This is a genomic window from Helicobacter sp. WB40, from assembly GCF_027859275.1.
Taxonomy (GTDB): domain Bacteria; phylum Campylobacterota; class Campylobacteria; order Campylobacterales; family Helicobacteraceae; genus Helicobacter_D; species Helicobacter_D ibis.
Map to the genome: position 1 here is coordinate 57,672 of NZ_JAQHXS010000003.1, position 57,671 is coordinate 115,342.

Consider the following 57,671-nt stretch of genomic DNA (forward strand, 5'->3'; position numbering starts at 1 on the left):
CACCATAACCCTTTATTACCATTATTTTTCCGCTGTGCTCTTTGAAGTATCTGTTTATCTCTACATCAGCTCTCTCATACCATGTATCATAATCTTTTGGGTCATATACATTAAGGCTTCCTAGTAGTTTATAGCCAAAATAATCCTTTGGCAGAATCTTGTCATGGCTCAATGTATATGAGGTGGTAAATGGCGGTGTTGTGTAAGCTATATATTTTGCATTTGGTAGATTTTGGTATAGGAGAGAATGAATCTGTGCATCTATACTGGCTTCATTCCATCTATAATCCTTTTTGTGATATAGAGTTATAAAAGAATCATCTGTTAGATTGTCAAATATTGCTTCTTTTTTGTTTATTAGAAAATGACCTTCTTCTAACTTTGTGGATATTGAGCCATGAAAGATTCCTAAAAAGCCTTTTCTGAACATTGATAAAGATACAGTTTTTATTTTTTCTAAATTGTCTTTCGCCATTATTTGTCCATAAATAGTGTATTTATCTTTTGTATAAAATCTATTGGATCAACTTGTGCTCCTCTAGCTAGAATCCCAAAGTGCAAATGAGGTCCGCTGACTCTTCCACTGTTTCCACTAAGTGCTATTAAATCGCCTTTATTTACAATATCTCCTAGTTTTACTTTGATTTCACTGCAATGATAATACATGCTAAAAATTCCTTCTCCATGATCAATTACGACTGATTTTCCTGCCAAGAATCTGTCTTTTGCAATCACAACTTTGCCACTATTTGCTGCATATATTGGTGTGCCAATTTTTGCCCTAAAGTCAGTCCCACTATGATAGCTATTTACCTCACCATTAAAGATTCTAGCACTCCCATATGGACTTGTAATCACGCTCTCCATTGGGTTTATAAATGGTGAATCCCAAAATCTAGAATTAGTATAAGTTGCATAAATTTTATTTGCTTCATCTCTTTCTTTTTTTATTCTTTGTTGATTTTCCTTATTTGGTTTTGCTTTACTTTGTGCGACTACTATTTGTTCTTTTTTGTAATTTCCCTCTATTACCTTTATGCTTATATCTCCATTATTGGATATTTCTGGTTTTGTCCTATATGGTATTGTGATTATTAGAATCTTTTCATTGCTATTTTTTGGATGTTGTAGCCATTTGTATGTTCTATTGTTTATTTTTATGTTTTCTGCTTTTGTGTCTTTTGTAGTTAGGATTAGAGTTTTGCCATTTTCTACTTCGTATTCTTTTGAGATAACGAAGCTTACTAGCATTAGCATTAGTAATGTTTTTTTCATAAATTATTCCGAATCTTCATTTATTATTGCAAAGTTATCAGATTCTAGCTTAAAACTAATAGTTACACATCGATTGATTCATTAGTTGAATATTTATTTTTAGAAAAGTTTAGTTTATTTTATTAATTTAACTTGACAATAGTAGACTAAAGTTATATAATTTGCTTTGTAATTTAAGTTTCATACCAATATTAAGGAGTGGAATAGAATGCAAGAACTTAATGAAGAACATTCCGAAAACAAGGAAGTGCAAGAACTTAAAACTGATGAAGCAAATAATGAGACTTCTAGTGAAGAAACAGAAGAAACCATAGAATCTTTACAGGCTAAAGTTAAAGAATTGCAAGATCAGTATTTGCGCGTTTATGCTGATTTTGAAAATACCAAAAAAAGAATGCTAAGAGAAAAAGACCAAAGCTTAGAGTATGCTTATGAGAGATTTGCAAGAGATTTATTGCCCGTTATTGATACTTTGGAGAGTGCATTAAAGAGTGTAGAAGATTCAAATAATGATGATGAAGTGGTAAAAAAGATAGGAGAAGGCGTGTCTTTAACGCTTGATAACTTATTAAAGATTCTAGTAAAGCATGGTATTGAGCCTATTGATACTCAAGGTGAGTTTGATCCAAACTTTCATGATGCAATCATGCAAGTGCCAAGCGAAGCGCATGAAGATGGGCAAATTGTAGCAGAGTTGCAAAAGGGTTATAAATATAAAGAGAGAGTTTTGCGACCATCAATGGTTAGCATTGCAAAAAATTAAACTAAAAGAAAGGATAAATTATGGCAAAAGTATTAGGAATCGACTTAGGAACAACAAATTCAGCAATGGCTGTATTTGAAGGAAATGAAGGAAAAATTATTGCAAACAAAGAAGGTAAAAATACTACTCCATCAGTAGTTGCTTTTACAGATAAAGGTGAGATTTTAGTAGGTGATCCAGCTAAAAGACAGGCAATTACAAATCCAGAAAAGACAATTTATTCTATAAAGAGAATCATGGGTTTAATGAGTAATGAAGAAAAGGCAGAAGAAGCTAAAAAAAGACTTCCTTATAAGATTGTAGATAGAAATGGTGCTTGTGCGATTGAGATTGCAGGGAAGGTTTATACCCCACAAGAAATTTCAGCAAAGATTCTAATGAAACTAAAAGAAGATGCAGAAAGCTATCTTGGAGAAGAGGTAACAGAAGCAGTTATCACTGTTCCAGCGTATTTTAACGACGCACAAAGAAAGGCTACAAAAGAAGCAGGAACTATCGCCGGACTTAATGTATTAAGAATCATTAATGAGCCTACAAGTGCAGCTCTAGCTTATGGACTAGATAAAAAGCAAGCAGAAAAGATAGTTGTTTATGACCTTGGTGGTGGGACATTTGATGTTACTGTGCTAGAGACTGGTGATAATGTTGTAGAAGTTTTAGCCACTGGTGGAGATGCGTTCTTGGGTGGAGATGATTTTGATAATGCAATTATTGATTATCTTGCAAAATCTTTTGAGGATTCAAATGGTATCAATCTAAAAAATGATGTTATGGCACTTCAAAGACTAAAAGAAGCAGCAGAAAACGCTAAAAAAGAGTTAAGTAGTGCTGCAGAGACTGAAGTAAATCTACCATTTATCACAGCAGATGCAAGTGGCCCAAAACACTTAGTAGAGAAAATTAGCAGAGCAAAATTTGAAGGATTAATTGAAAAGTATATTGATCAAACCATTGACAAGATTGATAGTGTTATTAAAGATGCAGATTTAAGCAAGAGTGATATTGCAGAAGTTGTTATGGTGGGTGGTTCTACTAGAATTCCAAAAGTGCAAGATAGAGTAAAAGACTTTATTGGCAAAGAGCTTAACAAATCAGTTAATCCAGATGAAGTTGTAGCAATCGGTGCTGCTATACAAGGTGGTGTATTAAAAGGTGATGTAAAAGATGTACTTTTACTTGATGTTACTCCGTTATCTTTAGGAATTGAAACTTTAGGTGGTGTAATGACTAAGATTATTGAGAGGGGCACTACAATTCCAGTTAAGAAAAACCAAGTATTCTCAACTGCAGAAGATAATCAACCAGCAGTTACGATTCAAGTACTTCAAGGAGAAAGGGAACTTGCAAGAGATAATAAAGTGCTAGGTAATTTTGAGCTAAGTGGAATCCCAGCAGCTCCAAGAGGTGTGCCACAAATTGAAGTTACATTTGATATTGACGCTAATGGTATTTTAACCGTTAGTGCAAAAGATAAGGCAACAGGTAAAGCTCAAGAAATAAAAATTACAGGTTCAAGCGGACTATCAGATTCAGAGATTGAAAAAATGGTAAAAGACGCTGATTTGCACAAAGAAGAAGATAGAAAGAAGAAAGAAATAATAGAAATTAGAAATCAAGCAGATAGTCTAGTGTATCAAAGTCAAAAGAGCCTAGATGAGATGAAAGATAAGATTGATTCTGCTGAAGCAGAAAAGATTCAAAATGCAATTAACGCATTACAAGAAACTCTAAAAAATGAAAATGCTTCCAAAGAAGAAATTGAAGCAAAAGTAAAAGAGCTAACAGAAGCAAGTCATAAACTAGCAGAAGCAATGTATAAAAATAATGAGCAAGGAGCAGCAAATGGCGGTGCAAATGCTCAAAATAACAAAAAAGATGATGATATAATTGATGCAGAAGTGGAGTAATCCACCTGCATATATATTTTTACTTTTAACTTCTTAACCAAATTTATATATAATCATACCTCACATTTTACAACTAGGCACACAATGATCACAAAAGAGAATTTAAAAGAAGTTTTAGAATCTTTAGGGTTTGAAAATAAAGAAGAAATTTATAGTAAGACTATAAATGAATACACGCTAAAGATTAATTTTAAAGCCAAAACTCTTCACTATCCTAAATGGGTTACAATCCACGATACAACTACTTCTAACTTCTCTCACCCTGAAAATTTTGTTGTCTTTGAATGTGTGCATAGACTTTTGGAAAAAGGCTATAAGGCAGAGCATTTAGAGCTAGAGCCAAAATGGAATCTTGGCAGAGATAAAAAAGGTGGCAAGGCTGATATTTTGGTGCGAGATAATGAAAATAATCCTTACTTAATTATTGAGTGCAAAACTACAGATTCTAAAAATAGTGAATTTGTCAAAGAATGGACTAGAATGCAAGAAGATGGCGGACAACTTTTTTCTTATCTGCAACAAGAAAGAAGTGTAAAATATCTTTGTCTTTATACGAGTGATTTTAACTCACACCTTACATATACAAGCTATATCATACAAACTTTTGATAATGAAGAATATTTAAAAGAAAAAGATATAGAGAATAAGTCTTATACAAAGGCTACAAATAACATCGAGCTTTTTACAACTTGGAAAGAAAGTTATGACTTTTACCACGAAAAGCAAGGTATTTTTGAAAGCAATATCAATGCCTATAAAATCTTAGAAACAACGCCAACTTTTGAAAATCTCAAAGAGCTTAAAGAAGAGGGAAAATATCACGAATTTGCCAAGATTTTACGCAAGCACAATATTTCAGGTAAAGAAAATGCCTTTGATAAGCTTATAAATATCTTTCTTTGCAAAATTTATGATGAAACTTTTAATAAAGATAATCTAAAGTTTGGTTATCGTGGAGTTATGGCAGATACTTATGCAAGTATGCAAGATAGATTGATGTTACTTTATAAGGAGGCTATGAGTGAGTTTTTAGGCGAAAAAATTACTTTTGTTTCTAATGATGATATAGAAAAAGATTTTAAAAAGCTAAAAATAAAAGCCCTAAAAGAAGCAATGCAAAATTACATCAAAGAGCTAAAATTCTACTCAAATAACGATTTTGCTTTTTTAGAAGTGCATAATAAAGAATTGTTTTTAAAAAATGCACTTGTATTGGTAGAAATTATAGAGCTTTTTGCCCCTTATAAACTCACACAAAATTCTACTAACCAATTTTTAGGCAATCTTTTTGAATTGTTTTTACAAAAAGGTATGAAGCAAGATGAAGGGCAGTTTTTTACCCCGATACAAATTTGTGAATTTATTATGTATTCTTTGCCACTAGATTCTATGTTAAAAGAAAGCACTAAGCCTCTAAAAGTTATTGACTATGCGTGTGGTGCAGGACATTTTCTAAATACTTATGCAAATGAGCTTAAACGCTATGTGAAAGAAGAAAATTTAAAAGAATATTACAAGAATATTTATGGAATTGAAAAAGAATATCGACTTTCTAAAGTATCAAAAGTTTCAAGTGCTATGTATGGACAAAATGAAATTAATATTTTATATGCAGATGCACTCTCTTCCTTTGAGCTGGCAAATACCAAAAACTTTGAAGGAGAAAAGCCAAAGCCACAAGTTGAATCTCGCAGCTTTGATTTGCTGATTGCTAATCCACCTTATAGCGTCAAAGGTTTTTTAGAAACTCTAAGTGCTAAGTCTAAAAAGACTTATAGTCTTTTTAGTAATGATATAAATATAGAATCAAATAATGCTATTGAATGCTTTTTTGTGGAAAGAGCAAATCAAATTTTAAAGGATAACGCCAAAGCTGCGATTATTTTACCAAGCTCTATTTTAAATAAAGACTCTATTTACAAAGCCACGAGAGAGATTCTTTTTCAAAACTTTGATTTTATTTCTATTGTCGAGCTAGGAAGCCAAACATTTGGTGCGACAGGCACAAATACGATTATTTTATTTTTACGCAAAAAAGAGACTTTTAGACAAGAAAATAGTTTTATCTCGCAAGATTATAGCTTGATTAAAGAACGTATAGAGGGTGAAAATCTAAAAGACAATGAGCACTTTTATCAAAATTATTTAAGCGCATATTGTGATTTTAGAGGATTTGATAAAGAACTTTATGAGAGTTTTTTAAATGGTAATTTAGATTCTAATCTTTTCAATTTAGATATTTTTAAAGATTATTACAATGCTTTTAAACAAACAAGTGATTATAAAAAACTAAAAGAATCTAGAGCTTATAAGGATTCCAAGGATAAAGATTTGTTAGAAAATAAAGCATTTTTAGACTATGCTTTAAATATAGAAAAAGACAAATTGCTATATTTTTCCCTAAGTCTTAATCAAGAAGTGCTAATCATCAAAGCTCCAAGTGATATAAAAGAGCAAAAGAAATTTTTAGGATATGAATGGAGTAATCGCAAAGGCGATGAAGGACTAAAAGAGTTATATAGCCCCTACCTTAGCCCACTTTTTGAAAGGGATAATCCAAAAAATGAGACCAAACTTAATGCGTTAATCTACAAATCTTTTTTAAATACGCTTAATTTTATCCCAGAAGAGCTAAGAGCTTATGCCACAAAAGCAAAGCTTATTGATATGATAGACTTTGAAAAGGTGGAATTTAATAAGGCAATTAGTTTAAATCCAAAAACACAGCGACGAGAAATAAAATCTAAATATCCATTAGTTAAATTAGAGACTTGTGGGGATTTTTTTATGGGTGGAACTCCTTCAAGAAAAAATTCAAGTTATTGGAATGGGGAAATTAAGTGGCTAACAATTGGTGATTATTCTAATCATCAAGTTATTACAGATACTAAAGAAAAAATCACTCAGCAAGGCTTTAAAGATTCTAATGCAAAAATGATACAAAAAGGTGCTGTTGTTGTTTCAATCTATGCAACAATTGGAAGGGTTGGAATACTAGGTGAAAGCATGACTACCAATCAGGCGATAGTATCCATTGTTCCAAATGAGTGGTTTATTAATAAGTATCTTATGTATGCTATTGATTATTTTAAATTTCAATTATTTAACGAAACTATCACTACTTCACAAAAAAATATTAATCTAGGAATTTTACAAAATATGATTATTCCAAAACCACCGCTTGAAATTCAAAAGCAAATCGTGGCAGAGTGTGAAAAAATTGAAGAGCAGTATCATACAATCAAGACAAGTATAGAAGAGTATCAAAAATTAATTAAAGCGATTTTGTTTTATTGTGGAATTATAGATTCTATCAATCAATCACACGAAGTGCAAACCGCTAAAGGCGTCGTCGGAGTGGGGGGAGAGGTTGAGAGGGGGAAGGGAGCGACTTCGCAATTTAAGTCCCTCCATCCTCTCACAAAAGAAAGTGGCTTAGAATCTATTTTGCAAAATTTGCAAAAATTAGAATCTCAACTTGATTTTAATCTTTTGCTTGTGCTGATTGAAGAGCAAGTCAGTTATTCTAATATTTTCTTTTCTCGTCATTCTGAGGGAAGCGAAGCGACCGAAGAATCTCATAATAAAGAAAAGCAAGATTTTAACACCTTTAAAGATTTTTCTAAAACCATACAAGAGCTTTTGCAAACTCTCCCAACTCCGCCACAAAATGGCTGGGAGAGAATTTCTTTAAAGAATGAAAAATACATAGAACTTAATCCGAGTAAAAAAGAAATATCAGAGCTTGATGAAAATATGCTTGTTTCTTTTATAGAAATGGCAAGCATTTCAGATAAGGGTTATATTGAAAGCAAGGTAGATAAGCCATTAAAGGAAGTGAGAAAAGGTTATACATATTTTGTAGAAAATGATATTTTGATTGCAAAAATTACGCCTTGTATGGAAAATGGCAAATGTGCCATTGCAAAAAATCTCACAAATCATATAGGTTTTGGTAGCACAGAATTTCATATTTTTAGAGCAAAAACAGGTCTTGATAGCAGTTTCTTATTCTATAATCTAAATCAACAAAATATAAGAGAAAAAGCAGCTCTTGCTATGACTGGAGCAAGTGGACACAAAAGAGTTCCTATAAGTTTTTATGAAAATCTTACAATCCCACTCCCACCGCTAGAAGTGCAAGAAAAAATTGTTCAAACTATTGAAGCAGTGGAGAATCAAATTTCTTTTGTGGATTCTAAACTTGCTCGCCTAGAATCTCAAAAAGAAGTTATTCTTAAAAAATATTTAGAGGCAGATAACGAGAGAGAGAACAGGTAGAGATTAAAGAAATCTTAAATCTTATCTCTCTTCTTCAGGCTTATAGAATCTTATTGCAATACTACACTACGAATATTTTGCGGGTGTGTGGAATAGATCCTAAAAGTGATAATTTTATGGATAACTTACCAAGTTTGGAACAAAATAGCCTTAAAACTTACAGCCTAAACGATACACAAAATTTTAGCCTTAGCATTGGCAAAAGAGTGCTAGATAGTGAGCTAGATATAAATGGAGCTATCCCAGTATTTAGTGCAAATGTGAAAAAAGCATTTGGATTTATTAATAAAGAAATTTTACAAGATTATAGCAATGATTGTGTGTTATGGGGGATTGATGGAGATTTTATGGTGGGATTTATGCCAAAAGGTAAGAAATTCTACCCCACAGATCATTGTGGAATTTTAAGCGTAAATGAAGCGGTATTAAATACTAAGATTGTTAGCTTTGCATTAGAGCAAGAAGGAGAAAAAGAGAATTTTCTCGTACTTTAAGAGCCTCTATTGATAGGATTAGGGATCTTAAAATCACTCTTCCACCGCTAGAGATACAAAACACAATCGCAAAAGAAGTGCAAATTTTAGAAGACAAGATTCAAAGCTTTAAATCTCTTTTGCCACTTTTAGAAAAAAGTAAATCAAAGATTCTAGGACAACCATTAAAAAGTAGCTAATTGCTACTTCTATATCTAAATTGACCCTTTTTTGCGACCATTTTTATCCCACCTATGCTAAAGAGCCATTTATTTTCTATGGTATTTTTCATAAATGCAGCTATTTCACCACTTACATTTTTATGATATACAACGCCAACACCATCAGTATGCCCTATGGAGCATACTGTGCCTCTGTGGTTGAATTTAAAGGCATGGTTAAATGGTTTGTTCTCTAGTTTTGCACACAATAATTCTGCTACATAGTCTCCCATTTGTGCTGATAGTTGTGCGGTTGGTGCGTGTATTACATCTTTGCTAGTTGCTAATGCACAATCACCAACTACATAGATATTCTCATATTCTTTGCATTGTAAGAATTCATTTGCAGGGATTCTGCCTTTTTTGTTTGGTATTATGGAGTTTTCTATTATATCGCTTCCCTTTACACCTGCACTCCATAGAATTGTATTGCCGATTATTTCTTCTAGCTTTCCATTTTTTTCTATTATTACTTTGTGTTTTTGGATTTCTTTTACTTCAGCACTAGATATTATATCTACCCCTAGTGCTTTTAGTTTGGATTCTGCTTTATTTGAGAGTGATTTGCTAAAGACTGGTAGTATTTGTTTTGACCTTCCTATACAGGTTATTTTAGGAATCTTTCTATCAATGCCACATATTAGACATAGCTCATCAAGTTGAGTTGCAAGTTCTGCAGCAAATTCTATCCCAGTAAATCCAGTGCCACATACTATTACATGCAAGTCATCTGGATTTTTTGTGTGGATAAATTCCTTAAATTTATTTTCTATGTTTTTGGTTAGTTTTAGTGCGGTATTTAGTGAAGTAAGCACATAAGTATGCTCATATACGCCTTCTATCCCAAAGCTATCAAGCTTGAATCCTAGACCAATTACTAAATAATCATACTCATATCTTCCGCCATTACCTATTACTGCATTTTCTGTTGGCAGGATTTCTTTTATTTTGTCCTTTATAAATGTTACTTTGTTTTTATCCAAGATTTTTCTGTAATAGATTCTAGCTTTTCTATCGCTTAGAGTGCCTATGGCAACTTTATGCAGTAGGGTTGTTTGATAGTGATAGTCGTGTTTGCTAATTAGCGTTATATCAGCCTTTACTTTTAGTTTCCTTTGTAGTCCTAGTGCGACTTTAAGCCCCCCATATCCACCACCTATTATTAGAATCTTTTTTTTATCCATTTTATGCCCCTTACCCAATTTTATAATATGAGTATAAAAAATAATAGTTAAAAAATTTTTTAATTTTTTGTGTGATTATTTTTTGGATATAATCTTGCATTTTGTTGTTGGGGGAGATTGTGTATAAAAGATATTTGCTATTAGTATTAATTGCACTTCTTGTTTATTTTTTAATTGTTTTTCCAGAGCTTGGCATGATATTGGCAGGTGTTGCTATATTGCTTGTTGGAATGTCAAATTTAGGCAATGGGTTTAAGTCTTTTAGTGGTGGTCTTTTAGAAAAAATCTTAAAAAAATCAACAGATACTAGGGTAAAGAGTATAGCGTTTGGAACAATAACCACAATTCTTATGCAAAGCTCTACTTTAGTATCTGTTATTTCTATATCATTTTTAGGTGCTGGTCTTATCACTCTAGCACAAGGTATAGGGATTGTCTTTGGTGCGAATTTAGGAAATAGTGCTGGTTCGTGGTTAATTGTAGGGCTTACAAAGATAAATATATCAACTCTAGCTATACCTTTGGTTGTAAGTGGTGCTTTATTGGGTTTTCAAAAAGATTCAGTGCTAAAGGGCTTAGGAAGTGTATTTATAGGGATTGGATTTTTCTTTTTGGGGGTTGATTATATTAAAAGTGGCTTTGAATCTTACAAAGAAATAATGGATTTATCGAAGTTTAACTTTACAGGCATGAAAGGAGTGCTAATCTTTGTCGCGCTTGGTGCGATAACTACGGGTATAGTGCAGTCAAGCCACGCTACAATAGCAATTATTATATCAGCATTAATAAGTAATCAAATAACTTACGAAAATGCACTTGCTGCAACATTGGGAACTAGTGTAGGTGGTGTAGTAACTGCCGTTGTAGCATCTCTTAGCACGAATCTTGATGGCAAGAAACTTGCAGTTGCAAATTGTATTTTTAACTTTACTATTGCGCTAATTGTTATTGTTTTGTTTCCGTTTTTTGTTAATTTAGTAAATCTTGTAGCGGATATTTTAGGGATAGAAAACATAGCATTAAAGACTGCATTATTCCATACTCTCTTCAACCTTGTAGCTGTTATTTTGATATCTATGTTTGTAGGGCAGATTGTTGCATTTTTGGACAGAGTGATAAAAGAACCTAAAAATAGGGACACTGATAGACCACTATATCTTAATAATAATATTTTAGAATACCCAGATACTGCCATTGAAGCACTGCAAAAGGAGAGTGAGCATTTATATAATAACGCCTATGCAATGATTGCTCATACAATAGGATTCAATCGTAGTGATATAAGAAGCAAGGAGAGTTTTGACTTTATAGTTGAGAACAAAAAGTGGTTTAGCGGTAGTGTTGATTTGGATTATTTATATAGACAAAAGATAAAGGTCTTATTTGACGCTATTATGGAGTTTTCTACAAAGGCACAATTATATGCAGATGATGAAGCAAAAGTGCATAGAATCTTTTCTTTCAAACTTGCATCAAGAAATATCACTGAAGCCACAAAGAATCTTAAAATAATACAAGGCAATATGAAAGTCTATGCAAATTCAACAAACAAATATCTAGCAGATGAATATAATGAAATGAGAAAAGATATGGGGGAACTCTTGCGTAGCATAGAAAAGCTAAAGCTAATGAAAGATGAAAGTGTTCATTTAATATTGCAGAATCTAAAAGGTGCAGAAAAACTCTTAAAAGAGAAAGATTATAGTGCATTTCATAGAGTAGAAACTCTAATAACAGAAAATAAAATAAGTGCAACTAATGGAACTTCTATATTGAACGATAGTGCGTTTATGGCACAAATTGCTATAAATTTAATTGAAGCAGTTGTTATAATATTTGCAAAAGATGAATATAGTGAGGAGATAAAGCAAGACTAATTTTGTCTATGCTTTTTTTTGATAGTAGATGTATATTGAAATGCCAATTGCAACTAATATAACTAGTGATAGTGTTATTATGTGTAGATATTCTCTTAAAAGCCCTTCATTCTGTCCTAAAAAGTATCCAAGTGCAGTTAGTATAACAACCCAAATACCAGCCCCAAGAGATGTGTAAAGACAAAATAAAAATAAATTCATCTTGCCAATTCCAGCAGGTAGAGAAATGTATTGTCTAATTACAGGTATCAATCTTCCACTAAAAGTTGAGATATGTCCGTGTTTATTGAAGAATTGTTCCATTTTATTCATTGTTTCAGGTTTGAAAAATACATACTTGCCATACTTTATAAGAATCTCTCTTCCTAAATATAATGCTAGATAATAATTAATTAATGCACCAGCTAGTGAGCCAGCAATCCCGCATAAAATAGCAATGAAAAAATTCATCTCTCCTTTATGTGCTAAGTATCCAGCAGGTATCATTACTATTTCGCTTGGGAATGGTATAAAGCTACTTTCAAGCAACATCATAATAAAGATTCCCAAATATCCAAATGCACTAACGCTATCTACAATAAAGTTAATAATCTCTTCCAAAATACGCTCTTTTTAAGTTTGATTTTGTAATTATAAGTGATTTTTTATATAATACAAAACATAAATAAAGAAAGGTAAATTGTGGCAAAAGAAAAATTAAGATGTCCTCCGTGTGATTGTCCCAAAGGTGTTCCGTTATGGCTTGGGACTTATGGAGATATGGTTACTCTTATTCTTACATTTTTTATTCTTTTGCTATCTATGGCTTCATTTGATAAAGAGAGAATCGCACAAGCGATAGGTTCGGTAGAAGGTGCGTTGTCTATTTTAGAAAAAGGCTCTCAATCCCAAATAAATCCTCCACAACCAATAAAAGCTACTCCTATGGAAACAGAAGTTGAGATGGATAATGTGGTTAATATCTTTGCTTCTTTAATTACAGAATATAATGAAGTAAATAGAATCTCAAATGGTCCAAGCGTAGAGTTAGAAGAAGCGGAGAAAGGGATAGTTATAAGAATCCCAAATGAATTATTATTTGATAATGGAAGTGCTATTTTAAGCAACTCAAGTGGGATAGCCTTCTTAAAGCGTTTATCACTAGAGTTTAGAAAAATGCCAAATGCAGTGCTAATAAAGAGCATAGGACATACTGATAATACTCCTATTATGAGAGATTCTGTGTTTGCTGATAATTTTGAATTATCAATTGCAAGAGGCGTTAATGTAGCAGACCTTATAATAAATGAGGGTGTTGATAACTCTAGGATAACAGGCGGTGGAGAAGGAGAGTATTCTCCTATTGCAAGTAATGATATACCAAGTCTTAGAGCTAAAAATAGACGTGTTGATTTGTATGTTTATAGTATAGGACAGGATTTATCTGCAGCTGCTCAATCTATAAACAAAGTAACTCCATAAAGAGAAATAATGCAAGAACAAGAAACGTCAATAGACACTTTATTTAAGGGTGTCATTAAGTTTAAAGAAGAAAATTTTTCACATTATAAAGAATTATTTAGAGATTTAAAAGAGGGGCAAAATCCGCACACATTGTTTGTTGGGTGTTCGGATTCTAGAGTTGTGCCAAATTTAATTACAAATACTTTGCCGGGTGAGTTGTTTGTCGTTAGAAATATTGCAAACATTGTGCCTCCATATAGAAAGGTAGATGAAAGTTTGGCTACCACTTCTGCTATTGAGTATGCATTATGTGAGCTAAATGTAGAAAATATAATAATTTGCGGTCATTCTCATTGTGGAGGTTGTGCTGCTTTGTATGATGAGGAGCATTATAATGCAATGCCAAATGTTAAAAATTGGCTAAAATTAATTGAAGATATAAAGATAAAAGTGCTTGATTTAAAACCAGAAAATGAGGCTTTGAGAGCATTTTATACAGAACAAATGAATATAGAAAAGCAAATAAGGAATCTCTTTACATATCCGGAAGTAAAGGAAAAATATCTAGCAAGAACGTTGCATATTTATGGTTGGCACTATATTATAGAAAGTGGCGAAGTGTATAGCTATGATTTTAAAAAACAAGAATTTAATTTATTAAAGGCGGAGAAATGATTATTGTTGCTGGACCTTGTGTTATAGAGAATGATGAGATTTTAGAAGAAATTGCAGAGAGTTTAAAAGATATAGCAAATAATCCAAAAGTTACATTTTATTTCAAATCTAGTTTTGATAAGGCAAATAGAACTAGTTTGGATTCTTATCGAGGACCTGGTTTGGAGAAAGGCTTGGAATCTTTAGCAAAAATCAAGCAAAAATTTGGATATAAACTGCTAACAGACATACATGAGACATATCAAGCAAGGTTGGCAGCAGAGATTGTAGATGTATTACAGATTCCTGCGTTTCTATGTAGGCAGACAGATTTAATAGTAGAGAGTGCGAAGAGCAAAGCTATTGTTAATATTAAAAAGGGTCAATTTATGAATCCAAAAGATATGCAATATTCTGTTTTAAAGGCATTAAAGATTCGTGGTGGAGAGAATGCAACTTATGATGAATCTAAAAAGCATGGTATATATCTAACAGAACGAGGAAGTAGTTTTGGCTATGGTAATTTGGTTGTAGATATGAGATCATTATCTATTATGAGAGAGTTTGCACCAGTTATCTTTGATGCTACTCATGCGGTGCAGATGCCAGGTGGTGCTAATGGTAAGAGTGGTGGAGATTCCAAATTCGCCCCACTTTTAGCTAGAGCTGCTAGTGCTGTTGGTATTGATGGGTTATTTGCTGAAGTGCATGTAAATCCAAAAAAAGCATTAAGCGATGGTCCAAATATGTTAAAACCAAATGAGCTTATAAGTCTTTGTGATACTATTTTAGAGATTGATAAATTAATAAAAGGATAGAATATGCAAGTGATCGAAGGAAAATTATCTCTTTTGGGAGATGAAAAAATTGCAATTATTTCAAGTAGGTTTAATCACATAATTACTGATAGGCTTGTAGAGGGTGCTAAAGATTGCTTTCTAAGGCATGGTGGCAGGGAAGATAATTTATTTCATATATTGGTTCCTGGTGCATTTGAAATACCATTTGCATTAGAGAAAATATTATCTCAAGGTGATTATGATGGAGTATGTTGTCTTGGTGCAATAATTAGAGGAAGCACACCTCATTTTGATTATGTAAGTGCTGAATCTACAAAAGGAATAGCAAATGTAACCATACGATATGGTGCTGCTGTAACTTTTGGTGTCCTAACTACTGATACAATAGAACAAGCAATTGAAAGAGCTGGAAGTAAAAGTGGAAACAAGGGTTTTGAATCTATGTCTAATCTTATAGAGCTTATAAACTTATATAGAAAAATTGGTGCATAATGGCTACTAGAGGACAGGCAAGAGAAGCTGTTGTGCAGTTGATGTATGCTTATGGTAGCGGAAATAGTGGTATTGTAAAGTTTGTAGATGAAATATTAGAAGAGAAAAAAATTAAAAATCAACAACGAGAGTTTGCATTAGGATTGTTTAATGGGATTTTGGAGCATTTAGAAGAAATAGATTTAAGAATCACCCATCAGTTAAAGAACTGGGATTTCTCTAGGATTGGAGATATGGAGAGGGCAATTTTGAGGCTTGGTGCATATGAGATAATATTTAGCGATACTGATAAAGCAGTTGCTATTAATGAAGCATTAGAAATAGCAAAAATATTTGGAAATGATAATTCAACTAGATTTATAAATGGGATCTTAGATGGTGTAAGCAAGAATCTGAAAATAAAATTACAAGACATACAAGAGGCACTTAAGGATAATAAATGAAACTTTGTGTTGCATTAGATATGGATAGTAAGCATGATAATCTATCTCTTTTGGAGAGCTTAAAAGAATATGATGACTTGTATGTAAAAGTTGGGTTAAGGAGTTTTATTAGAGATGGATATTTATTTTTAGATGAGATTCGTAAAATTGCTAATTTTAAAATATTTTTGGACTTAAAGCTATATGATATACCAAATACTATGTGTGATAGTATTGATGAGATAATAAAATTGGGAATCGATATGGTAACAATTCACGCAAGCAGTGGAAGAGAGGCTATGAATAGCATAGCTACAAAATTATCAAAAGTGCAAAATCCACCTATTATTCTTGCAGTAACAGCACTTACTAGTTTTGATGATTCTAATTTATTTGAGATATATAATGATAGTTTAGAATCTTGTGTGTTGAAGTTTGCAAAATTATCATATGAATGTGGAATAAATGGTGTTGTATGCTCATGCTTTGAATCTAAAATGATAAAGACAAATATAGGAAATGATTTTTTAACCCTTACGCCGGGGATTCGTCCATTTGGCGAGAGTGTAGGAGACCAAAAGCGTGTAGCAAATATTAAAGAAGCTTTCGATTCCAAGAGTGATTTTATCGTTGTTGGGCGTCCAATATATAAAGCACAAAACCCAAAAGAAGCTGTAAAGAGAATATTAAACGAGATGAAAAGAGTTAGCAATGAAATATGATGTAATCGTTATTGGTGGTGGTCATGCGGGTATTGAATCTGCAATAGTATCTGCTAAGATGGGTTGTAAGACACTGCTTTTAACAATGCTAGTAGAACAAATTGGAGCTGCTAGTTGTAATCCTGCAGTAGGTGGGCTTGGTAAGGGACATTTGGTAAAGGAAGTAGATGCATTAGGTGGTGTAATGGGATATATCACTGATAAGTGTGGGATTCAATTTAGAACACTAAATGCCTCAAAAGGTCCTGCTGTTCGAGGCACAAGAGCTCAAATAGATATGGATAGATATAAAATAGTGGCTAGAGATATATGCTATAACACGCAAAACTTGGAAGTCTCACAACAATTAGTTGAATCTTTAATTGTAAAAAACAATGAGGTAGAGGGCGTTAAAACAAGTATAGGCAAAATATATAAGGCAAAGAAAGTTGTCTTAACTACGGGGACATTTTTAAGAGGGAAGATTCATATAGGTGAGAATACCTCTAACAATGGTAGAGCAGGTGAGCAGCCAGCACAAGCTTTAGGAGAGTATTTAGAATCTTTAGGGCTTGAGGTAGGTAGGCTAAAGACTGGGACATGTGCTAGAATAAAAGCTAGTAGTATAAATTTTAGTAATTTAGAAAAACATCATGGTGATATACCAGCTCCTTATTTTAGCAATAAAACAAAAAAAGAGTTAAATGGCAATGAGTTTAACCCAGTGCAATTACCATGCTATGTAACATATACAAATGAAAAAACACACAAAATAATAAGTGATAATTTTCATAGAGCACCTATGTTTACTGGACAAATAGAAGGTGTTGGTCCTAGATATTGTCCAAGTATAGAAGATAAAATAAATAGATTTAAAGATAAAGAAAGACATCAGTTATTCTTAGAACCACAAACGCTAGAGGCAAATGAATATTATATAAATGGACTTACAACTTCCTTGCCATATGATGTTCAAGAAGAATTAATACGAAGTATAGAAGGTTTAGAGAATGCAGAGATTGTGCGATATGGATATGCTATTGAGTATGATTATATAAATCCTACGGAATTAAAGCATACATTAGAGACAAAAAAAATAAAGAATCTTTATTGTGCAGGACAGATAAATGGCACTACTGGGTATGAAGAAGCAGCAGCACAAGGGATATTTGCTGGGATTAATGCTGCACTTAGTGCTAAGGGAAAAGATGAGGTTTATTTAAGAAGAAATGAATCTTATATTGGTGTTATGGTTGATGATTTGGTAACTAAGGGCACAAAAGAGCCTTATAGAATGTTTAGTTCAAGGGCAGAGTATAGGCTTTTATTGCGTGAAGGCAATGCGATTTTTAGGCTTGGTAAATTATCTTTTGAGCTTGGGCTTATGAGTGAGTGTGATTATAAGGAATTGCAAAAGGATTTAGAAGATATACAAATTGGTCTAAATTGGTTAAATGGTTCTGTTACGCCTACGGCATCTGTTTTGCAGTTTTTAGAGAGTATAGATGAAGATAAAATAAGCGATAAGACTACATGGCAAACGATAGTTTCAAGAAGGACATTTGATATGCCAAAACTCCTAGAGTTAATAAAGTTTGCTAATGCACCTTTTGGTTCATTTTCTCAAAGGTCATTAGAGGAGATATTAGTAGAATCTAAATATATGACCTATATACAAAAACAACAAGCAATGATTGATAATATGGATAAAATGCTAAGTATTAAGATTCCAGATGGGTTTGTTTATAAAAATATATCTGGTTTGAGTTTAGAAGTGATAGAAAAGCTAGAAAAGAATCAGCCAAAAAGTCTATTTGAAGCAAGTCAAATAAGTGGAGTTACACCTGCTAGTTTGGAAGTTCTACAATTATATATACATTTGGAAGATAAAAAGAATAAAAGTAAGTGAGAAATTAAAATTGGTAGCGGGGGGCGGATTTGAACCACCGACCTTTGGGTTATGAGCCCAACGAGCTACCGGGCTGCTCTACCCCGCGATAAATATAACTAAAAATGTTAAAAATCATTTTGATTGTGGCTGGGGTACAAGGATTCGAACCTCGGAATGGCTGGACCAAAACCAGCTGCCTTACCGCTTGGCGATACCCCAATGTTTTAAGAAATCGGATTATATATAAAAAAGGCTCGTTTGTCAAGAATTAGTAAAGGCAAAAATTATATATCTAATTTTTTTGCCAATGCTGTTCTAATTGCTTCTTCTTTTGAAGATTTTTCCTGTATTTTTCTTTCTATTACGCTTTTATCAGCTTCAAGTTTTGCTATCTGCTTTCTTATGTTTGTTAAAAACGAAACTAACTTTCTCTCATTATATACCTCAAAATTTTGTTGTGTTGTCATTAGAATTCCTTATTGTATTCGTAACTAATAATGCTAAAAATTTGCTTTATATTTCTTTAAATAAAATTTTATTTTTATTAAACTTTTTATCTTATAAATTTTATTATAAAATAATTAATAATTTTTGATTAATATTGACTTTTTGGGTTAATTATCAATTAAAGAGAGTATTTATAAAATTTTTAATTTTTAGTTTATATAAAGTTGTTTTGGCAAGGAAATTATATGAGTAAAAATGAAGCTATTTTAAGGGTAGAGCAATCCATAGAAGCTATCAAAAATGGTGAAATGATAATAATAATGGATGATGAAGATAGGGAAAATGAGGGTGATTTGGTTATGGCTGGAATCTTTAGCACACCAGATAAGATAAACTTCATGGCTCAATATGCAAGGGGTTTAATTTGTGTCTCTATCACTGAAAAGATAGCAAATGATTTAGATTTGCCGCCTATGGTGGCATCAAATAGCTCAAATCATAATACAGCATTTACTATATCAATAGATGCAAAAGAGGCAAAAACAGGAATCTCTGCTTATGAGAGAAGTTTGACGATAGAGCTTATGTGTAGAGCCAATGCTAAGCCAGATGATTTTGTAAGACCTGGACATATCTTTCCACTTGTAGCAAAAGAGGGTGGAGTATTAGAAAGGACGGGACACACTGAAGCTAGTATTGATATTTGTAAATTAGCTGGACTTAAGCCAGTTAGCGTGATTTGTGAGATAATGAAAGAAGATGGGCTTATGGCTAGAAGAGATGATAAATTTTTAATTGATTTTGCTTCTAAACATTCTTTAAAGATTCTATATGTATCAGACTTAATAGAATATAGAATGCAGTCTGAAAACCTAGTTAGCATACAAAGTGAAGAATCTTCTAGTTTTTTTGATTTTGATGTTACTAAGACTTCTTTTAAAGATCATATAGGAAGGATTCATATTGCATACAAGTTTGGAGATACTGGCAAGATTCCTTATGTGAAATTCCACATTGTAGATGAGGATATATTATTGCTAGAAGATTTTTCTAGATTCAATGAACTTGTAAAATCAATAGATATATTAAAAGAGCATGTAGGTTATCTTGTGTTTTTAAGAACTAGTAAAAATTCCGATATAAAAGAGCTTGGGATAGGTGCGCAGATTCTAAAGTTACTTGGTATTTTGGACTTCAAACTAATTAGTTCTACAAAAAATGAAGATAGTTTTATGGTGCTAAATGGATTTAATTTAAAGATAGTTGAGGTAATTAAACCTTAAGTTTCGGAGTAGCGGGATTTGAACCCACGACCTCACCCACCCCAAGGGTGTGCGCTAGCCAGACTGCGCTATACTCCGATGTGTTGCGTATTGTAGCATATTGATAGTTGGAATGCAATTTGCTTATTTTTGCTAATAAATATAGCAAAAGGATTTGAAATATGAACATGTTTAAAGGTATTTTAACAATAACTTTGTTTTTTACGCTACCAATGTATGCTGCAAAGGTTAGCGATTTAGCAAATATCGTCGGCGTTAGGGATAATCAACTAATAGGTTATGGTTTGGTTGTGGGTCTAAATGGGACTGGCGATAAGACTACCTCTACTTTTACAATGCAATCAATGTCAAACATGCTAGAGAGTGTAAATGTAAAAATAGATCCAAATGATATACAATCAAAGAATGTTGCTGCTGTAATGGTTACTGCTAAGCTTCCTCCATTTGCAAGACAAGGTGATAAGCTTGATATTTTAGTCTCAAGTATTGGTGATGCGAAGTCTTTAGAAGGTGGGACATTGTTGTTAACTCCTCTTAGTGGTTTAGATGGGAGAATCTATGCTGTCGCTCAAGGTGCTGTAGGTATAGGTGGTAAAAGCGAAAGAGGCGGTGCAGCAAACCACCCACTAGTTGCCACATTACCAAATGGCGGTATTGTTGAGAGAGAAGTTGTATATGATTTGTATAGCAAAACAAATGCAACTCTTAGTTTAAAAGAATCTAATTTTCAAAATGTAGTTAGAATCCAAACTAGGATTAATGAGACATTTGCTCCTGCTACAAATAGTGATTCAAATGCAACAAATTCTGTTGCAGTTGCCGTAGATCCAAGAACAATAAGATTACAAAAGCCAGAAAATATAAGCATGGTTGAATTTCTAGCTAGGGTTCAAAATATTGATGTTGATTATGTAAAAGAAGATAGAATAATAATAAATGAAAGAACAGGAACGGTTATAGCAGGGCTTGGCGTTGAGGTATCTCCTATTGTTGTAACTCATAACAATATAACAATAAAAGTATCAAATGAGCCTATAAATGACCCAGAAGCGGTTGATATGGGCAGTGGTGCGTCATTTAGCCCTCAACAAGCAATGGTAGCAAGTGCGAATAATCCTACTATCTCTAGCGTCACAAGAGCATTGCAAAGAATGGGTGCTACTCCAAAAGATATGATAGCTATAATTGAGACAATGAAAAAAGCCGGTGCTTTTAATGCTGATTTGGAAATAATTTAAGGAGGATTCATGGCAATTGATTTTAATGGCATTAGCGGATATAGCAAAGATTTGTTAGATGTTGCTAAAAAAGCACCAGAAATTACAAAAACAGATGATGATTCAAGGCTAAGAGAACAAACAGATGCCTTTGAAGCGTTGATTTTAAAGACTATACTTGATACATCTTTAAAACTAGAAGATCCTCTATATCCAAAAGCACCCGGACATGACATATATGAATCCATGTATAAAGATACACTATCACAATCTCTTAGCGGTAGTTTTGGATATAGTGATTTGCTATATGGTTATTTAAAAGATTTACAAAAACAACAAGGCTTATAGTGATAGATCAAAATTTATTGGAATCTTTAAGTAGTAGCGATAAGGAATCTTTTGCAAAAGGGCTAAAAGAGTTAATCACACAAACATATGAAGTAGAAAAAGAATTTGTTGAATTAAGGGCTCTCTTTGAAGAGGTATTGGATATTTTGCCAACTGCTGTATGGGTACTAGAAGAGGGTGGGGAAATATTTTATCAAAATTCTTTTGCAAGCGAGATTTCAAATCTTTTGGAATTTTTGGATATACGCAATTTGCAACGACAAGAAATTGAGCTTGAATCTAGTGTGTATTTGGTTCAAATAAATAAAAAGCTAAACAAATTTATAATTACTGCTACTGATATTACAAGTGAAAAAAGGCGTGAAAGACTAGCATCTATGGGGCAAATATCAGCACATTTAGCACATGAGATAAGGAATCCTGTAGGCTCTGTTGCACTTTTAGCCTCTACACTTATAAATAAAGTTGATTTAAAAAACAAGCCTCTAGTTTTAGAGATAAAAAAATCAATTTGGCGTGTGGAGAGGATTGTTAAGGCTACATTGCTGTTTTCAAAAGGTGTGCATGTAAATAAAAGCACAATAAACCCTGAAAACATAAAAGAAGAATTAGAAGAATCTCTAGGGTATTACACATATTCTAAAGATATAGATTTGAAGCTAAAGTTTGATAGCTCACAAATAGAAGCTGATTTTGATTTATTGTGTATAGTTTTGCAGAACTTTTTGTTTAATGCTGTTGATGCAATTGAAGAGAGTGATAATGATAGTGGTTTAATAGAGATATTTTATAGTATCGTTAATGATAAAGCAGAATTTAAAATTTATGATAGTGGCAAACAAATTGAGAATCCTCAAATATTATTTGAACCATTTAAAAGCACAAAATTAAAGGGTAATGGGCTTGGATTAGCATTGTCATTACAGATTATTGAAGCACATGGCGGAAGTATAGAATTACTAGATGAAGATAAAAAAGGTTTTAGAATAATTATCCCTACAAAATAGTTTTTTATTAAGTTTTATCTTTAATTTTGCAATAATCTTTTAAAAATTCTTGCAAGGTTATTTTATGGTAATTAAGGGTGCTATGATATGTGATGCCCTCTTGGAGCAAAAGGGTGATATAAGAATAGAAGGTGATAGGATAGTAAAAGTAGAACGAAGCATTATGCCAAGTGCTGGAGAGGAGGTCTTTCATGCAGATGGATTTACTCTTTTGCCTAGTGCTATTGACTTAAATACTAGACTTCATAATGATGTATTAACTAAAGAAAATATATTGAATCTTTCACAAAAAGCAGCAGTTGGTGGAGTAGGAATGCTTGCGTTAATGCCTGATTGCAAACCATCTTTAAGCACTGAACTTGGCATGGAGTTATTATCTGTTTTACAACATGAACTAAGTGTCAAAATAATTGGTATAACTTCTAATTTAACAGATGAAGGGAGCGGGATTCCGCCAATATCATCTTTACACAAAAAAGGTGCTAGAGGTATTTTTAGCAAATCTAGCATAAGTGGAAATTTGTTGCGTAGGACTTGTGAGTTTGCTACAATGCTTGATTTGCCAATGTTTTTTGATTGTGATGATGAATCTTTGAGTAAAGATGGAGTTATGAATGATGGTGAGCTTAGTGCATCTTTAGGGCTTAGTGGGATTTTATCTCTAAGTGAGACAAAAGAAGTTGCTATGATGTGTGAGGTTGCTTCATTTATGGGCGTTAGAGCTATATTTAATGCTATTTCTTCTGATAGGAGTGTAGAAATTTTAAAAGAAGCAAAAAAGAAAAATCCAAATATTTTCATACAAACTTCGATACATCATCTAATTTTAACCGAAGATTTGTGCAACAATTACAACACTGCAGCAAAAATTAAACCACCTCTAAAATCAGAATCTACTCGTTCTAAATTGACAAAAAGAGCCAAAAAGCTAGAAATAGACTTGCTAACTTCTCTGCAATCATCACAATCTCTATCTAAAAAAGACCTAGCCTTTGATGAGGCTGCATTTGGCATAGATATGATAGAGTATTTTATCCCTATGTGTTATAGTCTGCTTGTGAAAAATGAGCATATGAGGTTTAGCGATTTAAGCAAGATTCTATCATTCAATCCGGCACAGATATTAAAACTAGATGATGTTGGGCTGATAAAGGAAGGTTATTTGGCTAATTTTTGTTTGCTTGATACAAAAGAGACGCAAATGATAGGTGCTAAAGATTCACCTTATTATGATTGGATATTTAGTGGCAAGGTTAAACATCATTTTATAGGTGGCAAGCAAATTTTTTAAGGATTTTTTATGTATTTAGTTGGTGCTGATTTTTTGCTTTTGTGCGATGATTCTTTTAGCATAATAGAAAAAGGTGGAATCTATTTTGATGACAATGAAATAATTGCAGTTGATAAATATGAAAAGTTAGAATCTTTAAGAATTAGAGAGAAGAAATATTATGAAAATTGTGTCATTACACCATCTTTTGCTAATTTGCATACACATTTAGAATTTAGCAAAAATAATGGCAAGTTGCATTATGGTAACTTTGGCAAATGGCTTGATAGTGTAATTGTAAATAGGGATTCTCTAATGGATAGCACACTAGAAGAAGCAATGCAAAGAGAAATTACAAAAATGCTAAAAAGCGGAATTTCGTGTATTGGTGCTATTTCTAGCTATGGATATGATGTGGAAGTTTTGGCTAATTCTCCTTTAAGAGTGCTATTTTTTAATGAAGTAATTGGTTCAAAAGAAGAAGCAGTGCCATTTTTAGAACAAAGTCTAAATGCAAGAATCAAAGAGTGTGCACAATATCAATCAAAAAGATTCTTCCCAGCAATCGCTATTCATTCGCCATATTCTGTGCATGAAACATTACTAAATAAAGCATTAGAGATTGCAAAAGTAGAAGAGTTGCCATTAAGTGTGCATTTTTTAGAATCTAAAGAGGAAAGAGAATGGCTAGATAATGGCAGTGGTTATTTTAAAGATTTCTTTAAACGATTTTTTAATTCTGATATGACGCCATTTTTTAGCATAGAATCTTTTTTGGACAAATTAGAGGGTTTGAATCCTTATTTTGTTCATACTCTCTTTGCAAATGATAATGAATTAGAAAGAATTAAAAAATTAAATGGCAAGATAATTTCATGTCCTCGTTCTAATAGGCTTTTAAACAATGCTTTATTGCCACTTTCTAAAATGTATAACAATGGCTTTGATGTTATTTTTGCAACTGATGGGCTTAGCTCAAATGATAGCTTAAGTCTTTTAGATGAGTTAAAAATGGCACTTTATGCTTATAGTGAATATGATGTTGAATATTTAGCACAAAAATTATTACTTGGCGTTACAAACTATGCTTTTAAAGACAATAAAATAGGACTAAAAGCTGGAATCTTAAAGCAAGGCTATGTGCCTGATTTTGCTGTTTTTAAACTTGAATGCAAAGAGCAAATAGCATTAAATTTGATTTTAAATTCTAAAGAAGCGTTGGCACTTTATATCGGAGGGATAAAGGTAGAGCATGAATAAGCTTTCAATTTTTAGAGAATATGATATTAGAGGCATTTTTAATAAGGATTTAACAGAAGAAAATGTCTTAAAGATAGGCTATTTATTAGGATTAGAGATACTAAAAAGAGGTGGAAGCAATATTGGCGTTGGCTATGATGCTAGAGTTCATTCTTTGAGCATTTTTGAATGGTTATGTAGTGGCTTGGAGATAGCAGGGATTAAGACTTATAACTTAGGAGAGATTCCAACCCCTGTTGGATATTTTGCACTTTTTACTGATTTTGATGATGTGGTTTTGGATTCTAGTATTGTAATTACTGGTTCTCATAATCCACCGCAATATAATGGGTTTAAAATCACGCTTTTAAAAGAGCCGTTTTTTGGTGAGATGATTTATGCTTTAGAAAGAGAGTTTTATAATTCTTCATTCCCTAAGCTACAAACAAGCACTAAAGAAAGAGGGAGACTTGATGTATTAAGTAAGTATATTGATTTTTTATCTAAAAAATTTGAGAAATTAAGAGGCTTTAATATACCGCTTAGTATTGATTGTGGAAATGGTGTTGCAGCACTTGGAATCTGTCCTATATTAGATAGGCTTGGGATTAAATATAATGGTCTTTTTTTAGAGCCTAATGGGAATTTTCCAAATCATCATCCAGATCCTAGTGAGGTAGAAAATTTAAAATTCATTATTGATTCTATGTCTAAAGTAGATGGTATTGGGATTGCCTTTGATGGTGATGGAGATAGATTGGCAGTATTAAAGAGCAAAGATTTGAAGTGCAGAATTTACAAAGGCGATGAATTAGCCATAATATATGCAAATGAGGTAAAAAATCCATTTGTAATAGGTGAAGTTAAGTGTTCTTTGAATATGTATGAATCTATAAACAAAATTGGCAAAACATTAATGCATAAAACGGGACATAGTAATTTAAAAGTGAAACTAAAAGAAACAAATGCACATATGGCGTTTGAAGTTAGTGGGCATATGTTTTTTAATGATGATTATTTTGGATTTGATGATGCAACTTATGCTGCTTTGAGACTTCTTGATATAGTGCATAATAAAGGGCTTAAGTTTGATGAAGCATTAGAATCTCTGCCCAAACTTTACTCTACTGATGAGATAAAAATACAAAGTAGTGAAGAAACCAAGTTTGTAATTATTGAAAAACTAAAAGAGATTCTAAAAAATCCACCAAAAGACTTTCCAAAAATACTTGATATTATAACTATCGATGGTGTTAGAGTTGTGTTTCAAAATGGTTGGGGGCTAATTAGAGCTAGTAATACAACTCCAGTGCTTGTTGTTAGATTTGAGGCAAAAAGTAAAGAAGATATGGAGCTTTATAGAGATTGTATGTTATCTTTATTAGAAATAAAGGATTAAAAATGAAACTAGAAATACAAAGTCCATTTGATATGCATTTGCACTTAAGAGATGGAGAGATTTTAAGAGATGTTGTAAATTATACTTCTTCTCAATTTTGTGGTGCTGTTGTTATGCCAAACCTAAACCCACCTATAACAAGTGTAAAACTAGCATTGGAATATAAAACTAGAATCCTAAATTCTTCTAAGTATGACTTTATCCCTTTTGTTAGTTTGTATTTAACAGAAGAGTTAGATAAAGAAGAATTGCAAAAAGCAAAAGATAATGGACTTTTTATGCTAAAGCTATATCCAAAAGGTGCAACCACAGGTAGTGAAAATGGTGTAAAAGAAATATTAAGCGATAAAGTCTTAGAGATTTTAGAAGTTGCAGAGAATTTGGGATTCATACTTAGCATACATGGCGAGACAAATGGCTTTGTCTTAGATAGGGAATTTGAATTTTTACCTATTTTTGAATCTTTAGCCAAGACATTTCCTAAGTTAAAAATCATCTTTGAGCATTTAAGCGATAGAAGATCCATAGAACTTGTAGAGAGATATGATAATTTATATGCAACTTTAACCTTGCACCATATGCTTCTTAGCTTAGATGATGTGCTAGGTGGAATGCTAAATCCGCATTATTTTTGTAAGCCAATTTTAAAGACACCAAAGGATAAAGAAACATTGTTAAATATCGCACTAAACGCACACGATAAGTTTTCTTTTGGTAGCGATTCAGCGCCGCATTTAATTAGTAAAAAAGAATGTAATAATGGTGCAGCTGGAATCTTTAGTGCTCCTATTTTGCTACCAAAATTAGCTGAAGTATTTGAGAAACATGATTCTTTAGAAAATTTAGAAAAATTTGTAAGTCTAAATGCAACTAAAATATATAATTTAAATAGAAGCAATAGAAAAATAACGCTAATAAAACAAGAGCTAAAAGTGTCTAAGATATACAATGATATTGTGCCACTTTTTGCAGGAGATAGCATGTCTTGGAGCTTAGAGCAATGAGGATAGCAATTTATCCCGGGACATTTGATCCTATTACAAATGGTCATGTAGATATAGTAAATCGTGCGTGTAAAATCTTTGACAAAATAATAGTAGCAGTTGCAAAAAGCGAGAGTAAAAAGCCATTATTTTCGCAAGAATTACGAGTAGAAATGGCGAAAATGGCTTTTTTAAACAAACCATGTGTTAGCGTTGTTGGATTTTGTAATTTGGTTGCTGATTTTTCAAACGAAGTTGGTGCAAATGTTCTTCTTAGAGGGCTTAGGGCGGTTAGTGATTTTGAGTATGAATTACAAATGGGATATGCAAATGCATCATTAAATAGTAATTTAGAAACTATTTATCTAATGCCTTCTTTAAAAAATGCTTTTATAAGCTCTAGTGTTGTTAGGTCTATTTTATTGCATGATGGTGATATTAGCCATTTGGTGCCAAGTTGTGTTTCTAATTTTATAAGGAACAATAAATGTATATAGCATTAGAGGGTATTGATACATGCGGTAAAAGCACACAAATAAAATCTCTAAAGTTACATTATAAAGATGCAATTTTTACAAAAGAGCCAGGTGGCAGTAAAATAGGTGAGAAGTTAAGAGAGATTCTGCTTTATGATTGTGAATCTCTATCAAAAGAAGCAGAGATTTTATTATTTCTAGCAGATAGAGCACAACATATAAAGGAAATAATAAAGCCAAATAAGGAGAAATTGATAATTTCTGATAGAAGTCTAGTTAGCGGTATTGCATATGCAACAGATTTTGATTTTGAGATTTTGCAAACTTTGAATCTTTTTGCTACTAGTGGGGTTGTGCCTGATTATGTAGTGTTTTTGGAAATTTCTGAAAATGAGCTTATAACTAGATTGGGTAAAAAAGAAATGGATAATATAGAAAAAAGAGGTGTAGAGTATCTATTGTCATTGCAAAGCAGAATCTTGGATACAATTAGGCTTTTAGGAATTCCATATTGCATAATTAATGCTTCAGATGAAGTTGGTGCTATAACAAATGAGATTATAAGTTTTATAGATAGTAAATGAGATGTATTGTTTGCTATAAATTATCTATTTTTACAATATGTAAAAATTGTCTAAATATAATTAAAATTACTCCTAGAAGTAGGGAGCTAGATGGCTTTAAGGTTTATAGTTTTTATGATTTTTCTGAAGTTTCTTTCTTGTTATCTTTGAAATATGATTATATAGGTAGCAAAGTGTATTCTATACTCTCAAAAAAAGTATTATCTTATGTGCAAAATATTTTAAATAATAATATTAGATTCTATGGAGTTGCAGTTGATGATAGGATAAATAATAAGGGATATTCTCATAGTGCGATACTTCTATCACATCTAAAAAAATGCAATATAACCCCAATGTATCACACTCTAATATCCACAAATAATGTAAATTATGCTGGTAAAAGCTTGGAGTTTAGAGAGAAGAATCCTAGAAATTTTGTGCTAAAGAGAAGTGTTTATAATAAAGATATAGTCTTATTTGATGATATTATAACAACAGGATTGACGATAAAAGAGGCTAGAGATTCTATAAATAATGCTGGTGGCAATGCACACTTTGCATTTGTGCTAAGTGATGCAAAATACTAGGCTACATTAGTTGTTCTATTCTGTCTTTTTTTGGTGCTATTTCGGTTATTTGAATCCCAAAGTTACCATCTACAATTACAACTTCACCTTTTGCAATTACTTTGTCATCAACTAGCACTTCTAGTGGGTCGTTTGCTAGTTGGTTTAGCTCCACTACACTTCCTATATCCATGGCAATAACATCTTTTAAGAGCATTTTCTTTTGCCCGATTCTTACCTTTACTTGCAATCTTACATCAAGTAACATTGCCATGTTTTTCATTTCATTATTGTTTAGCTCTACTTTAGATGAATCGCTTCCGCTGTTTGCTGGGCTAGATTCTACTGGAGCTTCTTCTGCTTGTGGGCTAAATAACTTCTCAAATGTGCTAGAAAATGCAAAATATATGGAATCTTTTACATCGCCTATGCTAAATGAGAATGTATAAAAGCCACTATAATCATCTAATGCTAAATCTCCACCATCGCCTATAAAGGCTATGTTTCCTATGTTAAAGCTAAGTTTTGGTAGCTCCTTTTGCCCTCCAAGAGAAGTAGATACCGCCCCTAGTATGTTTGATGCTATTTCTTTTGTTGCATCTAAGTCATCATCTTCCATGGAATCTTTTGTCGCACTTCCATCACCACCTAGCATCATATCAGCTAGTGCTGTTCCTAGCTTTGCAGAGATAAACATAGCCATTCTTGTAGAATTATCAGAATCTATATCTATCTTTGTCATAGGTGCTACTATGCTATCTTTTTTGCCATTTTCACTTTCTATTAGACTTACTTCAGGGGCTTGTCCTAGCAGTCCTTCTATTGTTGAAATTGTTTCTTTTGTAATTAGTTGTAAAAAGTCATTAAGCATATAATCTCCCTATTTAAGCTTATTCTTCTTCTATTTCATTTGCTCTTGATTTTCTTTGCATTTCTAGCATTTCTAGTATTTCTTTTACTTGGTCTTTTTCGGTTTTTATCATTTCTTTTACTTCAATTGTTTTTCTATATCTGTGAAGCCCTATACTTGCTAGGAATTTCTCTCTTCCATCTACATTTATAATAACTGTGTCATCAGCAGGTCTATCAAGTCTTACTATATCGCCAACTTCTAAATCTAAAATTTCCCTCATAGTAAGTTTCGTCTCACCCAAGACTGCAGCGACATTTACCTTCGCTCCACCAAGAAGTGCTTGAAGCTCTTTGTTTCTAGACTTTTTAGAGTTAGTTTCACTTAGCATAATATCTCTACTTGCAAGACGAGAAAGCACAGATTCTAAAGAGATAACAGGATAGCAAAGATTCATCATACCGCTACTATGTCCGATAATTATCTCCATAACAACCATGATTACAATTTCATTTTGTGCAACGATTTGCACAACATTTGGGCTTGATTCTTTTACATCAACGGTTGGGAATATTTCTGTAACAGGTGCCCACGCTTCTTTTAGATTCTGCATCATTTGACGCAAAATTGTATCTAGCAAGTTTAGCTCAATATCACTAAATTCGCGCGTAGATTCATAAGGGTCGCCTTTTCCTCCCAAAAGTCTGTCAATCATAGGAAATGCAATGCTTGGATTTATCTCCAAAACCCCTGTCCCATCAAGTGGCTTCATTGAGAAAACATTGAAGCTTGTAGGACTTGGTAAGGACATTAAAAACTCACCATAAGTCATCTGATCCACGCTATGAAGCTGAATCTCAACAATAGAACGCATGATTGCAGAAATTTGACTTGATAGGCTTCTAGCCATTTTGTCATGAATCCCTCTAAAAGCCCTTAATTGCTCTTTGCTTACACGATTTGGTCGCTTGAAGTCATATAGAGTTATTTGCCTTTGTTGTGTCGGGGCTGGTTTGTCTATGATTTCTGTCTCTGAACCATCATCATCAACCACTTCTAATAGTGCATCAATTTCTTCTTGACTTAGAATATCAGCCATTTATCCCCCTTTGCAAAAGATTTAATTTTAGTTTTCTAATAATTGTTTTATGTATTTGCGATACTCTAGATTCACTTATTTCTAATACTTCACTTATTTCTTTTAAGCTTAATTCTTCATAGTAATATAGTTGGATTACTAATTGTTCGTTTTTGGTTGATTTCTCCAAAATGTCTTGTATGATATTTACTAATTCTTCTTTTTCTATTGCATTATAAGTTTTATCATCTAAAGAAGCACTAAGTTGCTCATCAAGTGGCATTACGGCATATATTTCGCTAGCATTTCTTGCATCTTTTATCTTTTCTATATCTTCGCCTAAAACCTTACTTAGATACTCATTATCAGGTTCTTCTTGGTGGATATTATAGTATTTTACTATTTCATTATCTATTTTTTTAATTAGTGTTCTTGTGTTTCTGCTTACGCAATCTAGGCTTCTTAGATAATCAAGCATTGCACCTTGCACCCTTGATCTAGCATATCCCCAAAATGAATCATTTATGCTTGCATCATATTTTCTAGCTAACTTTATAAGCTCTTCTGTGCCTATTGATACTAAATCAGCAAAATCAACACTAGCAGGCAATCTTTCTTTAAGCTTGGCAGCTAGACTTTTTAATGCCGGCAAATAAGCTACTGCTAGTTCGTCTTGGTTTTGTTTGATTACGCTTTGGTAGCCATTAGAAAATGTCTTCATTTGCTAACTCTAAAAGTTTATCTTTATTGCTTTTATAGACTCTTTCTTCTTTTTCTTCCTCTCTCATTGTTTTTTCCATAGTTCTCAAGAAACCTCTTATTTTGTTTGTTGCTTTTTCTCGTTTATCAAATTCTTCGATATATTCTTCTAGTAAGTTATTATAAGATGGTTTTTTTATAGAACTTTCTTTTTGGGTTAGGAATTTTATAAAGAAAGATACGCTAACTAGCGTTATTAGATAAAAGCCAATAGTTGATAGAAGTGTGCCAGCAACTATCATTTCAGGATCGTCAAATTTTAAAAAAGATAATAATAAGCCTATAAAGAATCCATTAACAATGGCAAAGCTTAAAAAATTATCCATTTTTAACATCATTTATAATCCTTTATTAAAAGTGTCCTAATATTTTTTTGATGAACTTACCAAACCTTTTGTCTTCTTTTACTAGCACATTTCGTTCCAATTTTTTAGCAAGCGTTCTTGCTATTTCTTCTAGCTCCATTGCACTATCAGAATTCGGTTCTTCTTTTACGAAGATCCCCCTATTTTTACTATAATAATTTATTAGTGTGTTTTTGGTTATCTTTCCTATTAATTCTAAATTTATATTTTGTATATTCATTCCTGCTATTTTTTGTATTTTGTCAAAAATCATACTAGCTTCAGCATTATTTTTTGCCATGTTTATAAGCATGAAGATTCTATCTTTAAAGTTTGAAGTTAGCTTAATTGTTGCATAAGCATCAGTTATTGCTGCTGGATCTGGTATTGTTAGAACAATTACATCATCGCTATTTTTTAGAAATGTCTGTGTGTATTCTCCAATTCCCGCACCTGTATCAATAAGCACAAAATCAAGCCCATCTAAAAACTTTGAATCTTCAACTAAAGATTCAAACATAAATTCACTCTTATATCTAAAGATATCACTTCCAGAATCTCCGGGAATTAGATATAGCCCATGTTCTATTGGGACTATTATATCTTTTAGCGAGGCTTGGTTTTTAAGCACATGAAGTAGATTTTTCTCGCATCTAACACCAAAGATAATGTCTAAATTAGCCAATCCAATATCTGCATCAAAGATTCCAATTTTAAATCCAAGTTGCCAAAGTTTATAGGCTAAATTAGCACAAAATGTGCTTTTGCCAACACCACCTTTACCGCTTGTTATAGCTATGAATCTAGTGGCTAATTTTTTGTCGTTTTGAACTAGTGATTCTAGAGCTGCTGCTTGATTTTTCACTTCTATGCCTTAATTAATCCATCTAATAAGCAATCTATTAAAAAGTCGCTAGTTGCGACATTTAAATCATTTGGCACTTCTTGACCTATTGATAGATAGCTTGTCGGTTTTTTGGTTTCATAGATTAGCGAGAATATATTGCCATAGCTATGCGTTTCATCTAACTTGGTAAAAATTAAAGTATCAATCCCTAGGGTTGAGAAAGTATGATAGATATCTTTTAAATCTTCATATTTTGTTGTTGCACTCATTACCAAGCTTACATCTATTTTTGTATTTGGGTCTGCATTTATGAAGCTTTTTAGGGATTCCAGCTTTGCTCTATCGTGCTGTGAGCTTCCAACGGTGTCTATTAGAATATAATCGCAGTATTTTAGAGAATCTAGTGCATTTACAAATTCTTCTGTATCAACAACCGTATCTATGCTTAGCTTCATTTTTTTAGCATAAAACATTAGTTGATCTACTGCTCCTATTCTATATGTATCAAGTGTGATTATTCCTACTTTATAGTTTTTATTTAGCATTCTTGAATATCTTGCTGCAAGTTTGGCTAAAGTAGTGGTTTTTCCAACTCCTGTTGGACCTACTAGCATCATAATATTTTTTGAATTTGAGCTTAGATTTTCGGCTCTTGCATATACCATTTTTCGCAATACTTCTCTAAAGTATCTTTTTATTAGCACGGAGTTTTCTCGCATTTTAATAGGCATTAACTCTAATGTTAATTGCATTATTTTTTCTAAATGCTCCTTTGCCATTCCGCTTGCTTTTGTGATTCTATAAATTTCTGCAAATTCATGTGGGATTATTAGACCATCTTTTTTAGGGCCTCTCTCTTCCCAAAACATGTTCTGTATTAGCTTTAGTTTGTCATTTAGTCTATCTATTTCTCCCTTTAGGACTTTAAAATCACTTGAATCTTTTGTTTCTTTTTTTGGCTTTTCCTTTGGTTCTTGTGGTTTTTCTTCTAGTTGTTTATATGGAGATCGTCTTTGTGGCATTGTAGAATTCACTCCAGCAATTTGTGCTATTTGCCTAACCGTGTCTGATAGTTGGAGAGATACTTCTTCTGGTAGATTGCTTTGTGGGAATGTATTTTGTGCTAGATTTGCTGCTCGTTTTTTTTCTAATTCTTTTTGTGCGATGATTTCTAATCGTTCAGCTATTTTGTTGTTTTTGGTTGCAAATAGTTCATCTTTTGCTTTTTGCTCTTCTTCTTTGCTTTTTATTTTTTTATAGTCCTCTTCACTTATGGCTACAGAGATTTCATATTTTCCATCACCTGTTTTCTTCTGTGAGATAATAGAGAACTCATCTCCAAGCTCCTTTTTTGCTTCTGCTAATGCTAGGGTTGAAGTCTCAGCAGTGTAAGTAAATAATTTCATTTAATTCCTTTTAGGGGGATTAAAACACTTTCTCTTTTAAACCATTCTTTATGCGGAATCTGCAAATGTGCCAAGTTTATAAAAATATTTTTAAACCCCAAAACATCAATATCTAAGCTTCTAGGTGCATTTTTAAAAGGACGCTTCCTAGCTCTCCCAAAGATTCTCTCCAAATACATACAATAGCTAAAAAAATCAGCATAGCACATACTAGTTTTAATTACTATTACGCCATTGTAAAAATCATCTTGCTCTATATAACCAAAGGCAGGATTCTTTACAAAAGGAGAATACGCAATTATAGCATTTTTATAACTCAAGCGTTTTGTAAGCTTTCTAAAAGTTGATAACACATTGCCAACATTGCCACCTATACCGAGAAGGACATATTTTCTTAGATTTTTGTTTTTGTATCTATTGTATGGATTTTTTATTCTTATGTGTTCATATCTTTTGATTTTATGTGAGAAGCTGAATCTGTCTTTTTTAGGATAATCATGGGGAATAAAGCATATACAATCTTTATTTATTTGTAGTTTTTTGTATGATTTTATATCCCAGTAGCTAGTTTTCATAACAACAGAATTTAGTTCTGTTGTTGAGTTTGTTGAGTTTGTGCTTGAGCTCTTGCGTTTTTTATTGCTTCAATTTCACTTAGAATCTGTGATAATCCTTGTAATGCCAAATGATAGCCAATAGGACCAAATCCAGCAATCACACCAGAACAAGCAGCAGCAGTTAAGCTTTTGTGCCTGAATTCTTCTCTTGCGTGAATGTTGCTAATATGAACTTCTATTGTGGGTAGATTAACAGCAGCTATTGCATCTCTTATAGCCACTGAAGTGTGTGCATATGCAGCAGGATTTATTATTATTCCATCATATTGTCCTAAGCATTCTTGAATCTTATCTACAATTTCGCCTTCAAAATTGCTTTGAAAAAATCCAACTTCAACTCCCATTTGTTCTGCGTGTTTTTTGATGTTTTCATGTATTGTATCTAGCTTTACAGGACCATAGATTCTTGGATCTCTTATTCCTAGCATATTTAAATTTGGTCCTTGAATAATCATAGCCTTCATTGATGAACTCCTTAAGTTTTAGCTTCAAAGTATTCATTATAACAAAAAGCTTTATAAAATTTGTAATTTATGGAAGTTTTTTTGTTTCTCAATATATAAAAAATTATATAAATGACATATATTGAATTAATTTGGTTTTATATAAGAATTTTTGAATCTACCTTTGGTAGTTAAATTATTTATAGGGGGATTTATGTTTAGCATACATATGAAAGTTGTTAAGTTTGCATTGATTGCTTTGTGTTTTCATCTGCCTTAGTTGCTGATAGTATAAACATTGAAAAAGGCGATATTTTATATGCAACTAAAGTTAAGAATCTATTTTTAGAGGAAAATAAGGCAATAGGAAGATTGCTTCCAACTGCTCAAATTGAAGTTTTAAATGTAGATTCTAAGAATATTGAACTAAAGGTAAAGGATATGTGCAAGAGGGTGCAGAAAATGCCATTTATTATGCACCAAACCGCAGAATCTTAAATGTTGCACTAGGTAGAACTTCAGGTGTGAAACCAAAGTTAGGCAAACAAGTAGAAAGCGATTCCGATAAGAAATGGTATGAAGCAGAGTTAATAATTAAAACCACAAAAAACAATCTAACAAATGATGTAAAGCCACTTTATAAAGCCGCCAATGATATGTAGCAAACTGCTCTATATGTCATAGCTTGTATAGCTACTAAATTTAAGGCAAATCAGTGGCCTAGTATAGTTAAATCAATTGGTATGAGAAGTGGTATGGATAATGAAAGTGTGTATTTGCTAACACAATTCTTGCAAAAAAAATGCAAGCGATATGCCAAAATAAAAATAAGGAGGAGATGATGAGTATAAAAATGCAGACAATAATATAACTAGAAGAGGTGTGCTTAAAGCTATGGCACTTTTTGCAGCTGGCATTAAAGGCTTTAATAGCAAATTAGTTTTAGATGGTGAGGTTATAACTGGTGCTCATTGGGGAATCTTAAAGGCTACTATTAAAGATGGCAAATTACTCTCTACTACAAATGCTCTAAATTCCGATATTATAAATCCATTTCATTCTATAACGCTTGATTTGATTTATACAAAATCAAGAATAAAATACCCTGTTGTAAGAAAGAGTTATTTGGAAAATCCAAAAAATCCAAAGCCTGAACTTAGAGGTGCTGATGAGTGGGTTAGGGTAAGTTATAAGGAAGCTATAAAATTAATATCAAAAGAACTAAAAGCAACTTATAAAGAGAATGGAAATACTGCTGTGTTTGCTGGAAGTTATGGTTGGAAAAGTAGCGGAAATATGCATAATGCTAGAATCTTGTTGCATATATTTATGGGTATGGCAGGAGGATATGTAGGTAGCACTGGAGATTATTCTACTGGAGCTTCACAAGTTATTATGCCTCATGCAATGTGGGGGTTTGGAAGTTTATAATCAACAAACTTCATGGGATGTTGTGCTAGAAGATTCAAAGGTAATTGTAATTTGGGGTGCTGATCCGTTTGTTACTCTAAGAATCGCATGGACTATAAACGAAGGTAAGGGCTTAGAATATCTAGAGAAGCTAAAAAATTCTGGTAAAAAAATTATATGTATAGATCCTATAAGAAATGATACTTGTCAGTATCTAGGTGCAGAGTGGTTATCACCAGTGCTAAATACTGATGTTGCATTAATGCTTGGAATCATACACACTATGCTTAGCACAGGCAAATATGATAAAGATTTATAGAAAATTATACTACTGGATTTGATGAGTTTAGTGCTTATGTATTGGGCAAAAAAAGATGGCGTAGTAAAGAATGCAAAATGGGCTAGTAGAATCTGCGGTATAAAAGAAGGAACTATTAAACAACTTGCAAAAACATTCTTTGAAAATAGAACCATGTTTATATTTGGCTGGGGTATGCAAAGAGCTCATCATGGTTAGCAGCCACATTGGATACTTGTAGCACTTTCTTGCATGGTTGGTCAAATAGGGCTTCCGGGCGGTGGATTTGGTTTGAGTTATCATTATAGTAATGGTGGATCTCCAACTGCAACGGCTGGAATTATTGGTGGTATGAGTATAGGCGCTGGAGGCGAAGCAGGTGCTGAATGGCTAATGCAAGGCTCTAAGATAAATTTCCCAGTAGCAAGAATTGCTGATGCGTTATTAAATCCGGGCAAAACAATTGATGATAATGGCAAGAAAATAACATACCCAGATATTGACTTTATTTGTTGGGTTGATGGGAATCCTATGGTGCATCACCAAGATACAAACACAATGGTAAAAGCATGGAGAAAACCAAGAACAATAGTTGTGCATGAACATTATTGGACTCCTACTGCTAAATTTGCTGATATTGTTATGCCTATTACTACTCCTTATGAAAGAAATGATATTTCAATGAGTGGGGTTATTCTAATTTGCATATCGTTCCTATGAAAGCACTTGTAAAGCGAGAGTTTGAATTTGTAGATGATTATGATGTTTTTAGTGATTTGGCAAAGGAATTTGGAATTTACAAAAAATACACAGAGGGTAAAAATGAAATGCAAAGATAAACCAGCAGAGTTTGCACTCCTTACAAATCACCCACAAAATAGACTTCATTCTCAACTTGCTAATACTTCTTTAAGGGATATGACTGCTATATCTGGTAGAGAACCTGTGTGGATAAATACAAAAGATGTCAAGAAAAAGGGTATCAAAAATGGTGATATAGTAAGAATTTATAATAAAAGAGGGCAGGTCTTAGCAGGTGCATATGTAACTGATAATATTAAAGAGGGTGTATTAAAGCTATCTGAAGGTTCTTGGTATGATCCGATAAATCCTTTAGAAAAAAATTCACTTTGTAAGAATGGTTGTGCAAATGTCCTAACAATAGATATTCCAACTTCAAAGTTAGCAAATGGAAATATTTCTCATACTGGCTTGGTAAATATAGAAAAATATACTGGTAAGCTAGAAGAGGTAACTGCATTTAATCCTCCAAAAGGTGCTAACTAATACTAAAGAATCCCAACTTGTGTGGGATTCTTTTAAAAAAATAAAAATCTGTATTTTAGACAGATATATCAAGGTGGGTTATATCACCATGTGAATCTCGCACTATTTCGTCTTTTTCTTGTTCTTTTTTTTGCTTTTTTTTGTTTTTCTTTTCTTTTTTTTCTTTTTTTTCTTGTTCTTGCTTACTGCCTTTAGCATCTTCATCTGTTTTTTTTATGTCTTCTGCAGGGCGGACTTCCGCGATTTCGTTTTGTTTGTTTTTCATTTCTTGTATATTTACTAATGCTTGGAAATCTAGTTTTGCTTGGGCATTAGCATGTTGTGTTGAGCTAACTTGTGAGTTTTGGTTTATAAAAGTTGTATTTCCAACCGGGCTAACTGCCATTTTAATCCTTCAAAATTACTATTGTGCTTTCCTTGCCGTAATTTACATTTGCACCTTGCACTATTTTAACAAACTTTCGTTTTGTATAATCAACTTCATACCTACCACTATAACCTTTATAATAGGATACCAAAAGTTCGGCTGCTTTTTTAATTATTATTTCTGGAATCTTATTTTTGCCAGAGTGTATTATTAGATGTGAGCTTGGTATATTTTTAATATGCATCCACAAATCATCTGCTTTAGCGTTTTCTAAAAGCTCTATATTTTCTTTAGAATTTTTGCCTATTGATATTTTAAAGCCTTCTATAAAGAAACTTTCATTTGTTTTTGTTTCTTTTTTACTCTTATGTTTGTAGCTTAGGTTTGAATCTATTATGTCCAAGTTCCCTATGTTATGCGTATTTTCTATTAGCTCCAATAGGTTTTTATAAAACTCTTTTTTTGATAGCAAGTTTTCAGATTCTATGTGCAAATTCTGCGCTTTTTTGTTTTCTTTTTTTGAGGTTTTGAAAAATATTTGTGCTGCTAGACTTAAGTTGTTGCAATTATTTGGGAGTGTTATTTTTAGACCATCTAGCACAATATAGCTCCCTTTAAAGTTTGAAAAATTATGCAAATGCTCTAATATTTTATGTCCATATAGTGCGTGTTTTTTGGCGTTTTTTTCTAAGTCATCTTTGTTTTTTAGTGATGAGAGATTCTTATTTATTTGAGATATTTTTTGTGATATTTTGTTTTTTAGCTTTAGTTTTTTAGCACTTAGTAGATTTTGTTGTAATTTCTCAAAGTTATTTTTTAATGCATAAAATAATTCTCCTTCGTCTTTATCTTTAAATTCCTTTAGCGGTGAGAGTTCTGCTAGGGGCTTATTTATCTTTACTTCTCTAAATGATGTTTCGTTTGATATATGATGGAGTGCATCTTGGACTATGTTATCTTGCAGTATTATTAGGTTTGTATTTTTTCCTGTGAATTCCACTTGCATTAGTATTTCTTGGCTTTTGTAACTATTTTGTATCTGTAAGTATAGCTTTAAGATTCTGTTATTTGGTTCTGCAATAGCTTTTATTATTGTTGAGTTTGATAGTTTTAGCATAGTTTTGTCAAATGGTGCATTATAGCTCTTTGATGATATTAGAGATTCTTGTGTTATAAAAATTAGGCTCTTGCCCCTACTTAGGTCAAAATAAAAAATCTCTCCATTAATATTTACATAAAATAAATTATCCCCTATTCTTTTTATTAGCCTTAATTTGGAGTTAGAATTTATGTAAGAGGCGAATTTTTTTAGAGTGTGTATATTCATTTGATTTTATTTTTGGCAAATTCTATTGCCTCTTTTGTTATATTTTTTCCGCTTATCATTCTTGCTATTTCTTGGATTCTGCCATCTTTGTCTAGTTCTTTTATTGTAGAGCTTTTATCTCCCTTTTCTACTAAGAAGTGCTTTGTTGCAAAGCTTGGCATATGTGGTTGGTGAGAGATTGCAAAGACTTGATATTTTTTTGATAGTTGATGTAATACTTCCGCTACTCCTTCAGATTCTTCTCCGCTTAAGTTTGCATCTAGTTCATCTAGTATTATTATTGCATTATCTTTATTTGTGCTTTGTGCTAGTAGCAGTGTTAGTCTTAGTCTATTAAACTCTCCAGAGCTTAGATTTTTTATATTTGTTTTTTCAAAATTTAACTCTAGCGTTGAATCTCCTAGTGCATTTATTTGGCTATTTTGTAGATTTACTTTTAAGCTTGGCATTTTTAGTAGTGTTAATGTGCTATTTAGAGTATCTTCGAATTCTTTTAAATGCTTGTCTCTTGATTTATGCAGAGTTTTTGCACTTTTTTGCAGTTCTTGTTCTGTGCTATTAAAGCTATCTTGTGTGTTTTTTAATATTAGTTCTATATTTTCGTATTTTTCCAGCTCTTGTTGCTTTAAGCTTAAATGCTCTAATGCTTCAGAGATTCCACCATATCTATGGTTTAATGCACTTAGAGATTCTATTCTTTCTAGTATTTTTTCGATATTTTCGCTATCTAGCTCTTCTAATCTTTGCTCTTCTCTTTGACATATTGTATCTAGCTCATTTAAAGATTCTATAATATGACTATTTTCTATTTCTAGGAGTTTAAATAGATTTGATACTACATGAGAGTTTTTTAGAAATTCTTGCACTTCATATATGTGTTTTAGAATCTTTTCTTTTTTTGATAACTCTTTTTTTAATTGCAATAGCTCTTCGTATTCGCCTTCTTTTGGGTTTAGGTCTTGTATTTTTTGTATTTCAAATTTTATAAATTCTTTTAGGTCATTTATTTTTAGAGATTCTTCTTTTAGTTTTTCTAGTTCTTTTTTTTGTGTTGTGTATTTTTCATAGATATTTTTATAGTCTTGTAGAATCCCATTGTGTGCTTTATCTTTGGTGCTACAATAGCAATCTAGTGCTAGAAATAAATTCTCTTGAGATAGTGCATCGTTTGATTTTGTGCTTAAATGTTGCAAGTAATGCGAGAATAATTCGCTGATCCTTTTTTTGGGTATGTTTTGAGAATTTATAAAATATCTTATTTTATCTTTTTTAGTGATGGTTAAAATCACTTCTCCATCATCGATTAATCCTTTAAAATCATCACTTATAAATGGTAGATTTATTGTTGCTTCTATTATTTCTGCATTTATATCTCTAAGTCCAAAAATTGCTAAGACACTCTCCATAAGCACGGATTTACCAGCACCACTAGCACCGCTTATTACATTGAAGTTTTGACTTGGGGTTAGCTCTATGTTTGTAAAGGTTGGCGAGTTTTTAATCATTATTTTTTGTATCATTCATAATCTCCCCAGTAGAACTTTTCTTTTAGAATCTTAAAATAATCCCATTCTTTGTTGTGTATGAGTTTTACACCTTCTTTTAGTGATTTTATGCTTAAAGTATCATTTACCTCTAAAGTTACACTCTCTTGTCCGTCAAATGTTATGTTGCAAGTCTCTTTAGTGCTTATTGATACATTGAATTCTGATGGCAGTATCAATGGGCGTTGAGTTAGTGAGTGTGGGCATATTGGTGTTAGTAATAAATTATCAGAAAATGGATATACAACAGCTCCACCAGCACTTATGTTATATGCAGTTGAGCCAGTTGGGGTTGAAATTATTAGCCCATCTCCATAATAGGAGTTAAAATATTTAGAATCTATATATGCTTGTAAAGTTAGCATGCCCTTGCCACATCTTGCAAGGACTATGTCGTTTAATGAATAGAATTTTTGTTCCTTTAGATTTCCTTCTAAAATCATGTGATTTGCAATGTTGTAGTTACCATTTTTTAAGTTTGGTAAAAAGGAGGACACTTCTTCTTTTTGGAGGTCTGTTAGGAATCCTAATCTGCCCATGTTTATACCTAAAATTGGTTTTTGATATGGATATGAGATTCTAGCAGTTGATATTAATGTGCCATCTCCACCTATTGAGATTAGGAAGTTAGATTTAGTGCATATTTGGTGTATGTCTAATCCATTTTCTCCTAGCATTTTTGCACTAGAATCTTCTAATAATACTTCAAAACCAAGAGATAGTGCCAAGCTCTTAAATTCCAAGAAGTATTCTTTAAGCTGTGGAGTTTGTGGGCGTAAAAATACACCTAAAGTTAGTTTTGTCATTCTACGAAATACGCCTTTATGCTGTATCCTCTTTTATTAGGCAGTTGCATACTTGGGCCTTCAAAGGCTACTGCATTTGGTATTTTTTTGTTTATTTCTCTTATTGCTTCTCTAGCTCTAAAAGAAGCTAAGCCTTCTTGCTTTAACTCTGGTGATAATCCTCTATATGGATTTGTATCTACCACTCCTTGAACTTCAAAGGCAACAACTCTAATATCATCTTTAAGTTCTTTATTTACATTTGTAGCAATAGATAGCATACAATTTGCAGGAATCTGCCATTTACCAATTTCCATAGCGAAACATTCTGTAATTATTTGTTTTTTTGGTTTTATTACATATCTTATATTGGTTAGTGTGTTTGCTTGAGCATTTTGTTGGTTTAGAGGATTTATAGAGTTCGATAGTTTTGCTAACTCCATTTCTTTTTTAGCTAATGCTTCTTTTAGTCTTGTAATTTCATCATCTTGTGCAATTTGAGTAACCTCTATATCTACAACTTCATTTAGATTCTCATTTGCATTTGGCTGACTAAATCCAAGTGCTATTTTTGCGTCATGTAGCAATTCTTTTCCTAATGGTTGTTTTAACAGGTAGAATCCAGCACCAAATATAATAAGCACTACAATTGTTAAAATAAGCAACATAGGAATAAAGCTTTTTTTAGGCTCTTTTTCAAATTCTACTTCTATTTCTGTATTAGACATGATTCCTCCTTATGCTATGCGTTTGAAATTTGACTTTATATTTTCATAAGCTTCATTTATGATTCTAAATTTCTCTGCATATCCGTCTATTATTTTTTTATCTTGACCATACACATTATCTGGGTGATATATTTTTACTAGCTCTATATATCTAGTTTTTATATTTTCAAAGTCATCATTATAGCTACAACCTAATATTTTATAGCTTTTTTTGAGTATTTTTTCTTCTTTTGTGAGAAATTCATCAAAGCACTCAAATGTGTTATGTGCTTTAAATGTAGCATAATCAAAGTCTAAAACTATGTTGTGTATTACCTTTTGAGATAGCATTCCTATTATCTTTTCCCAAAAATACGGACTTGAAGAATCTAAAAATATCTCCTCTTTTGTGTAGCTTATTAAATAATGACTAAAAAGAGAACATAAATACCTTCTAGCTAGGCGACTTTGACGGCTTAATTTTAGGCATACTTGCGAGTTTGTAGGTGTGCTTTGGATTATTTGTAATGATACAACTACATGCTCTAATAGCCCTCTTTGTTCTACCATCTTTATCCTAATTGGTAGATGACTACTATCAAGTATTACTTGGAAGTTTTCACTTTCTTTTTTGTTTTCTTCTTGCATTGCTACATGATAAGCCCAATTTAAAAAGTAGTCTTTTTTATATCTTTCGCCATCATCTAGTATCAGCACAGAACTTGATAGTCTATATGCTTTTGAAAAATGCTTATAGGCAAAATTTATTGCACGAGTTAGAAATTTTGATTCTTTTTCGATACTAATTTGAATGTATGGGTCTAAAAGCTCAACTTTCACTAGCATTCCTTTGCATAAACATTTCTTTGTTTAATTTTGCATATATTAAAGCAACTTTAGTTCCATATTTTGAAATTCCCTAATTTCCTTAAGATTCCCCTTTATTGTATCTATTTGTTTGTTTATATTTTCTTTATTAACGCTAATTATTTGCATATTTTGTTTTGTTATTACTTCAAGCTGTGATATAAATTTTGAATTTGTTTTTTTAAGCAGATTCATAGGTCCAAATAGTCTAGCTTGAAATTGTTCAAAACAGAATCCTTCATTAAGTGTATCTCTTATATTTTCTAATGTCGGAGTAAATAGTGCAAACTCACTTTGGTTTTCTTTGTGCTTATCTATCGAGTTTGTTATTTTTAAGTCTATTTTATTTAGGCTTAGAGTTATTATGTTGTTGTAGTTTATTGATATAAAATTACTAAGAAATGTTAGCTCACTATTTAGATATGAGATTATTTCCAAGTCGTTTTTGAAGTATGGCGTTAGTAGATTTTTATAATATGCCATGCTAAATTCTTCTAAATCTTTTAGTGTTTTATTGTCTTTTGCTATTGCGTATATTTCTTGTCTTTTTATTTCATTATTTTTCCATTGTTCTATATTTTTTTGAAGCTCTTTAGAATAATTGTTTATGCTTTTAGAAAATAACTCACAGAAATTTTTAATTTGCAAACTTAGCGATTTGAAGTTTTTATAAAGTTGGGAATCCTCATTTGTTAGAGTGATTTGTAATTGTTCTTTTGGAAGGATTGTTACTTCTTTGATTTGTATTTGTATTTTATTTGAGATTATTCCTTTTTGTATTGTTTGTATTTCTATATTTTTGGTTGTTAGTGAGTTGTATATCTTTTGTGCTAGTAGGTCTAAGAGTGCATCAAGCCCTATGTATAAGTCATTAAATATTTTTTGTTCTTTTTCTTGTGTGATATTTATGTTTTCTTTTGTGTTTTGCATGTGTTCTTTTAGTATTTTTTCTAAATTTATATAGCACATTTTTAACTTGTGATATTGCAAGTTTAATAGCACATGCATTTCTTTGAATTTCTTTATAGCGCTATATTCTTTTGATATGCTTGCCTTTGGCTTTATATAAGTATCTAAGAAGTCGAAAATTAGGGGCATTCCTGATTGCTCCATTAGGTTTTCATTGTCTTGTAGTTTCTTTAGTGCTTCATTTATTTTTGTTTCTTCTTGGGTTAGAAGTTCTCTTATTTGTTCTATTGATTCTTGTGTTGGATTTATTGTTTGAATCTTTTGTGTCATCGTAATTAGTGATGTTTGATAGATTTTTGTATCGCTATTAAGCCTTGCGTCAAGTGCCATTTTTGCTGATATTGGAATTATTTTTTTAAAAATATCTCCAAATGTGCCAATTGCATACTCTACGCTAGTGTCTATATCTTTTTGTGAATGCAGTCTGTCTTTTTGGTTTAGGACACACAGGCTTTTTTGTGCATAATTTTTTATTGTATTTTTTAGTAATATTTTTTCGCTATTTTTACCAGCATTGTCAATTAGGGTTAGCCAAATTATCCCATCTATATTTTCTAAAATCTTGCTTGTAGTTTGTGTGTCATCTATATTTTGTGAGTTAAATCCGGGTGTATCAAGGAAGTTTATTTCTTTTAAAAACAAAATTGGTGCATATAAACAAAAGTGATCGATTTCTTTGCTTTCTTCTCTTGTTTGTTTTTGCAAGAAATCAACATGTTGTAATACTTTTCTACCATCTTTATATATTACTTCTAGTATGTATTCTTCTCCATAGCATATTTTGCATACTTTAGATGTAATTGGTGTTATTCCTGTTGGGAGTATCTTTTGCCCTAAAAGAGAGTTCAAAAATGTGCTTTTGCCACTTGAGAATTGTCCTATGATTGCTATTTGCATTGGTTCTTTACTTTTGTTTTGTAGGCTGTTTATGAAGCTTAAAGAATAGTCATTTGTATCTAGGTTGTTAGATAGATTCATTATTAGTTTTTGAGTTGGTGATTTTTCTTTAAGTTTATTTAGTATTTCGTTGCATTCTTGTATGTATTGTTCTAGCATATTTCACTCTTTTGTAGTGTATTGTTGTAGTGTTGTGCATAGCTTTAGTGCGTCTTTTATGCACTTTTGTGAAGAATCTATCTTAATCATTCTTTGTTCTTTTTCTTGGTTGTTATTGTGGCTATTTTGTATTATTTTTTGTAGTGTTCTTTGTTTTTCTTCTTCATCTTTTTTATGTGTGTTTATTATGTTTTCTAGTGCTTGTGTGAAGTCTTGCGTGATTTTAGATTCAAAGTTTTTGCTCTGCTTAATAATTTCATCTTCAAAGCTTAAAAATCCACTATCAAAGCACCTACCAAGCTCTATAAACATCGAATCTTTGCTATTTTTATTGTGCTTTTTTGTGATTTTTTGTATTTCGTTTAGAAGTTGTATTTTGCATTTTGTAATTAGATTTTTATCCAAGTTTATATTGCTACTTTCATTGATGGCTATTTCAGAGAATGAGAGTTTTATTTGATCTATTTTTTTACTTAATTCTTTTTTGCTATCTCTTAGAATGTCAATTAAAAAATCACTAAGTCCAAGTTCTAAGATTCTATCTAGTCTATTATTTTGTATTGTTTGGTTTTTCTCCATATCGTATAGTATATCATCGTAGATTCTTTTTGTTAGTATGGTTTTTGCATTTTTTAGTTTTTGGTTTAGCGAGTTTTTTGCACTTTGTAAGAATGTCTCTAGTTCTTCTTTGGCGTTTTTAAGCTTTAGTTGCAGGGCATTTATTTCTTCGGTTTTTTGAGTTGCTTGGGATTTTATTATTTCTATTTCTTCTTGTATTTTTGATTCTGAAGCAAAGAGTAGCTTGGATTCTAAGTTTAGATTTTCTTGTAGTTTTAACAATATTTTTTCAAATTGTCTTAGAGCTATAAATATTATATCTTTGGCTTTTGTGCTGTTGCTTCCTAGCAGTGTTGAGTTAAGATAGTCTTCTAGTGCTTGTAGATTCGAATCTTTTAGTGTATATCCCTTTTCTTGTGCTTTTTTTGGATTTGTATTGCAAAGTAGTGCAGGATAACTTGCTAGATATATAAAGTCAAGTCTCTCTATCATTAGCATAGCTTTTGTATGTGGTATTTTGTCTAAGAGTTGTTTTTGTATGCTACTTTTTGTGTATGCAAAGGCTAAGTCTAGTTCCCTTTTTTCTAATAAGTCAGCATGTGTTAGGATAATTAAGATTCTAGATATATTTGTGTTTTCTAGCACATAAATAATAAAGTCAATATCAAGTTGTGTAGCACTTTGGGAGGCATTCATCGCATATAGCAATAAATCACATTGCTTAATGTATTCTTTTGTGATTATTTCTCTTTGGATTATTGGATCATCAAGTCCGGGCGTGTCTATTAGTTCTACATTATTTTTTAGAATCTCTAGTGGTGTGTATAGCGTTGTTTGTTTGACTAGATTGCATAATTTATCACTTGTATTTGCTGAAGTGTAGTTTTTTAGCTCATCTATTTTTACTTCTATTGTTTTTGTTGTATCTTGTATGTAGCTTTGTATTTTTTCTTTAAAAGATTCTGTATCTAGTAGCTCTAGTGTTTCATTGCTTATTGTTTTTTGCAGTTCTTTGAATTCTTGTGTATTCCAAAATGTTATTTCTGCTTTTTTATTATCGCTATACCTTAGGATAGTTAGACTTGCAGTCTCTGGGATTGTGCTACTGCCTAGTACTTCTTCTTTTAGTAGAGCATTTATTAGTGTGCTTTTTCCTGCACTTAAAATTCCTGCTATACCGATTTTAAAATGTTGATTTTTGGCTTTGTTGATTATTTCTATAAAATCATTCTTTGTTATATCATTTACTTCACATTTATTTTGTATCGTGTCTATTTGCTCTTTTATAAGCTCTAAAGATTCATCAAAAAAATTTACAAATTTTATTGTGCTTTCTTTTATGTCCTGTGTTTGTTGTAGTTTGTGTAGTTTTATTTTTTCTAAGAGTCGTATTAGTGTATCATGTCGTTTATTTGACAATAAATTATTGTTTTTTAGGGTTAGTAGATTGTTTATTACTTCTTCTATTAGTTTAATATCTATAGAGTCTTTTTGTAAGTCTAGCAAGATTCCATATTGCATTTGCTCTATTAATTTGTAGTTTAGCTCACCTTTTAGGTATTTGTTAGAAATATCACTTATTGTGTTTGTCTCCCAAAATATATTAAATGAATCTACATCTAAACTTAAAATAATAGATGCAAGATTAGAAGCATTGCTAGAATCTAAGATTTTTAAGTTATGCAATGGAAAAACATCGCCAAAAAATTCCTTCAAACTATCCATGATTATTACCCAAACTAAAGATTTATTAATTTATCCAAAATAAATTTTATATTTGCTTATTCTCTTAAGAATCCATATTCATAAATCTTTGGTTCTAGTTTTTTAGCTAGGGTGTTTAGGGATTCTGTAAGGGTGGCAATTAGGGATTTGTAGTGAGGATCTTCTGCTTTGCTTGGTGGATTCATCGCTCCTTTTGCATTCCTTCCTTGAAAAAACTCTTTGATGTCATAGAGTGAGGCATTTACATTATAAGGCTTAGCTCTAAAGTCTTGTGCGTGATAGTAAGCATAGACTTCTCTTCCTGCTTCAAAAACTACCTTTGCTTCATGGCTAAACTCTAGCTTTTCGCTCATGTTAGATTCTGTAAATAAGCTGTTTGTATCATCTAGCTTTATTTTGCCATTTATAAACTCTGTCATAAAGTTACTCTCAAACGCACTTTTTGCCCCTACTTCTTTTTCTGTAAACGGGATAAAGTGATTTGTTTTTTTGGAACTAGAAACACGATTTTGTCCGTGAAAAAGTGTAAAAGTTAAACAATCGCTTTGAAATTCTTGATCTTCTTCCCATAAAGAATTTGGAGAACTGTATTCATCCCGATCATTTATCCAAGTTGCCTCTATTGCATGACGGACTGCAAAATAAACACTCATCTGTATCAAGTTATTTTTTGTAATGCTTCCAACCATTGCCTTATTGCGATAAGTGTCTTTTGCGATTGAGTCAATGAAAGTGTTATTATTGCTTTGAATACTTGCGCCAACAAGAATAATTTCCGCCAAAATCTCTTCTGATTTATCATAAAAGGTTCTTCTCCAATCTGAAATAGATTTATGTGTTTTGTCAGGAGTGATAAAGCTGCGAATCCCCAAAAAATGATTATCTTTGGTATAGATAGAAACTTCAATTTTTTCACTAGATTTTTTTGTATTTAACTTCCAGATCATAAAACCAATGGGAAAAATTCCATCAACATTATCAAATGTATAGGCTGGAACCATAAAGCCATTCAGATACTTGATTTTAAAAAAATCTCTAAATCTTTTAAATTTCTTTGATAACAAAAATTTAAAAGTGGAAAATTCAGCCAAAATACAATCACTTATTTCAACATAAATCCTAATAAAGAATTGTGCAAAAAGCTCACTCATTGCTTCTGCACCCACTAATGATTGATATTTTTCAAAAACTATTGTTTTATTTGCAACACTATCCTTACCTCCCTCTCCATAGGAACTCGCTTCTGCATAAGGCGGATTGATATAGATTACAAGCTTTTGCCTCTCTTTCTCATCTTTGAGAATCTCTTGGAGTTTTTTAGGGAGTTTAGATTCTGCAAGGACATTACCCTTTTTATCTATTTTGTCAAAAAACTCATCATTCAAAAAATCAAACTGAAAGATATGATTTTCAAAGAGATTTGCTCCATTTTTGATCCTCTCTTTGATCACATTCACATCAGCTTGATCGAGCGTGGAGCAAAAGACATTTCTAGGATTGCTTAGTCCTGTGAGTAGATTTCCCGTCCCTCCTGCACAATCCCATACATAATATTCCTCTTGCCAATCCTCTCCAAGAGCTTTAGCAAGATATTCTTGAGATTTTTGCACCCAGATTTTGGGAGTGAAAAACGCTCCTTTACGCTCTCTAACATCTTGAGCGACTAGCAGATCTCTCCTTTGTGTGATGTATTCCCAAAACTCCTCTCTTGGAGGGCGTTTATACACACTCCAAAAAATTTGATGGGCTTTTTGGTTGTCTTTGAAATTGGCTATTTCATTGCTCTCTGTGCCAAGTAATGTGAGTTTTTTGTTGAACTCATAATGTGAGCCTTTGAGGATGGCATAGAGCTTGTCTGCGATTGTTGTATTTTCGTTAGAGAGTAAATCAGCTAGATAAAAATCCGCATCCAAGATCCCCACTTCTTTGGCTCTCTCCCAGTCAATGTTAATGCTATTTCTTACCACTTCTACCCATTTGAAATACACGCTGACAAAGTTATTTTTGTCTATCTCGTATTTATTGATTTCATCGGTAGTGAGGTTTTGGGTGATGAAGTTTATAAGTTCTTTACTTTGGTTTTCATAGGAGAATAGAATTATCTCGTTTTTTAATGTTAGCTTTAGACTTTCTAGGAGGGTTTGGAATTGCTCTGTTTTGTGATTGCTTGGGGTGATACTCCAATTGATGTCATTTTGATAAAAAACCTCTTGGATACACGAAAAGGGTAGAAATGCAAACTTCTCTGCGTCAAATGCACCTAAGAATTTTGGGGTTTGCTGTGTGTTGTAGCGATATTTTCCGATAGTGAGAATAAGCTGGATAAATGACTTATATATACAAGAGTCTTTGCCATTTTTTGCCTCTGCCCATAGCAGATTGATTTCACCTAAGATTCCGAGATTTTGTGTGATGGTAAAGTCAATCTTGTCCCCGAAATAATTGAAATCTTCAAAATACAAATCTTTTATCTTGCTTTTTAATTTTTCTTCTGTAAGATTTGAAAGATTCATTACCACTCCAAAGCACTGATTTTATACATTGAAGTTAATTTATCCAAAATAGATTTTATATTTGCTTTAAGAATGATATATTAATGGGTATAACTTTAAGGGGTGATTATGAAGTTTGTAAGCTACAAATATCAAAGTAAAGTGTATTGCGGAATCTTAGTAGATGATATGTGCTATTCTTTTTGTGATTTTCTTTTAGAATTTACAACCATGAATGAGTTTTTGCAAAATTATTCACAAGAGGTTCTAGTTAGACTAAAGAGTGGTTCAAACAAGGCAGGGATTAGTATAGATAGTGTAGAGATTCTCTCTCCAATTATCTCTCCATTGCAAGATGTCCTATGTGTTGGGGTAAATTATTTAGAACACGCAAAAGAATCTGCAACTTTTAAAGGAGAGAAATTTGAGACAAGAGACTATCCTGTGTATTTTTCAAAGCGTGTAGATGAGATGGTATCTCCATTTGGTGAGATTCCTCTTAATTGCGATATTACAAATATGCTTGATTATGAAGTGGAATTAGGCGTTATTTTATGCAAGGATATTTATAAACCAAGCAGAGATGAGGTTTTAGATAGTATTTTTGGCTATACGATTATTAATGATATTTCTGCTAGGGATTTACAAAAGAGATATAAGCAATTTTATTTTGGCAAAAGTCTAAAAGGTAGTTGTGTTATGGGACCTTGTATCGTTAGTAAGGATGAATTTAATAATGAGATTCCGTCTTTGGATATACAATGCTATGTAAATGGTGAGCTAAGGCAAAATAGTAATACAAGAAATATGATTTTTAAAATAGATTTCATGCTTTATGAGCTATCACATGCTATGAAGCTAAAGAGTGGGACAATATTATCAACTGGCACACCAAGCGGGGTTGGTATGGGATTTAATCCGCCAAGATTTCTAAAAGGTGGTGATTTAGTAGAGTGCAAAATAGAAAAAATAGGAAGTTTGAAAAATTTTGTATCAAGTATATAAAGTTTTAAAAAATATATCCGATATAATCACATAACCACACAAGAAGGTTGTAAAACTTAACTTGTAAGGTTAAATTTAAAATATGCTAAGCCAAGGAAGGTAAGGCACAAATAAAAAGGAGTTTAAAATGGCTTTCCAAGTCAATACCAATGTTAATGCGTTAAACGCACATGCTCAAAGCACATTCACACAAACAAACCTAGCAAATTCTTTGCAAAAGTTAAGTTCAGGTTTAAGAATTAACTCTGCTAAAGATGACGCTTCAGGTATGGCTATTGCTGATAGTTTGAGATCTCAAGCAAATGCTCTAGGTCAAGCAATCAGAAATGGTAATGATGGTATGGGTATTATCCAAATTGCAGATAAGGCAATGGATGAGCAAATAAAGATTCTAGATACAATTAAGACTAAGGCTACTCAAGCAGCTCAAGACGGTCAAACAACTCAAACTAGAATTGCAATCCAAGCGGATATCAATAGGCTAATTGAATCGCTAGATAACATCGCTGGTACAACATCATACAATGGTCTTAACCTACTAGCTGGTGGATTTACAAACAAAGAATTTCAAGTTGGTGCTTATTCTAATCAAACAATTAGAGCAAGTATTGGTGCTACAAGTTCTGATAAAATTGGACATGTTAGAAGTGAGACTATAAAATTTAGCCAAACTGGAACAGAAAGTATGGTTTTCCAGCAAGCTAAAGGCGGAAAAGATGTAGCTTTAGAGTCAGTTATTATCTCTACATCTGCTGGAACAGGTTTGGGTGCATTAGCAGAGGTAATTAATAAAAACTCTGATAACTTAGGTGGAATTCGAGCTGAAGCTAAGGTTCAAGTTCAAGGTGGTGCTATTGGTGGTGGTGATATTACTTCACTTACTATTAATGGTGTTAAAATTGGTGATATTAAAGAAATTTCTGGTGCTGATAGAGATGGAAGACTTGTTCAAGCTATCAATGCTAAGAAAGAAGAAACAGGTGTTGAAGCATCAATTGCTGAAGATGGATCATTGGTTCTAAGATCTACAGATGGCAGAGCTATAAATATAACTGGTGGAAATGTATCTGCTGCTGGTATCCAAGCTGGATTGACTGTTGGTTCTCTAACACTTACTAGATTAGGTTCAAATGATATCAATTATACTGCTACAAACGCTGCAGTTTCTGGTGCCGCTGAAGCTACAACTACATTAAGAGATTCAAAAGGAATCTTCGATGCTAATGTAAAATCAGCTATCGGTGCAAATGTGGGTATAAATAGTGCAAACGCATCATATGGTGGAGATCTAGGTGCTGGTGTTACAACTTTAAATGGAGCAATGTTAATGATGGATATCGCAGAATCAGCTATTAAGCAATTAGACCAAATTAGATCAGACTTAGGTTCTGTTCAACAACAAATGCAATCAACAATCAACAATATTACAATCACTCAAGTGAATGTAAAATCTGCTGAATCTGGAATTAGAGAAGTGGATTTCGCTCAAGAGTCAGCTAATTTCTCTAACCTAAACATTCTAGCTCAAGCTGGTAGCTATGCAATGAGTCAGTCAAATGCTGCACAGCAAAATATCTTAAGATTACTTCAGTAGTCTTTTTGGCCTCCTTTGGAGGTCATATCTTCTTTTACTCAAACTTTACAAATCTGCTTTTTAAACTTTACAATTTTTTTCTATACTTCATAGACTTAAATTTTTAGGAGTTCTTATGAAGAAAATACTTTTAAGTTTTGTTTCTTTGTCATTGTGTGCAAGTGCATTAATGGCAGAAAATATATATCCTATTTCAAGAGAAATGGGTTCAGGAACTAGAGGGGCTTTTGTAGAAATATTTGAAGTTCATAGAGAAGTAAAGGGTAAGAAAATTGATGCAACTTCAAAAAGTGCAGAGGTTACAAACTCAACAGGAGTAATGATAACAAGTGTATCAAACTCTAAAAATTCAATAGGCTATATTTCTCTTGGATCTTTAAATGATAAAGTAAAGGCAGTAAGTATAGATGGTAAAGTACCAAGTGTAGAAAACATACAAAATAAAAGCTATGTTATTTCACGACCATTCCATATTGTAACTAAGGGTGATAGGAATCCACTTTTGAGTGATTTTATTTCCTACATACTATCAACTGACGCAAAGGCTGTTGTAGAAAAAGCTGGATATATTTCTAATGCAAGTGCTCCATATACAGGAAATAAACCAAGTGGCAAGGTAGTAATAGCAGGCTCAAGCTCTGTAACGCCTCTAATGGAGAAACTAAAAGAATCTTATGCAAAGATTAATCCAAATGCAACAATAGAGATTCAGCAATCAGATTCTACAACAGGGGTGAATTCTGTGGTTGAAGGAATTGCTGATTTAGGAATGGTATCAAGAGAAATAAAAGAAAGCGAATCTAAAAAAGGAATTAGTTATGAGATTTTAGCTATTGATGGTTTGGCAATTATTGTAAATAAAGAAAATCCTATCTCTTCTTTGAGTAAAGAGCAAGTTAGAGATATATTTTTGGGAAATATTACTACTTGGGATAAAGTTAAGTAATGTATTTTAAAGAGATTTTTTTTAAAGGTATTTTTGCCTTTTGTGCCATAGTATCCACATTAGCATTAGCAATGATATGTATATTTTTGTTTGCTAATGCTATTCCTACACTTTTTTCTATTGGTGTTTTGGAATTTATATTTGGGTTTGATTGGTATCCTCTAGATGAAATATTTGGTATTTTTCCTATGATTATAGGCAGTATTTATGTTACTGCATTAGCTATTTTTATAGGTGTGCCTTTGGGAGTTTTGAGTGCGGTTTATCTTTCTCAATTCTGCCCAAAAAGTTTGTCTAAATTTATAATTCCTACAGTTGAGCTATTAGGTGCTATACCTAGTGTTGTGTATGGGTTTTTTGGGCTTGTTGTTATTGTGCCATTCTTAGCAGATGTATTTAGTGGGGTATCTGGTAAGAGTATTTTGGCAGCTTCCTTAGTGCTATCAATAATGATATTGCCAACTATAATTTTAGTGTCAAAAGCTGCTATAGATTCAGTGCCTAAGAGTTATTGCGAAGGTGCATTAGCATTAGGTGCAACAAAAGAGAGAAGCGTATTCTTTGTAACTTTAAAAGCAGCAAAAAGTGGAATCTTATCTTCTGTGATTTTAGGTGTGGGGCGTGCCATTGGTGAGGCAATGGCCGTAATAATGGTAGCAGGCAATCAAGTGCAATTACCGCATAGCGTCTTAGATGGGGTAAGAACGCTAACTACAAACATTGTTCTTGAGATGGGCTATGCCACTGATTTACACAAAGAAGTGCTGATTGTAAATGCAGTTACTTTATTTGTATTTATTTTGCTTATAAATGCTGGTTTTGGTCTTTTAAGCAAGGATAGACGATGAACGAATTAAGAACTGATCTTGTATCACTTATTTTATCATTAGCAATGAAGTTTTCAATGGCTACGGTGCTTTTAGTGTTTTTATTGCTTATTGGATTTATTTTTTATAATGGTTTGGCTTATATTTCTTGGGATTTGTTTGCGTGGGAATATAATAGCGAGAATGTATCAATGATGCCTGCTATTATTAATACTTTGCATATGATTGTTATTGCATTGTCTATTTCACTTCCTTTAGGGCTTTTTGGTGCGATATTTTTGAGTGAATATGGAAATAAAAGGAGTAAAATATTAGCAGTAGTTAGAATAGGTTCTGATGCATTAGTGGGGATTCCAAGTATTGTATATGGATTATTTGGATATTTAGCATTTGTTATTTATTTTGGCTTTAAGACTAGTATTATTGCTGGGGCTTTAACTTTGGCAATTATGATTTTACCACTTATATTAAGAAGCTCTGAAGAAGCATTAAGGGCAATACCTATGAGCTTTAGAGAAGCAAGTTTTGCACTTGGAGCTGGGAAGCTTAGGACGATTTTTGCTATTGTGGTTCCTGCTGCTATTCCGGGTATTTTAGCTGGAGTTATTCTTAGTATTGGCAGGATAGTTGGTGAGAGTGCTGCATTGCTATACACATCAGGCAGTGTTGCTAAGGTGGCATCAGCTATGGATTCTGGTAGAACTTTAAGTGTGCATATGTATGCGATATCTAGCGAAGGATTGCATGTAAATGAAGCATATAGCACGGCTATGGTGTTAATTATAATCGTATTTTTTATAAATTTGCTATCAAATTTCATAGCAAAAAAACTAACTAAGGCTTAATATGGATAAGAAATATTGTTTCAGCATTAAAGATATGAATCTTTATTATGGTAAGTTTCATGCATTGAAAAATATAAATATGCAGATTCTAAAAGGCAAGGTAACAGCCTTTATAGGTCCTAGTGGTTGTGGCAAATCCACATTTATAAAGACTTTAAATAGAATGAATGATTTGGTTGATAATTGTGTTGTTCAAGGTAAAATTTCTTATTGTGGTAAAAATATTTATAAAGATTGTAATGTAATTACTTTAAGAAAAAAGGTCGGAATGGTATTTCAAAAACCAAACCCATTTCCTATGAGTGTGTATGACAATATTGCCTTTGGACCTAGAACGCATGGCATTAAAGACAAAAGCAAATTAGATGATATTGTGGAGAAATCATTAAAAGATGCTGCTTTGTGGGACGACTTAAAAGATAGGTTAAAAGAAAGTGCATTAGGGCTTAGTGGGGGGCAACAACAAAGGCTGTGTATCGCAAGAACTCTAGCTATAAAACCACAAGTAATATTAATGGACGAGCCTACAAGCGCCTTAGATCCTATATCTACTCTAAAAATCGAAGAGTTAATTACTAGATTAAAAAAAGACTACACTATAATAATAGTTACACACAATATGCAACAAGCTGCGAGAATCTCTGATAAAACAGCATTTTTTTGGCTTGGTGAAGTTGTGGAATATGATGATACGGATAAAATATTTAATAAACCAAAATTCAAAAAAACACAAGATTATGTAAATGGAAGATTTGGATAAAGGAAGCTAGTGATTTATATATTAGAAGATGATAAGTCAATTTTAGAGCTTATATTATATGCACTAAAATCTCAAAACATAGAAGCCAAAGGATTTGGCGAACCAAAAGCATTAAAAGAATCTCTAAAAAGCGAAATACCAAATGTGTTAATACTAGATATTATGTTACCAGAACAAAGTGGGTTTAAGATTTTAGAGGATATTAAAAAAAGTGAGAAAACAAAAGATATCCCAGTGCTATTACTTAGTGCTTTAAATAGCGAGTTTGATAAGGTCAAGGGACTTGATTTGGGGGCTGATGATTATATTACAAAGCCTTTTGGAGTAATGGAGCTACTAGCTAGAATTAGGGCTATGCTTAGAAGAAGTGCTAAAAATAAACCAACAAAAGATGATATAGTCTTTAAAAATTTAAGCTACTCTAGTATAAATCATAGCGTAAAGATAGATAACCAAAAAATAGAACTAACACTAAAAGAGTTTGAGATTCTTGGATTATTTTTGCAAAATATGGAGAGGGCATTTAGCAGAGATGAGTTATTAGAGTTATTGTGGGATAATTATAATAGTGAGAGTAGAACGGTTGATATACATATAAAGACACTCCGTCAAAAGCTTGGTTCATTTGGTGAGCATATAAAAACGATTCGTGGTGTTGGCTATAAGTTCTCAAAAGTTCTATAATGCAACAGAAAATTTTTTATTCTATTTTTAGTGCATGTTTTTTATTGTTGCTTATTGTTAATATTTTTTTGATTTTTTCTTTTGAAGCT

55 protein-coding genes, 3 tRNA genes and 1 pseudogene (2 of these 59 cut by a window edge) are annotated in these 57,671 nt (G+C 32.3%); 34 read left to right on the plus strand and 25 right to left on the minus strand.

The window, feature by feature from the left end; genetic code table 11:
* Together PF022_RS02795 and PF022_RS02800 are read right to left on the minus strand one after the other, a co-directional pair.
* A protein-coding gene (locus PF022_RS02795) for a class II aldolase and adducin N-terminal domain-containing protein (protein WP_271020401.1) crosses the window boundary here: on the minus strand, positions 1–475 show its 5' portion. Its footprint begins 131 nt before the window's first position; the window shows 475 of its 606 coding nt (coding positions 1–475); the start codon lies at positions 473–475; its stop codon lies beyond the left edge, outside the window.
* Positions 475–1,275, minus strand: coding sequence for a M23 family metallopeptidase (locus PF022_RS02800; protein ID WP_271022718.1), 801 nt, complete (start codon positions 1,273–1,275; stop codon positions 475–477). Before PF022_RS02800 ends, PF022_RS02795 begins: the two co-directional genes overlap by 1 nt.
* 190 nt (positions 1,276–1,465) lie before the next feature.
* Between PF022_RS02800 and grpE the strand changes: the two genes are divergently transcribed.
* From grpE to PF022_RS02820, 4 genes are all read left to right on the plus strand, one after another.
* The gene (gene grpE / locus PF022_RS02805) at positions 1,466–2,038 is read left to right on the plus strand and encodes a nucleotide exchange factor GrpE (protein ID WP_271020983.1); all 573 of its coding nucleotides are present in this window, start codon (positions 1,466–1,468) and stop codon (positions 2,036–2,038) included.
* Between the two features lie 20 nt (positions 2,039–2,058).
* Positions 2,059–3,945, plus strand: coding sequence for a molecular chaperone DnaK (dnaK, locus tag PF022_RS02810; protein WP_271020404.1), 1,887 nt, complete (start codon positions 2,059–2,061; stop codon positions 3,943–3,945).
* Positions 3,946–4,029: 84 nt separating this feature from the next.
* Positions 4,030–8,226, plus strand: a complete 4,197-nt coding sequence (locus PF022_RS02815) for a restriction endonuclease subunit S (RefSeq protein ID WP_271022720.1) — start codon at positions 4,030–4,032, stop codon at positions 8,224–8,226.
* A 116-nt stretch (positions 8,227–8,342) separates the two neighbouring features.
* The gene (locus PF022_RS02820) at positions 8,343–8,720 is read left to right on the plus strand and encodes a hypothetical protein (RefSeq protein ID WP_271022722.1); all 378 of its coding nucleotides are present in this window, start codon (positions 8,343–8,345) and stop codon (positions 8,718–8,720) included.
* A 175-nt stretch (positions 8,721–8,895) separates the two neighbouring features.
* Here PF022_RS02820 and PF022_RS02825 read toward each other — a convergent pair whose 3' ends face one another.
* On the minus strand, positions 8,896–10,104 hold the full coding sequence (locus tag PF022_RS02825) for an NAD(P)/FAD-dependent oxidoreductase (protein WP_271022723.1): 1,209 nt from the start codon (positions 10,102–10,104) through the stop codon (positions 8,896–8,898).
* Positions 10,105–10,298: 194 nt separating this feature from the next.
* Here PF022_RS02825 and PF022_RS02830 point away from each other — a divergent pair, with 194 nt between their 5' ends.
* Positions 10,299–11,981, plus strand: coding sequence for a Na/Pi cotransporter family protein (locus PF022_RS02830; protein ID WP_271022807.1), 1,683 nt, complete (start codon positions 10,299–10,301; stop codon positions 11,979–11,981).
* A gap of 6 nt (positions 11,982–11,987) precedes the next feature.
* Here PF022_RS02830 and PF022_RS02835 read toward each other — a convergent pair whose 3' ends face one another.
* Positions 11,988–12,581 (minus strand): DedA family protein, encoded by a 594-nt coding sequence (locus PF022_RS02835; protein WP_271022725.1) that lies wholly within the window; start codon positions 12,579–12,581, stop codon positions 11,988–11,990.
* A gap of 81 nt (positions 12,582–12,662) precedes the next feature.
* Between PF022_RS02835 and PF022_RS02840 the strand changes: the two genes are divergently transcribed.
* From PF022_RS02840 to mnmG, 7 genes are read left to right on the plus strand one after another with little or no spacing between them, the layout of a single operon-like run.
* Positions 12,663–13,442: an OmpA/MotB family protein gene (locus PF022_RS02840; protein WP_271020411.1), complete on the plus strand. Its 780-nt coding sequence runs from the start codon at positions 12,663–12,665 to the stop codon at positions 13,440–13,442.
* Positions 13,443–13,472: 30 nt separating this feature from the next.
* Positions 13,473–14,099, plus strand: a complete 627-nt coding sequence (locus PF022_RS02845) for a carbonic anhydrase (protein ID WP_271020985.1) — start codon at positions 13,473–13,475, stop codon at positions 14,097–14,099.
* Positions 14,096–14,896 (plus strand): 3-deoxy-8-phosphooctulonate synthase, encoded by an 801-nt coding sequence (gene kdsA / locus PF022_RS02850; RefSeq protein ID WP_271020413.1) that lies wholly within the window; start codon positions 14,096–14,098, stop codon positions 14,894–14,896. The genes PF022_RS02845 and kdsA overlap by 4 nt, the downstream gene beginning before the upstream one ends.
* A 3-nt stretch (positions 14,897–14,899) precedes the next feature.
* Positions 14,900–15,370, plus strand: a complete 471-nt coding sequence (gene ribH / locus PF022_RS02855; RefSeq protein ID WP_271020415.1) for a 6,7-dimethyl-8-ribityllumazine synthase — start codon at positions 14,900–14,902, stop codon at positions 15,368–15,370.
* A complete protein-coding gene (nusB, locus tag PF022_RS02860) occupies positions 15,370–15,813 on the plus strand; it encodes a transcription antitermination factor NusB (RefSeq protein WP_271020416.1) in 444 nt (147 codons plus the stop codon). Before ribH ends, nusB begins: the two co-directional genes overlap by 1 nt.
* A complete protein-coding gene (gene pyrF / locus PF022_RS02865) occupies positions 15,810–16,514 on the plus strand; it encodes an orotidine-5'-phosphate decarboxylase (RefSeq protein WP_271022727.1) in 705 nt (234 codons plus the stop codon). The genes nusB and pyrF overlap by 4 nt, the downstream gene beginning before the upstream one ends.
* Positions 16,504–18,402, plus strand: a complete 1,899-nt coding sequence (mnmG, locus tag PF022_RS02870) for a tRNA uridine-5-carboxymethylaminomethyl(34) synthesis enzyme MnmG (RefSeq protein WP_271020419.1) — start codon at positions 16,504–16,506, stop codon at positions 18,400–18,402. Before pyrF ends, mnmG begins: the two co-directional genes overlap by 11 nt.
* 11 nt (positions 18,403–18,413) lie before the next feature.
* Here mnmG and PF022_RS02875 read toward each other — a convergent pair.
* From PF022_RS02875 to PF022_RS02885, 3 genes are all read right to left on the minus strand, one after another.
* Positions 18,414–18,490 (minus strand) — tRNA-Met (locus PF022_RS02875).
* A gap of 38 nt (positions 18,491–18,528) precedes the next feature.
* A tRNA-Gln gene (locus PF022_RS02880) sits at positions 18,529–18,603 on the minus strand.
* A 65-nt stretch (positions 18,604–18,668) separates the two neighbouring features.
* Positions 18,669–18,851: a hypothetical protein gene (locus PF022_RS02885; RefSeq protein ID WP_271020420.1), complete on the minus strand. Its 183-nt coding sequence runs from the start codon at positions 18,849–18,851 to the stop codon at positions 18,669–18,671.
* A gap of 225 nt (positions 18,852–19,076) precedes the next feature.
* Between PF022_RS02885 and PF022_RS02890 the strand changes: the two genes are divergently transcribed.
* A complete protein-coding gene (locus tag PF022_RS02890) occupies positions 19,077–20,114 on the plus strand; it encodes a bifunctional 3,4-dihydroxy-2-butanone 4-phosphate synthase/GTP cyclohydrolase II (RefSeq protein WP_271022729.1) in 1,038 nt (345 codons plus the stop codon).
* A 3-nt stretch (positions 20,115–20,117) separates the two neighbouring features.
* On the opposite strand, the gene PF022_RS02895 is transcribed toward PF022_RS02890, so the two are convergent.
* Positions 20,118–20,192, minus strand: a tRNA-Pro gene (locus PF022_RS02895).
* 83 nt (positions 20,193–20,275) lie between these two features.
* Between PF022_RS02895 and PF022_RS02900 the strand changes: the two genes are divergently transcribed.
* The 10 genes from PF022_RS02900 (at position 20,276) to PF022_RS02945 (ending at position 29,206) form a co-directional block, all read left to right on the plus strand.
* On the plus strand, positions 20,276–21,352 hold the full coding sequence (locus PF022_RS02900) for a flagellar basal body P-ring protein FlgI (RefSeq protein WP_407081396.1): 1,077 nt from the start codon (positions 20,276–20,278) through the stop codon (positions 21,350–21,352).
* A 9-nt stretch (positions 21,353–21,361) separates the two neighbouring features.
* The gene (locus tag PF022_RS02905) at positions 21,362–21,679 is read left to right on the plus strand and encodes a rod-binding protein (RefSeq protein WP_271020423.1); all 318 of its coding nucleotides are present in this window, start codon (positions 21,362–21,364) and stop codon (positions 21,677–21,679) included.
* Positions 21,679–22,686: a sensor histidine kinase gene (locus PF022_RS02910; protein WP_271020424.1), complete on the plus strand. Its 1,008-nt coding sequence runs from the start codon at positions 21,679–21,681 to the stop codon at positions 22,684–22,686. The genes PF022_RS02905 and PF022_RS02910 overlap by 1 nt, the downstream gene beginning before the upstream one ends.
* Before the next feature lie 64 nt (positions 22,687–22,750).
* Positions 22,751–23,977 (plus strand): amidohydrolase family protein, encoded by a 1,227-nt coding sequence (locus PF022_RS02915; RefSeq protein ID WP_271022730.1) that lies wholly within the window; start codon positions 22,751–22,753, stop codon positions 23,975–23,977.
* A 9-nt stretch (positions 23,978–23,986) separates the two neighbouring features.
* A complete protein-coding gene (gene mqnF / locus PF022_RS02920) occupies positions 23,987–25,216 on the plus strand; it encodes an aminofutalosine deaminase family hydrolase (protein WP_271020427.1) in 1,230 nt (409 codons plus the stop codon).
* Entirely contained in the window at positions 25,209–26,594 is a 1,386-nt protein-coding gene (locus PF022_RS02925; protein WP_271022731.1) for a phosphomannomutase/phosphoglucomutase, read from the plus strand. Before mqnF ends, PF022_RS02925 begins: the two co-directional genes overlap by 8 nt.
* 2 nt (positions 26,595–26,596) lie before the next feature.
* Complete coding sequence (pyrC, locus tag PF022_RS02930) at positions 26,597–27,598, plus strand: dihydroorotase (RefSeq protein ID WP_271022734.1); 1,002 nt, start codon at positions 26,597–26,599, stop codon at positions 27,596–27,598.
* Positions 27,595–28,074 carry a pantetheine-phosphate adenylyltransferase gene (coaD, locus tag PF022_RS02935; RefSeq protein WP_271020433.1) on the plus strand — a complete coding sequence of 160 codons (480 nt, stop codon included), beginning with the start codon at positions 27,595–27,597 and terminating at the stop codon, positions 28,072–28,074. Before pyrC ends, coaD begins: the two co-directional genes overlap by 4 nt.
* Positions 28,065–28,637 carry a dTMP kinase gene (gene tmk / locus PF022_RS02940; RefSeq protein WP_271020434.1) on the plus strand — a complete coding sequence of 191 codons (573 nt, stop codon included), beginning with the start codon at positions 28,065–28,067 and terminating at the stop codon, positions 28,635–28,637. Before coaD ends, tmk begins: the two co-directional genes overlap by 10 nt.
* Positions 28,634–29,206 (plus strand): ComF family protein, encoded by a 573-nt coding sequence (locus PF022_RS02945; RefSeq protein ID WP_271020436.1) that lies wholly within the window; start codon positions 28,634–28,636, stop codon positions 29,204–29,206. The genes tmk and PF022_RS02945 overlap by 4 nt, the downstream gene beginning before the upstream one ends.
* A 1-nt stretch (position 29,207) precedes the next feature.
* Here the strand turns inward: PF022_RS02945 and fliY are convergent, their stop codons facing one another.
* Genes fliY through aroQ form a run of 8 tightly spaced genes read right to left on the minus strand, consistent with a single transcriptional unit; the run spans position 29,208 to position 35,550 of the window.
* On the minus strand, positions 29,208–30,056 hold the full coding sequence (gene fliY, locus PF022_RS02950; RefSeq protein ID WP_271022736.1) for a flagellar motor switch protein FliY: 849 nt from the start codon (positions 30,054–30,056) through the stop codon (positions 29,208–29,210).
* A gap of 19 nt (positions 30,057–30,075) precedes the next feature.
* Positions 30,076–31,134 (minus strand): flagellar motor switch protein FliM, encoded by a 1,059-nt coding sequence (gene fliM, locus PF022_RS02955; RefSeq protein ID WP_271020440.1) that lies wholly within the window; start codon positions 31,132–31,134, stop codon positions 30,076–30,078.
* Complete coding sequence (locus PF022_RS02960) at positions 31,127–31,834, minus strand: RNA polymerase sigma factor FliA (RefSeq protein WP_271020442.1); 708 nt, start codon at positions 31,832–31,834, stop codon at positions 31,127–31,129. Before PF022_RS02960 ends, fliM begins: the two co-directional genes overlap by 8 nt.
* Positions 31,818–32,210, minus strand: a complete 393-nt coding sequence (locus PF022_RS02965; RefSeq protein ID WP_271020444.1) for a hypothetical protein — start codon at positions 32,208–32,210, stop codon at positions 31,818–31,820. The genes PF022_RS02960 and PF022_RS02965 overlap by 17 nt, the downstream gene beginning before the upstream one ends.
* Positions 32,211–32,223: 13 nt before the next feature.
* A complete protein-coding gene (locus PF022_RS02970) occupies positions 32,224–33,081 on the minus strand; it encodes a P-loop NTPase (RefSeq protein ID WP_271020446.1) in 858 nt (285 codons plus the stop codon).
* Between the two features lie 2 nt (positions 33,082–33,083).
* Positions 33,084–34,469 (minus strand): flagellar biosynthesis protein FlhF, encoded by a 1,386-nt coding sequence (gene flhF / locus PF022_RS02975; protein ID WP_271020448.1) that lies wholly within the window; start codon positions 34,467–34,469, stop codon positions 33,084–33,086.
* The gene (folK, locus tag PF022_RS02980; protein WP_271020450.1) at positions 34,466–35,044 is read right to left on the minus strand and encodes a 2-amino-4-hydroxy-6-hydroxymethyldihydropteridine diphosphokinase; all 579 of its coding nucleotides are present in this window, start codon (positions 35,042–35,044) and stop codon (positions 34,466–34,468) included. The genes flhF and folK overlap by 4 nt, the downstream gene beginning before the upstream one ends.
* Positions 35,045–35,055: 11 nt before the next feature.
* Entirely contained in the window at positions 35,056–35,550 is a 495-nt protein-coding gene (gene aroQ, locus PF022_RS02985; protein ID WP_271020451.1) for a type II 3-dehydroquinate dehydratase, read from the minus strand.
* A 240-nt stretch (positions 35,551–35,790) separates the two neighbouring features.
* Between aroQ and PF022_RS02990 the strand changes: the two genes are divergently transcribed.
* From PF022_RS02990 to PF022_RS03000, 3 genes and pseudogenes are all read left to right on the plus strand, one after another.
* Positions 35,791–36,027, plus strand: coding sequence for a hypothetical protein (locus tag PF022_RS02990; RefSeq protein ID WP_271022738.1), 237 nt, complete (start codon positions 35,791–35,793; stop codon positions 36,025–36,027).
* Positions 35,973–36,191 (plus strand): hypothetical protein, encoded by a 219-nt coding sequence (locus PF022_RS02995; RefSeq protein ID WP_271020453.1) that lies wholly within the window; start codon positions 35,973–35,975, stop codon positions 36,189–36,191. Before PF022_RS02990 ends, PF022_RS02995 begins: the two co-directional genes overlap by 55 nt.
* Positions 36,192–36,423: 232 nt before the next feature.
* A pseudogene (locus tag PF022_RS03000) lies at positions 36,424–38,524 on the plus strand (molybdopterin-dependent oxidoreductase).
* A 55-nt stretch (positions 38,525–38,579) separates the two neighbouring features.
* Here the strand turns inward: PF022_RS03000 and PF022_RS03005 are convergent.
* The 9 genes from PF022_RS03005 to PF022_RS03045 are packed head-to-tail and all read right to left on the minus strand — an operon-like array spanning position 38,580 to position 50,948.
* Complete coding sequence (locus PF022_RS03005; protein ID WP_271022739.1) at positions 38,580–38,909, minus strand: hypothetical protein; 330 nt, start codon at positions 38,907–38,909, stop codon at positions 38,580–38,582.
* A 1-nt stretch (position 38,910) separates the two neighbouring features.
* A complete protein-coding gene (locus tag PF022_RS03010) occupies positions 38,911–40,218 on the minus strand; it encodes a hypothetical protein (RefSeq protein ID WP_271022740.1) in 1,308 nt (435 codons plus the stop codon).
* On the minus strand, positions 40,215–41,738 hold the full coding sequence (locus tag PF022_RS03015) for a DNA repair protein (RefSeq protein WP_271020456.1): 1,524 nt from the start codon (positions 41,736–41,738) through the stop codon (positions 40,215–40,217). The genes PF022_RS03010 and PF022_RS03015 overlap by 4 nt, the downstream gene beginning before the upstream one ends.
* The gene (locus tag PF022_RS03020) at positions 41,735–42,568 is read right to left on the minus strand and encodes an NAD(+)/NADH kinase (protein ID WP_271020457.1); all 834 of its coding nucleotides are present in this window, start codon (positions 42,566–42,568) and stop codon (positions 41,735–41,737) included. The genes PF022_RS03015 and PF022_RS03020 overlap by 4 nt, the downstream gene beginning before the upstream one ends.
* Positions 42,565–43,275: a hypothetical protein gene (locus PF022_RS03025; protein ID WP_271022741.1), complete on the minus strand. Its 711-nt coding sequence runs from the start codon at positions 43,273–43,275 to the stop codon at positions 42,565–42,567. Before PF022_RS03025 ends, PF022_RS03020 begins: the two co-directional genes overlap by 4 nt.
* A 9-nt stretch (positions 43,276–43,284) precedes the next feature.
* Complete coding sequence (locus PF022_RS03030) at positions 43,285–44,094, minus strand: J domain-containing protein (protein ID WP_271020459.1); 810 nt, start codon at positions 44,092–44,094, stop codon at positions 43,285–43,287.
* A gap of 45 nt (positions 44,095–44,139) precedes the next feature.
* Positions 44,140–46,146 carry a dynamin family protein gene (locus PF022_RS03035; protein WP_271022742.1) on the minus strand — a complete coding sequence of 669 codons (2,007 nt, stop codon included), beginning with the start codon at positions 46,144–46,146 and terminating at the stop codon, positions 44,140–44,142.
* Positions 46,147–46,149: 3 nt separating this feature from the next.
* The gene (locus PF022_RS03040) at positions 46,150–48,429 is read right to left on the minus strand and encodes a dynamin family protein (RefSeq protein WP_271022743.1); all 2,280 of its coding nucleotides are present in this window, start codon (positions 48,427–48,429) and stop codon (positions 46,150–46,152) included.
* Between the two features lie 56 nt (positions 48,430–48,485).
* Positions 48,486–50,948: a hypothetical protein gene (locus PF022_RS03045; protein WP_442908572.1), complete on the minus strand. Its 2,463-nt coding sequence runs from the start codon at positions 50,946–50,948 to the stop codon at positions 48,486–48,488.
* Between the two features lie 102 nt (positions 50,949–51,050).
* Between PF022_RS03045 and PF022_RS03050 the strand changes: the two genes are divergently transcribed.
* The 8 genes from PF022_RS03050 to PF022_RS03085 form a co-directional block, all read left to right on the plus strand.
* Positions 51,051–51,926, plus strand: a complete 876-nt coding sequence (locus tag PF022_RS03050; RefSeq protein ID WP_271022746.1) for a fumarylacetoacetate hydrolase family protein — start codon at positions 51,051–51,053, stop codon at positions 51,924–51,926.
* Positions 51,927–52,053: 127 nt separating this feature from the next.
* Complete coding sequence (locus PF022_RS03055) at positions 52,054–53,520, plus strand: flagellin B (protein ID WP_271022747.1); 1,467 nt, start codon at positions 52,054–52,056, stop codon at positions 53,518–53,520.
* Positions 53,521–53,635: 115 nt separating this feature from the next.
* Complete coding sequence (locus PF022_RS03060) at positions 53,636–54,466, plus strand: substrate-binding domain-containing protein (RefSeq protein WP_271022748.1); 831 nt, start codon at positions 53,636–53,638, stop codon at positions 54,464–54,466.
* The gene (pstC, locus tag PF022_RS03065) at positions 54,466–55,314 is read left to right on the plus strand and encodes a phosphate ABC transporter permease subunit PstC (RefSeq protein WP_271022750.1); all 849 of its coding nucleotides are present in this window, start codon (positions 54,466–54,468) and stop codon (positions 55,312–55,314) included. Before PF022_RS03060 ends, pstC begins: the two co-directional genes overlap by 1 nt.
* Positions 55,311–56,138, plus strand: coding sequence for a phosphate ABC transporter permease PstA (pstA, locus tag PF022_RS03070; protein WP_271020467.1), 828 nt, complete (start codon positions 55,311–55,313; stop codon positions 56,136–56,138). Before pstC ends, pstA begins: the two co-directional genes overlap by 4 nt.
* 1 nt (position 56,139) lies before the next feature.
* Positions 56,140–56,898 (plus strand): phosphate ABC transporter ATP-binding protein PstB, encoded by a 759-nt coding sequence (pstB, locus tag PF022_RS03075; RefSeq protein WP_271020468.1) that lies wholly within the window; start codon positions 56,140–56,142, stop codon positions 56,896–56,898.
* Positions 56,899–56,907: 9 nt separating this feature from the next.
* Positions 56,908–57,582: a response regulator transcription factor gene (locus PF022_RS03080; protein WP_271020469.1), complete on the plus strand. Its 675-nt coding sequence runs from the start codon at positions 56,908–56,910 to the stop codon at positions 57,580–57,582.
* On the plus strand, positions 57,582–57,671 hold the 5' portion of the coding sequence (locus tag PF022_RS03085; protein ID WP_271020470.1) for an ATP-binding protein. It continues 1,560 nt past the right edge of the window; the window shows 90 of its 1,650 coding nt (coding positions 1–90); its start codon is at positions 57,582–57,584; its stop codon lies off the right edge, out of view. The genes PF022_RS03080 and PF022_RS03085 overlap by 1 nt, the downstream gene beginning before the upstream one ends.

Bases quoted from the DNA above. Each gene is read 5' to 3' on its own strand.
- PF022_RS02800 (WP_271022718.1), bottom strand. From the start codon at position 1,275: ATGAAAAAAACATTACTAATGCTAATGCTAGTAAGCTTCGTTATCTCA.
- dnaK (WP_271020404.1), top strand. From the start codon at position 2,059: ATGGCAAAAGTATTAGGAATCGACTTAGGAACAACAAATTCAGCAATG.
- PF022_RS02815 (WP_271022720.1), top strand. From the start codon at position 4,030: ATGATCACAAAAGAGAATTTAAAAGAAGTTTTAGAATCTTTAGGGTTT.
- PF022_RS02820 (WP_271022722.1), top strand. From the start codon at position 8,343: ATGGATAACTTACCAAGTTTGGAACAAAATAGCCTTAAAACTTACAGC.
- PF022_RS02825 (WP_271022723.1), bottom strand. From the start codon at position 10,104: ATGGATAAAAAAAAGATTCTAATAATAGGTGGTGGATATGGGGGGCTT.
- PF022_RS02830 (WP_271022807.1), top strand. From the start codon at position 10,299: ATGATATTGGCAGGTGTTGCTATATTGCTTGTTGGAATGTCAAATTTA.
- kdsA (WP_271020413.1), top strand. From the start codon at position 14,096: ATGATTATTGTTGCTGGACCTTGTGTTATAGAGAATGATGAGATTTTA.
- ribH (WP_271020415.1), top strand. From the start codon at position 14,900: ATGCAAGTGATCGAAGGAAAATTATCTCTTTTGGGAGATGAAAAAATT.
- nusB (WP_271020416.1), top strand. From the start codon at position 15,370: ATGGCTACTAGAGGACAGGCAAGAGAAGCTGTTGTGCAGTTGATGTAT.
- pyrF (WP_271022727.1), top strand. From the start codon at position 15,810: ATGAAACTTTGTGTTGCATTAGATATGGATAGTAAGCATGATAATCTA.
- mnmG (WP_271020419.1), top strand. From the start codon at position 16,504: ATGAAATATGATGTAATCGTTATTGGTGGTGGTCATGCGGGTATTGAA.
- PF022_RS02885 (WP_271020420.1), bottom strand. From the start codon at position 18,851: ATGACAACACAACAAAATTTTGAGGTATATAATGAGAGAAAGTTAGTT.
- PF022_RS02890 (WP_271022729.1), top strand. From the start codon at position 19,077: ATGAGTAAAAATGAAGCTATTTTAAGGGTAGAGCAATCCATAGAAGCT.
- PF022_RS02900 (WP_407081396.1), top strand. From the start codon at position 20,276: ATGAACATGTTTAAAGGTATTTTAACAATAACTTTGTTTTTTACGCTA.
- PF022_RS02905 (WP_271020423.1), top strand. From the start codon at position 21,362: ATGGCAATTGATTTTAATGGCATTAGCGGATATAGCAAAGATTTGTTA.
- PF022_RS02915 (WP_271022730.1), top strand. From the start codon at position 22,751: ATGGTAATTAAGGGTGCTATGATATGTGATGCCCTCTTGGAGCAAAAG.
- mqnF (WP_271020427.1), top strand. From the start codon at position 23,987: ATGTATTTAGTTGGTGCTGATTTTTTGCTTTTGTGCGATGATTCTTTT.
- PF022_RS02925 (WP_271022731.1), top strand. From the start codon at position 25,209: ATGAATAAGCTTTCAATTTTTAGAGAATATGATATTAGAGGCATTTTT.
- pyrC (WP_271022734.1), top strand. From the start codon at position 26,597: ATGAAACTAGAAATACAAAGTCCATTTGATATGCATTTGCACTTAAGA.
- coaD (WP_271020433.1), top strand. From the start codon at position 27,595: ATGAGGATAGCAATTTATCCCGGGACATTTGATCCTATTACAAATGGT.
- tmk (WP_271020434.1), top strand. From the start codon at position 28,065: ATGTATATAGCATTAGAGGGTATTGATACATGCGGTAAAAGCACACAA.
- PF022_RS02945 (WP_271020436.1), top strand. From the start codon at position 28,634: ATGAGATGTATTGTTTGCTATAAATTATCTATTTTTACAATATGTAAA.
- fliY (WP_271022736.1), bottom strand. From the start codon at position 30,056: ATGCTTAATGACTTTTTACAACTAATTACAAAAGAAACAATTTCAACA.
- fliM (WP_271020440.1), bottom strand. From the start codon at position 31,134: ATGGCTGATATTCTAAGTCAAGAAGAAATTGATGCACTATTAGAAGTG.
- PF022_RS02960 (WP_271020442.1), bottom strand. From the start codon at position 31,834: ATGAAGACATTTTCTAATGGCTACCAAAGCGTAATCAAACAAAACCAA.
- PF022_RS02965 (WP_271020444.1), bottom strand. From the start codon at position 32,210: ATGATGTTAAAAATGGATAATTTTTTAAGCTTTGCCATTGTTAATGGA.
- flhF (WP_271020448.1), bottom strand. From the start codon at position 34,469: ATGAAATTATTTACTTACACTGCTGAGACTTCAACCCTAGCATTAGCA.
- folK (WP_271020450.1), bottom strand. From the start codon at position 35,044: ATGAAAACTAGCTACTGGGATATAAAATCATACAAAAAACTACAAATA.
- aroQ (WP_271020451.1), bottom strand. From the start codon at position 35,550: ATGAAGGCTATGATTATTCAAGGACCAAATTTAAATATGCTAGGAATA.
- PF022_RS03005 (WP_271022739.1), bottom strand. From the start codon at position 38,909: ATGGCAGTTAGCCCGGTTGGAAATACAACTTTTATAAACCAAAACTCA.
- PF022_RS03010 (WP_271022740.1), bottom strand. From the start codon at position 40,218: ATGAATATACACACTCTAAAAAAATTCGCCTCTTACATAAATTCTAAC.
- PF022_RS03015 (WP_271020456.1), bottom strand. From the start codon at position 41,738: ATGATACAAAAAATAATGATTAAAAACTCGCCAACCTTTACAAACATA.
- PF022_RS03020 (WP_271020457.1), bottom strand. From the start codon at position 42,568: ATGACAAAACTAACTTTAGGTGTATTTTTACGCCCACAAACTCCACAG.
- PF022_RS03025 (WP_271022741.1), bottom strand. From the start codon at position 43,275: ATGTCTAATACAGAAATAGAAGTAGAATTTGAAAAAGAGCCTAAAAAA.
- PF022_RS03035 (WP_271022742.1), bottom strand. From the start codon at position 46,146: ATGCTAGAACAATACATACAAGAATGCAACGAAATACTAAATAAACTT.
- PF022_RS03040 (WP_271022743.1), bottom strand. From the start codon at position 48,429: ATGGATAGTTTGAAGGAATTTTTTGGCGATGTTTTTCCATTGCATAAC.
- PF022_RS03050 (WP_271022746.1), top strand. From the start codon at position 51,051: ATGAAGTTTGTAAGCTACAAATATCAAAGTAAAGTGTATTGCGGAATC.
- PF022_RS03055 (WP_271022747.1), top strand. From the start codon at position 52,054: ATGGCTTTCCAAGTCAATACCAATGTTAATGCGTTAAACGCACATGCT.
- PF022_RS03060 (WP_271022748.1), top strand. From the start codon at position 53,636: ATGAAGAAAATACTTTTAAGTTTTGTTTCTTTGTCATTGTGTGCAAGT.
- pstC (WP_271022750.1), top strand. From the start codon at position 54,466: ATGTATTTTAAAGAGATTTTTTTTAAAGGTATTTTTGCCTTTTGTGCC.
- pstA (WP_271020467.1), top strand. From the start codon at position 55,311: ATGAACGAATTAAGAACTGATCTTGTATCACTTATTTTATCATTAGCA.
- pstB (WP_271020468.1), top strand. From the start codon at position 56,140: ATGGATAAGAAATATTGTTTCAGCATTAAAGATATGAATCTTTATTAT.